The sequence below is a fragment of the Flavobacterium sp. ASW18X genome, from assembly GCF_005144745.1.
Classification (GTDB): domain Bacteria; phylum Bacteroidota; class Bacteroidia; order Flavobacteriales; family Flavobacteriaceae; genus Croceivirga.
In genome coordinates this window covers 115,344-173,014 of sequence record NZ_SWKK01000011.1, presented here as the reverse complement: position 1 = coordinate 173,014, position 57,671 = coordinate 115,344, and the positions used below count along the sequence as shown (strand labels likewise).

Sequence of the window (57,671 nt, the reverse complement as noted above, 5' to 3'; positions counted from 1 at the left end):
GGTAGATAAACTTATCAATACAGTAACTTGGGACTACGGACCTAGAGAAAAATTACCAGAAATGGTACAAGTAGAGTCTGGAGAAAACTACACTATTTTAAAAAAGCTGCTTAGTCCTACAGAATTTATAGAAATGGTTCAACAAAGTGCTGGAGCGGAATAATCCAAGAATTATGCATATTGGTATACATGCCACTTGGGACGCCTATAACTGCAATGCACATGCAATTTCTTTTGTAGATAAAGTAGAAGGAGTTTTGCATGTAATTACAGATACCTTAGATTTAAAAGAAGTAAATGGTTCTTTTAAACAATTTGAGCCTGTTGGGGTAACCGGAGTTATTTTATTAGAAGAAAGTCATATAAGCATCCATACATGGCCAGAGCATAACTATGCGGCGATAGATGTCTTCTCTTGTAAGGCTTTTGATGCGGATTTAGTTACAGAAATTATTAAAAAAGAGTTGTTATCTAACCAAGTTAAAACTACAATTTTAAATAGAGGTAGTTTAGAAATGGTAAAAAACGTACAAAAAGTTCTTAGATAATGTAATGTGTCATAAACTCACAATCATCCGTAATAATTGTGTTATCTTCTGTTCTTAAATTAATTGCTGAAGCTTTATGGGTATAAAATACTCCCGTTTGGTAGGCATATTTTTGTGAGTCTTTTGCTAACGGAATGTACTCTTGATGAATCTTTTCTTGATGTGCATAATCGCCTTTAGAGGTGGTTTTTTTAGAAGTATGTATTTCTATATTTTCTCCTAAACGGCCAAATATTGGTTTTGCAACATAATTACTAAGCCTTGCTGGAGTTAAATAAGTATTGGCAATACAATCATTGGGGTAGTTTTCTGTAAGGTACGCCAAGAATTTTTTGTTTTGCCATAAAGCCGTAATTGGCGGATTTAATACCGTGCATAAATCCTTTTGTATGATGGTCGCTAAATCCTTGGCTAATTCTGGTTCGTCCGTAAACATCCAATCCCAAGGTATCATTTTAAACCATATATCTGCAATTTGGTACTCCCCATTTATCTCATACAAAATGCCATTCTCATGAGAGAATATAACATCTTCTAGGTGCGTATAAAACACTTTATAGCCTTGTTCATAGCCAATGTCTAAAATCGCATTAACATTGAGTACATCTTCCTCATAACCAAAAGAAGACCCTAAAATAAAAGGTTGGTCATGGGGTATTTTTGTTTTTAAGTATGCTAAAGTATGTCCTATGTCCTCTGCTAGTGTATTGAACTGACTTGCACCGGTAAGTAGGTTTAATTGTGCTTTTTGCCAAAGAATCGTTTCAGGTAGCGTGCTGCACGTATCTGCATTAAATTCTATCACCTTTGCAGCTGTATTTCCAAAACCTCCGTTGACATCAAACCGGCCATATAAAAATGGATGTTCCTTACGATGCTCCCAAGTGTAATGTATACAATCCCAAAAAAACTTAGGAATACCAAAATCACCCAATTTTTGGTCATTGATAACCTTTTGTGTGGCGCTTTGAAATAATTCAAAAGCCACAGTAGCTGTTTTGTTAAACGTATCAACCTCTTCCCAGTAAAGGCCTAAAAGCTCTTCAGAGAAATAATCTTGCTTTAGGTACCAATAAAGCTGGTGTGGTAAATCTTTCTTTTTTAATCGTTTAATGGTTTTAAAACGATTATCCTCCAAAAGAACGGAATGATTTTCCTGACCCATAACCTTTAGATGAACTTCCTGGAACTTTTACTTTTCTGCTTGTAGCCGTACTCTTTAATTCGTTTTGTAGCCCGGTAGATTTGTTATAAGCTGTAGCATCCTTGTAGTAACTAGAGTTTGGTGCTACATTACCTAATCTTCTATTAAAATAAGAAGCTGCTAAAGAATAGTATAATACACTTCTTAATCCTCTACCGTAGCGCTGTTCACTTTCATTATTTTCTATTTTGGCTAAAGAGAGCGTATCTACCTTTCCTTCTAGTGTATGAACAATGGCTATGGAATTTTCTTTCTTATCTATTAAGCGCTCGTCAATAATTTTGTATTCATCGCCTGGCTCAACTTCTTCTACCTCTGTAATAGTACCTTTCGTAGCTTCGTAAATGGTTTCTTCTTTAAAGTCTTTAAGCTTTGGCTCGCCATTACCACCACAGCTGCTTGCTATGATACCCGCAGATAAGGTACTGGCAAGCATCAATTTTCTACCAAATGCTCGCCCGTTTAATGTTTTTTTATTCATCTTTGAAAGGATTGTTTATACGTAACGTTATCAAACCTAGCTAAATTTTATGAGAAACAAAATTCTTTTATCCATTGCCGTATTTATTGCAGGATTGTGCTCTATAATTTATGAACTTTTGGTGAGTACAACGGCGACCTATTTTTTAGGTGATGGGGTAAGGCAGTTTAGCATAATTATAGGTGTTTATTTATTTTCCATGGGGATTGGCGCTTTTTTATCTAAATACCTTTCTAAATTACCTATTCGGTTTTTTGTGCATGTTGAATTTTTATTGGGATTTATAGGAGGTATTTCTGTTCCCTTGCTTTATTTTTTGTTTGTACAGGTAAGTCCGCTAACCTTGCAAATTCTTTGTTTGGTAATCATATTTGTAATTGGCCTACTCACCGGCATGGAAGTGCCGTTGCTAACATTTGCTTTTGATGGGGTAAACGTAAAGAACGATTTGTCTAACGTATTGTCTTTAGATTACATAGGTGGCCTATTGGCAACGCTAATTTTTCCATTTATTCTATTGCCTTTTGTGGGGTTGTATTATTCGTCGCTCATCTTTGGGATTCTCAATATTGTGTTGGGTTTAGTCATCAGTTTTAAATTTTTAGACTTTTCTAAGAAAACTTTCGCCTTTGGTATTACTACTCTTATTGGGTTATTGGTATTAGTAGGTTGTGGAGGTAGATTGTTAAAGGTATGGGATAATGCTATTTACAAGAGTCCTATTGTTTTAAATGAGCAAACGCCTTATCAAAAAATAGTAGTGACAAAAAAACTAGAAGATGTACGTTTGTATTTAAATAGAGTTATTCAATTTTCTTCTTTAGATGAGCACCGCTATCACGAGTCATTAGTACACATTCCTATAGGGGCTCACGAAAACCCAAAAAAAATATTAATATTAGGTGGGGGCGAAAATTTAGCTAGTAGAGAAGTTCTTAAGCATGCAACAGTAGAAAGCATAGATGTGGTAGATATTGATAGTACTATGTTTTATTTAGCAAAAGAGCATCCCATATTTAAAAAGATAAACCAAAATGCTGCTGTGCATGCTAAGGTAAATCTGATTACAGCAGATGCTTTTAGTTATTTAGCAAATACCACAGAAGTTTATGACGTAGTCATAGCAGATTTACCAGATCCTGTGAATGAAGCTATTGCGAGGCTCTACAGCAGGCAATTTTTTCTTCTTGCAAAATCAAAACTTTCTAAAAATGGAGTGTTTGTTACACAGGCAGGAGAAATTTACTTTTCCAATACGGTTTTTAGTTGCATTAATACTACCTTAAAAGAGGTTTTTAAAACCACCCATGCTTACCATACCTATATTCCATCTTTTGGTGATTGGGGTTTTGTTATGGCTGCAGACCATGACTTACCACTACAAAGCGTACCAGGCAAATTCCCTAAAACCAATAAATTTTTAACTGCCACGCAATATGGTAATATGTTTAATTTACCCACAGATTTAGAGATTGTAGAAACTAAGGTGAATACCATGGATAGCCCAGTAATCTTAAATTATTATTTAGATGATTGGGCAAAATGGAAAACTGATTTACAACAAGGAACGCCATAGGTTTTAAGTTGTAAATCAATTTTAGTTCTGAACAGGAGTTGTTACGCCCTACTTACATCTCCAGAACCAGAGCTTTTGCTTTTTACTTTAGAAGGATTGCCCTTATATGTAATGTTGCCAGAACCAGAAACTCTAGCATTTAAACTTTTTTCTACAGTGATTTCTATATCTGCAGAGCCAGAAACGGTAGCCTCTACATTTTTCGCAGTTAAATCATATGCGGAAATGTCCCCAGATCCAGAAATAGTCACCTCAAAGTTAGAAGCTTGCCCACTTAAGTCCATATCTCCAGAGCCGGATAATCTTGCTTCTAAATGATTAACATCTACATCTAAGGTCACGTCTCCAGAGCCAGATACACGTGTTTCTAAACTAGCGCCTTTAAGGGTAGTACTGCTGGTGATATCTCCAGAACCAGATAAACTCAATTCATCTATTTCTTCTACAGGAACTGTGATGTAAATACCGTTTTTGTAGCTAGAAGGTTTTAGATTTACTCCTTTTTCTGTTTTAATTACAAGCACCCCATTGTCTACCTCTGTAATGATATAGTCTAATAAGTTTTCTTCGCCTTTTAAGGTTAATTCGCCCTCACTGCCGCTTACCAATTTAACATCGAACCAGCCGCTAATAGCTATTCCGTCATAATCATTTACAGAGCGTTCCAAGGTTACTACGTTTCCGTTTCCTTTTATTCGTTTTCCCCATTGGGCGTGTGCGCTTAAGGTGAAAATACAAGTTAGTGCTACTAAAATTCCGTTTTTCATGATGTTCGTTTTTTGATTGTTAGTTATTAAAGAAAGATATGCCTCCATATTCGCTATTTATAGTTACGGTATTGGGTGCATTAGCATTACCGTGAAAACCTTTATAATATTTTCTTGTAGATTTTTCATTACTGTAATTAATTTCAAAATCTTCCTTACCACTGACCCCAGCGTATTCGGTATTGATTTCAAAAGTAAATTGATAATCAGAATCATATCCAATTTTTATTCCTGTGTAATCTGAGTTGATGTCAATATTACCAGCATTCGGCATCATTCTATTAATCTTTACAGAACCGTAATCTGCATTGATATCCACATTACCTTCTACATCGCCAAGTTTTACACTTATGTAACTGCCTCTGCCTTGTACATTTTTGGCGTAACCAACATCTATAGAACCGTAATCACTAACATAATCTAGATGCTCCATTTTTTCTATGTTGGAGTGGGTGTAATCTGCTCTTATGATAAGGTTACCTGCTTTTTCTATAGTAAAACCAGAATAGTTGGCAAAAATTTCAGCACTGTTTACGTACTCAAAGGTGGATTTAGAAGTGTAATCAAATCGCAATTCATTATTTCTACCTCTTAATTCCCCAATTTCCATTTTACCGTAGTCGCAACTAATTTTGGCATGCCCATCAATTCTATCTAAAAAAATAGAACCATAGTCATTGCCTAGATTTACACTGTTTTTTACGGGTACTTTTATGGTGTAGTTCACTTGTACGTTCACATTGTGTTTGCCACCCCAGTTCCATCCCCAACTGCTTTTCTTTTCTGTGAATCTGGTAATAGCAGAAACCATGCTAGCGGTGTTTTCAAAATCTACATCTATTTCTGCCAAACGCTCTTTTACACGTTCTTCATCATTGCCATTGGTTTTAATATGTACTTCTATTAAAACTTTGTTTTGGTCCCAAGAAGAGATGTTTAAATTACCGTAGCTATTTTTTACCCGCAGTAAGGCATCCATATTTACAGTGAATTCCTTTTTTATGGTTTTTTCTTTGGTGTGTTTACCGCTCCAATGTGTATCATTTGGAGCAGCCTTAGCGCTAGGCGGTGCTGCTACCAATAGGAGTAATAAAATTTTAAATAGTAAAGTTCGCATCATTTACTGTGTTTATATTTTTAATCTGTTCTATATTTTCTAAAACCTCTTTTACTAAGGCTATTCGGGTTTCAAAGTTGATTATCATAGCGTTTAAAATAAATTTGCTGTTTCCGACATTTATCAATTCCTGCTCCAACGCTTTATAATCCTTTTCTAGTTTTTGCAGTTGCAACAAGGTATCATCTACAAGTTTGGCAGTTTCAGGAGATTTGGCTTCTTGCAATTCTACCACCTGCTCGTCTATTAGACTTGTAAAATAAAATGCTGTTTGTTGCGCTTCTGGGGCAATTTTTACCACTTGTTCTTCTATACTACTAGGAGTGTTTAGGTATTGAAATCCTAGTACACAAACCAAAGCAATACTAGCTGCAATAGAAAGTGGTTTCCAAAAATTACGTTCTTTTTTAGGTAAGGTTGCAACTCCTTTGCTAGTATTTAATTTATTTAAAAAACGTAGTTCATGACCCGCTGTGGGTTCCGCAATATCTAATTGCCCATCTAGTCTGTTAAATAGCTCCTCTATGGTATCCTTCTTCATGGCTATATATTTACAGTTATTAATTTTTTTCTAAGACTCTCTTTTGCCCTACTAATTGTAGTTCTGCAATTGGCGTAACTTATATTCATAATGTCACATATTTCATCATAATCATAACCCTCTATTAAATGTAAGGTCAAAGAAAGACGGTAATTGTCTTTAAGACTTTTCATGGTATCCATCACTTTTTGAGCCTTCAGTTCTGTAAAACCACTTGTTTCTAAAGCAACATCGCTGCTTTCTTCAACCCTGTACATTATATCTTCCAAGTCTACCGTACTTGTTTTTTGGTTTTTTCTATAGTGGTGTATACTGTTGTTGATTACTATCCGTTTTAACCAAGCCCCAAAGGTGACGTCTCCTTTAAAACTTTGTAACTTGGTAAAAGCGCTTAAGAAGGATTCTTGCATAACATCTTCTGCCTCTGCAGTATGTTTTACAATGCGGAGTGCCGTGTTATACATTGCCTTATAATACAGGTTGTATATTTTTAACTGGGCACTCTGTTGTCCTTTTAAACATTGCTGTAACAACAAATTTATATGTTCACTATTGTGGCTCAAAAATGTGATTGGTTTGTCTTATAGATGAGGTAATTTAACCATTGTTACACTTTTGCATAATTTTTTTATAATGCATTGGCATAACTATTGTTTTAGAAAGGAACATAAATGTAGTAAATCGTCGTTAACAAGCAGTATAACTGGGAGCTTTAAGAATCTGACGGGGTAAAGAATATAATACGGCTGTCAAGGGTTAATGACAGAATGACTTAAAAATTGATATGGGTAATATAAAATTTACAAATTTTGACAATATGTCTCTTCAAGGATTGGATGAAGATGCGGAATTAATTCCTTTACTAACTCCAGAAGATGAGGAGCAGATGAACAGGGAAAGTTTGCCAGAAACTTTGCCTATTTTACCATTGCGTAATACCGTATTGTTTCCAGGTGTTGTAATCCCAATTACTGCAGGTAGGGATAAGTCTATTAACCTAATAAAAGAAGCTAACAATGGTAGTAAGGTTATTGGGGTGGTTTCTCAGAAGGATGAAAATATAGAAAATCCTGCAGCAAAGGATATTAATACTATTGGTACGGTTGCTCGTATACTTAGAGTATTACAAATGCCAGATGGGAATACTACAATTATAATTCAGGGTAAAAAGCGTTTTGAAATAGATAACATCGTTACAGAAGAACCTTTCATTACTGCAAATATTAAGGAGGCTTTTGAATCTAGACCGGAGGAAGATAGTGAGGAGTTTTTGGCCATTATAGAATCTATTAAAGAGTTAGCGTTCCGCATTATTAGAGATAATCCGAACATTCCTAGTGAGGCAACCTTTGCCATAAAAAATATACAGAGTAATTCTTTCCTAATAAATTTTGTGTCTTCTAATCTAAACTTAGATGTGGCAGACAAACAAAAGTTATTGCAAATAGGAGACTTGCAAGAGAGAGCTCTGGCTACATTAAAATATATGAATACTGAGCTTCAAAAGTTGGAGCTTAAGAATGATATTCAATCTAAGGTTAAGAGTGATATGGACCAGCAACAGCGGGAATATTACTTGCACCAGCAGATGAAAACTATTCAGGAGGAGTTAGGTGGCGTTTCTTATGAAGAAGAAGTGGAAGAAATGCGCCAGAAAGCTAAAGATAAGAAGTGGAGTAAAAAGGTAAAAGAGCATTTTGATAAAGAAGTTGCCAAAATGCAACGAATGAATCCGCAAGTGGCAGAATATTCAATTCAGCGTAATTATTTGGATTTATTTTTAGAATTGCCTTGGAACGAATTTTCTAAAGATAAGTTCGATTTAAAACGAGCAGAAAAAATATTAGATAGAGATCACTACGGTTTAGAAGACGTTAAAAAACGTATTGTGGAATATCTAGCGGTGCTAAAACTCCGTAATGATATGAAATCTCCTATCCTATGCTTGTACGGCCCTCCTGGGGTAGGTAAAACCTCTTTAGGTAAATCTGTAGCAGAAGCATTGGGTAGAGAATACGTACGGATGTCTTTAGGTGGTTTACGAGACGAAGCTGAAATACGTGGACACCGTAAAACCTATATAGGCGCTATGCCGGGTAGAATAATTCAAAGTATTAAAAAGGCAGGGACCAGTAATCCTGTTTTTATTTTAGACGAAATAGATAAGTTAAGTAACAGCCATCAAGGAGACCCGTCTTCTGCCATGTTAGAAGTATTAGACCCCGAACAAAACGAGGAGTTTTACGATAATTTCTTGGAAATGGGGTACGATTTGTCTAAAGTGATGTTCATTGCTACCGCCAATAACCTCTCTACCATTCAACCTGCTTTAAGAGACCGAATGGAAATTATAAATGTAACAGGTTATACCATAGAAGAGAAAGTAGAAATTGCTAAGAAACATTTACTTCCTAAGCAATTAAAAGAACATGGACTAACAGGGAATGACCTTAAGATTGGTAAGCCTCAATTAGAAAAGATTGTAGAAGGCTACACACGAGAATCTGGGGTGCGTACTTTAGAAAAGCAACTAGCCAAAATGGTTCGTTATGCGGCTAAGAATATTGCCACAGAAGAAGAGTACGAGGTTAAGGTAAGTAATGAAATTGTAGAGAAAGTTCTTGGTCCGGCACGTTTAGAGCGAGATAAGTATGAAAACAATGATGTAGCTGGTGTAGTAACTGGTTTGGCATGGACCAGCGTTGGGGGCGATATTTTATTTATAGAATCTATCTTATCTAAAGGTAAAGGGGCTATGAATATTACAGGTAACCTTGGTAAAGTAATGAAGGAGTCTGCCACCATTGCCATGGAGTACATAAAGAGCAATGCAGAAGAATTTGATATAGACCCTGCTGTTTTTGAAAAATACAACGTACACATTCACGTACCAGAAGGAGCGACTCCAAAAGATGGTCCTAGTGCAGGTATTACCATGCTAACTTCTTTAGTTTCTCTGTTTACTCAGAAAAAGGTTAAAAAGAGCTTGGCTATGACAGGAGAAATTACTTTACGTGGTAAGGTATTGCCTGTAGGCGGAATAAAAGAAAAAATTCTTGCAGCGAAAAGAGCTAGAATTAAAGAAATCATCCTTTGTGAGGAAAACCGTAGAGATATAGAAGAGATAAAAGCAGAATATTTAAAAGGGCTTACTTTCCATTATGTTTCTGATATGTTAGAAGTGGTAGAAATAGCGGTAACAAAACAAAAGGTTAAGAATGCCAAGAAGTTGTAAGTAAGCTTAATTTCTTGATTAACTTTAGGGTATGAAGCAGATTACGATAGCAATAGACGGGTATTCTTCTACAGGCAAAAGTACTGTGGCCAAGCGTTTGGCAAAAGCGCTTAATTACATTTATGTAGATACAGGTGCAATGTACCGTGCTGTGACGTTGTATGCTCTAGACCAAAATTTAATTACAGATGAGCATTTAGATGTACAAGGTGTTGTTAATGCTGTAGAAAAACTAAAGCTCAATTTTGTTTTAAATCTAGATACCCAACAAGGCGAAATTCACCTTAATGGCGCTAATGTAGAAGGTAAGATTAGAAACCTACGAGTGAGTAGAAAGGTGAGTAAAATAGCTGCCATACCAGAGGTAAGAAATAAATTAGTAGCCTTACAGCAAAAAATGGGCGAGGATAAAGGTGTAGTTATGGATGGTAGGGATATTGGTACAGTGGTCTTCCCTAACGCAGAACTTAAATTATTCATGACTGCCTCCGCAGAGAAAAGAGCCAATAGAAGATATAAAGAGCTCTTAGAACGTGGAGAAGAGGTGTCTTATGATGCTGTACTTAAAAATGTGCAAGAAAGAGACCATATAGATAGCACCAGAAAAACTTCACCTTTAAAAAAAGCAGCAGATGCAATTGAGTTTGATAACTCTGATATGGGTCTTGATGAGCAGTTTGAACGGATACATCAATTTGCTTTACGCCTAATAAATAAATAAAAAAAAGCCACTCTTGAGTGGCTTTTTTATCAAATTTACTTAATCTTATTATAGATTTGGAATTACCAATTCTTGGTCTGGGTGAATAACATCTGGATTGCTCAACACCCCAGTGTTTGCTTCAAAAATTTGCTTGTACTTCATGGGGTCACCGTAGTAGTGTTTTGCAATTAAACTTAAAGATTCACCACTTTTAACCGTATGTCTATGATAAACAGAGTCATCAGCAACAGTAATATTAGCTTTAACGTCTGTAGGGCTATCGCCACCTATTTCTTTTATTTTATCCCAAAGTAAGTTTTTTTCATACTGGGTGTTTGCTTCACCTTTTATTTTTAAAACGCCACCTTCTTCAGAAACGTCTCCATTTTTAATAGCTAATTCTTCGCCTAAATCTAAAACAGGTTGGTATTTTGCTTTAACGCTCATAGTGTAAAATTTTTTAATGGTTACTAATAAGAAACAAGATAACTATAAAAGTCACACCTAAGTATAAATTAACTTTAATTGTTTTTCAGTTTTGTTTTAAGATAAAATAAAGCTTTGTAAAACAAGGAATTAATTGTATTTTTGCACACCTTTTTAACGAGAGACAGGAGAAAAAAGGGTTAATTTATATATATAATCACTTCTACGGTAAGCGTTAGCTCCTGTAAATCCGTAGGATACAAATTAAAATCAGCAAATGGCTGAAGAAAAAAACGCTGCCGAAGTAACTGAACAAGCTACGGCACCAGTTGTGTCTCAAAAAGACCCTAAAGAATTTTTAGAAAACTTTGATTGGGACAAGTACGAAGAAGGTATTGAAAAAGTAGAAGACAGCAAACTTAACGAGTTTGAAAAGTTAGTTGAAGAAAACTTTGTAGATACTGCAGATGAAGAGGTTGTAGAGGGTACCGTTGTACACATGACGGACAGAGAGGCAATCATTGACATCAATGCTAAATCTGAAGGAGTTATCTCTTTAAACGAGTTCAGATACAACCCAGACCTTAAAGTAGGGGACAAGGTTGAAGTATTGATTGACATCCGTGAGGACAAAACAGGACAATTAGTATTATCTCATAGAAAAGCTAGAACAATCATGGCTTGGGATCGTGTTAACGCTGCCCATGACAAAGAAGAGATTGTTACAGGATTCGTTAAATGTCGTACCAAAGGTGGTATGATTGTAGACGTATTCGGTATCGAAGCTTTCTTGCCAGGTTCTCAGATAGATGTTAAACCAATCCGTGATTACGATCAGTATGTTGGTAAAACTATGGAATTTAAAGTGGTTAAGATTAATCACGAATTTAAAAACGTAGTTGTTTCGCATAAAGCACTTATCGAGGCGGATATTGAAGAGCAGAAGAAAGAAATCATCGGCCAATTAGAAAAAGGTCAGGTATTAGAAGGTGTTGTTAAGAACATCACTTCTTACGGTGTATTCATCGACTTAGGAGGTGTAGATGGTCTTATCCACATTACAGACCTTTCTTGGAGCCGTATTAACCACCCGAATGAGGTTGTTGAACTAGACCAGAAACTTAACGTTGTAATCTTAGACTTTGATGATAACAAGTCAAGAATTCAATTAGGTCTTAAGCAATTAGAGAAGCACCCATGGGATGCGTTAGGAGAAAACATCCAGGTAGGCGAAAAAGTTAAAGGTAAAGTAGTTGTAATCGCTGATTACGGTGCATTTATCGAGGTTGCGGAAGGTGTAGAAGGTCTTATTCACGTATCAGAAATGTCTTGGTCCACGCACTTGCGTTCTGCTCAAGATTTTGTAAAAGTTGGTGATGAGGTAGAGGCTGTAGTATTGACTTTGGACAGAGAGGAAAGAAAAATGAGCTTAGGTATTAAGCAATTGACTCCAGACCCATGGACAGATATTACTTCTAAGTACCCAGTAGGTTCTAGACACAAAGGTATTGTACGTAACTTTACTAACTTTGGTGTGTTTGTAGAAATGGAAGAAGGTATTGATGGTCTTATCTATATCTCTGACCTTTCTTGGACTAAGAAAATTAAGCACCCATCAGAATTTGTTAACGTAGGTGACGAATTAGAGGTTGAGGTACTTGAACTAGATGTAGACGGTAGAAAATTAAGCCTTGGTCACAAGCAAACTACTGAAAACCCTTGGGATAAGTACGCAGCTGACTTTGGTGAAGGTTCTGTACACAAAGCTACAGTAACAGACATCGTAGATAAAGGTGCAACTATTGTATTGAATGACGATATTACTGCATTTGTTCCTTCTAGACACATGGAGAAAGAAGATGGCAGTAAAATCAAAAAAGGTGAAGAAATTGAATTTAAAGTAATAGAATTCAATAAAGACTTTAAGAGAGTTGTTGCTAGCCATACTGCTATTTTCCGTGAGCAAGAGGAAAATAACATTAAAACTGCCAAGCGTAAAGCTGCTGCATCTGCAGAGGAAAATGCACCTACTTTAGGTGATGCTAACGCTCAGTTGCAAGCATTGAAAGAGAAAATGGAAGCAGACGCTAAAAAATAAGCATCGCTTGTATTTAAAATAGAAAGCCTCGAACGTAAGTTCGGGGCTTTTTCATTTATCATCGTTACTTAGAAATGTGTACTTTTGTAATAAGTGTTGGAAAAATTGCCAATGAGTCAAAAAATACTGCTTTCCGCTAAAGAAATAAACATCATTCTACATCGTTTGGCTTGCCAATTGTTAGAAAATCATTTAGATTTTTCAGAAACAGTTCTAATCGGTATACAGCCAAGAGGCACCTATCTTGCAGAAAGATTGGCTAAAATTCTTAAAGAAGAATACAAGGTTAAAAATGTAAAAATTGGTTTCTTAGACATTACTTTTTATAGAGACGATTTTAGAAGAGGTAATAAAACATTAGAAGCCAACTCTACCAAAATAGATTTTATAGTGGAGGACAAAAGTGTTGTATTTATAGATGACGTTTTATATACAGGTAGAAGTATACGGTCTGCACTAACAGCCGTGCAGTCTTTTGGTAGACCAAAGCAAATAGAACTATTAACGCTTATAGATCGCAGATTTAGTAGACATTTACCTATACAACCTAATTATAGAGGTAGACAGGTTGATGCAATTAATAATGAGAAAGTAAAGGTAATGTGGCAAGAGAATGATGGGGAGGATGCCGTTTATCTAGTAGAAAAAGTATGAGTGAATTAACTGTAAATCATTTATTGGGCATAAAATATCTTAAAAAGAAAGATATAGACCTGATATTTGAGACAGCAGACCATTTTAAAGAAGTAATTAATAGGTCTATAAAAAAAGTCCCTACGCTTAGAGATATTACAATAGCCAACATCTTTTTTGAAAATAGTACTAGGACAAAACTTTCTTTTGAATTAGCACAAAAAAGGTTATCCGCAGATGTAGTTAATTTCTCTGCTTCTCAATCTTCTGTCAAAAAGGGAGAAACACTAATAGATACAGTAAATAATATCTTGAGCATGAAGGTGGATATGGTGGTCATGCGCCATCCTAATCCCGGTGCTGGTATCTTTTTATCTAAACACGTAAATGCAGCAATCGTAAATGCGGGTGATGGTGCACACGAGCATCCTACGCAAGCATTGTTAGATTCTTATTCAATTAGAGAAAGACTGGGAGATGTTGGGGGTAAAAAGGTGGTTATTGTTGGTGATATTTTACACTCTAGAGTAGCCTTATCCAATATTTTTGCCTTAAAATTACAAGGTGCAGAAGTTAAGGTTTGTGGGCCTAAAACATTGCTGCCAAAATACATAGAGTCTTTAGGGGTAGAAGTAGAAACCAATTTAAGAAAAGCCTTAGAATGGTGTGATGTGGCCAATATGTTACGCATACAAAATGAACGCCTAGATATTAGTTATTTCCCAACTACTAGAGAATATACCCAACAATATGGCGTAAATAAGGCTTTGTTAGATAGTCTGGATAAAGAAATAGTTATAATGCACCCAGGCCCAATTAACAGGGGGGTAGAAATTACTACAGATGTCGCAGATTCCGGACAATCCATTATCTTAGATCAAGTAGAAAACGGTGTGGCCGTAAGGATGGCAGTAATCTATCTTTTGGCCTCCAAAATTAAATAGCCATGATATTTGATAAAGAAGGTAATACTACCATTGTTTTGCAAGAAAATGCATCTTTAGCTACTTTTTTAAACAATTTAAAATCGGCTTACGATAAGTTACAACATGATCATTTGATCATTAATCTTTTTTCTTTTGCCAAGTTGTCTCCCGATGATGTTTTAGAGTTTCTAGAACTGTCTAATACACACAGAGCACGTAAAAAGTCTTTTGTGTTGGTGAGTAATAAGGTAAGTTTTGAAGAAATTCCAGATGAAATCTGTTTAGTGCCAACACTACAAGAGGCAAAAGATATTATTGAGATGGAAGAAATTGAGCGCGATTTAGATTTATGAAATTAACCATCTTAGGCTGTTATTCTGCCACCCCACGAACTTTAAACAATCCTACAGCACAGGTATTAGAAATTAAAAATCATTTGTTTTTAATTGATTGTGGAGAAGGTACACAAGTGCAGCTAAGAAAGAGTAAGCTTAAATTTTCTAGAATAAAACACATCTTTATCTCTCATTTACATGGAGACCATTTTTTTGGTCTGCCAGGCCTGGTGTCCACTTTTAGGCTATTAGGGAGAGAATCAGAATTGCACATCTATGGTCCAAAGGGGATTAAGGAGGCGATAACACTTTTATTAAAATTAGGTGATTCTTGGACCAATTACCCACTTTATTTTCATGAGTTAGAGTCTAAAGAACCACAACTCATCTTTGAAGATGATAAAGTAAAAGTAACTACAATTCCATTGCAACATAGAATTTATACCAATGGTTTTTTATTTGAAGAGAAGGAAGGTGCCCGTACTTTGAATGCCGAAGCAGCACAGTCATATAATGTAGACCGCAGTCAATACCATAATATTAAGGCAGGCAAAGACGTAGTTTTAGAAACTGGAGAAATAGTGGCGAATAAATTACTTACTTTTGATCCTCCGAAACCAAAAAGTTATGCTTTTTGTAGTGATACAAAATATAATGAAGCCATAGTGCCACAATTGAAAAAGGTAAACTTACTATATCATGAGGCTACGTTTTTAGAAACAGAAGCACATCTAGCAGAAAAAACTAAACATAGTACCGCAAAACAAGCTGCTACTATAGCTTATATGGCTCAAGTTGAAAAATTGGTCTTAGGGCATTATTCTACGCGTTATAAATCTATTACTCTATTTAAAGAAGAAGCAGAGACAGTTTTTGGTAACGTGGTTTTGGCAGAAGACGGTAAGTCTTTTGTTGTTAACTGATTCCTTTTAAATCTGCATGCTTTTCACCAACTTTGTAGTATGCAGCAAGACTTAAGTAATTACAGAAAATCATATCAGAAAAGTCAGCTAACAGAAGCTGAAATTGGTGATAATCCTATGCAACTATTTCAACAATGGTTTTATGAGGTAGAAGCATCCGATGGCGTTGATGAGCCTAACGCCATGACTGTAGCAACCATTGGTTTAGATGGTTTTCCTAAGAGTAGGGTAGTTCTCATGAAGCGGTTTACTCACGAAGGATTTATTTTTTACACCAATTACAAAAGTGAAAAGGGTAAAGCGATTGCTGTAAATCCAAATCTTTGTCTTTCTTTTTTTTGGCCAAATTTGGAACGTCAAGTAATTATTAAGGGTACAGCAGAAAAACTAGCAGAAAATTTATCCGACGGTTATTTTGAGTCGCGTCCCAGGGGTAGCCAATTAGGAGCTTTGGTTTCTGAACAAAGTGAACCTGTAACCTCTAGAGATGTATTAGAAGAAAGGTTACAGCAATTAGAACAAGAATATGACGGTCAAGAAATAAATCGTCCAGAGCATTGGGGAGGGTATTTAGTGCGGCCAGTTTCTCTAGAGTTTTGGCAAGGGAGGCCTAACCGTTTGCATGATCGCATTCGTTTTGAGTTACAAAAAGATTATGATTGGAAAATAGACCGACTTCAACCGTAAATAATGAAAAGCATCATTTTTATACGCCATGGTAAATCCTCTTGGGATTACGACGTTGCGGACAAAGACAGACCACTTAAAGAAAGAGGCATCACTGATGCTAATAATATTGGGGTAGCTTTGGCAAAGATGGATTTACCAATAGATTTTGCATTCTCTAGCCCTGCAAATAGGGCTTTACACACAGCAATGATTGTTTTGCATACGATGCAGGCAAACTTAAATGATTTTAAGGTGGTTAAAAACCTATATGATTTTGCTGGGGAAGAGGTACTTAGTTTTGTGAAATCACTAGATAATAAACTAGAAACAGTACTGTTGTTTGGACACAACCATGCCTTTACCCATCTTGTAAACACTCTGGGAAATAGTAATATAGATAACCTTCCTACAGCAGGCATGGCAATAATAACATTTGATGTAGAAAAGTGGACTGACCTAACTAAGGGAAGAACTGAAAAACTTATCTTTCCAAAAGAATTAAGATAAATGGCAAAACCAAAAAACGACTACGTAAATAGAGAAATTAGCTGGCTACATTTTAATGACCGCGTGCTGCAAGAAAGTGCAGACAAAGATGTGCCTTTAATAGAAAGACTTCGGTTTTTAGGAATTTTTAGTAACAACCTAGACGAGTTTTTTAAAGTACGCTACGCCACAGTAAAGCGTATTGTAGATGCAGGTAAAAGTGGTAAAAGCGTTTTAGGTGGAGAAAAAGCGAAGGATTTGTTAGAAGAAATTACGCGTATTGTAATTAAACAACAGACCAAAAGTTTAGAAATACTAAATAAAATACAACGCGAGTTAGCTACAGAAAATATATTCATAATTAATGAAACGCAGGTGCCAGAAGCGCTTGCGCCATTCGTAAAGGAGTATTTTCTAAAAAAGGTAAACCCAGATTTAACCACCATTATCTTAAACAATTTAAGGCAGTTTCCTTTACTAAAAGATACAGCAGCATATTTAGCGGTACGTATGGTTTTAAATGACCAAGTAGGTAATTTTTTAAACCGTAGAAATGAGGTGCAATATGCGTTAATTGAGATTCCAAAAGGTATTGACCGCTTTGTGGTGTTGCCAGAACAAGACGGTAAAAACTATATAATTATGTTAGATGATGTTATCCGTTTTTGTATGGATAGCATTTTTACCATGTTTCAGTATAAAGAAATCTCTGCACATATGATTAAAATTACTAGGGATGCAGAGTTAGATATTGATAATGATTTAAGTAAAAGTTTTATACAGAAAATATCTTCTAGTGTAGAGCATAGAAAAATTAGTGACCCCGTACGTTTTGTCTATGACAAAAAGATAAAGGTAGATACCCTTCGTTTTCTAAAAGAGAAAATGGAGATAGAAGAAACGGATAGTGTCATCCCTGGGGGTAGATACCATAATCGTAGAGATTATATGGGCTTTCCTAGCTTAGGTAGAACAGATTTGTTGTACGATAAGATAAAACCGCTACCGGTAAAAGGTCTAAGTTTAGAAGGGAGTATTTTTGAAAAGATTGCGCAAAAGGATTACATGATTTATGCACCTTATCACACCTATTCCTATGTGGTTAAATTCTTAAAAGAAGCGGCATTAGATCCATATGTTAGGAGTATTAAGATTACTATTTATCGTTTAGCTAAGAATAGTCAAGTAGCGGCTGCATTAATTAATGCCGTCAAAAATGGTAAGGAAGTTACAGTTCAGATAGAATTGCAAGCCCGTTTTGATGAGCGAGCCAACATAGATTACGCCAATAAACTTCAAGATGAAGGTATTAAGCTCATCTTTGGGGTGCCTGGTTTAAAAGTACACAGTAAAATTTGTCTTGTAGAAAGAGAAGAGGAGACTGGTGTTAAATTTTATGGTTTTATAAGTACGGGTAATTTTAATGAAAGCACAGCTAGAATTTATACGGATTACACACTATTTACCGCTCACGATGCTATTTTAAAAGAAATAGATAAGGTATTTGGATTTTTTGAGACCACTTATAAAATAAATAAATACAAACATTTAATTGTTTCACCTCACTATACGCAAAGTAAGTTTTCTAAATTAATAGATAACGAAATTGCAAATGCAAAAGCAGGTAAAAAGGCCTATATCCGTATTAAGATGAACAGTTTTACCTCTTATAAGATGGTAGATAAGTTGTATGAAGCGAGTAGAGCAGGGGTTAAAGTACAGTTGATTATTAGAGGTATTTGTTGCTTAATTCCAGGAGTGGAAGGAATGAGTGAAAATATTGAGGCTATTAGTGTTGTTGATAAATTTTTAGAGCATCCAAGGTTATTTATTTTTGGAAATAATGGAGACCCAAAGGTGTATATTTCTTCTGCGGATTGGATGACTCGTAATATTGAATTTAGGGTAGAAGTTGGTTGTCCTATTTATGATGAAGATATTAAGCAAGAATTGATAGATACATTTGAACTTTCGTGGAAAGATAACGTAAAAGCCCGTGTATTCTCAGAAAAACAAGACAACGCCTACAAAGACGATGACCAACCACGTGTTCGCTCTCAATTTGCTACCTATGAGTATTATCAAAAGAAATTAGAAGAAGAATAAATGGCCATAAACATTAGAAAATTTGCTGCTATAGACATTGGTTCTAACGCAGTACGTTTATTAGTGCAAAATGTGATAGAACGAAAGGGAAAATTAGTTCAGTTTAAAAAAAGTGAGCTTATTAGGGTGCCTATTAGATTAGGAGAAGATGCTTTTGTTTTAGGCGAAATTTCAGAGAAAAACCAGGCTCGTATGGTCAAAGCTATGCAGTCTTTTAAACTTTTGATGGATGTATACGGGGTAGAAAATTATTGGGCTTGTGCTACTTCTGCCATGAGAGAAGCTAACAATGGCCTAGAGGTGGTAGATAAAATTAGACAAGAAACGGGTGTTGCTATAGATATAATAGATGGTAAAATTGAAGCTAAGATAATTGCATCTACAGATTTAAAAGAATTATTGCAAAAAGGAAAAACCTATTTGTATGTAGACGTTGGTGGGGGGAGCACAGAATTTACGGTTTTTAACGGGGATCAAGTGGTGGTTTCTAAATCTTTTAAAATAGGAACAGTACGTTTATTGAATGACCAAGTAATAGACTCCGTGTGGGATGGCGTTAAAGCTTGGGTAAAAGAACATTTGGCAGCAAAAGATAATGTAGAAATTATAGGTTCTGGTGGTAATATTAATAAGTTGCATAAAATGTCTGGTCGTAAAATGGGACAGCCTTTATCTTATATTTGGTTAAACGCCCAATATCATTTTTTAGACGCTATGAGTTATGAAGATAGGGTATCGGAACTTGGACTTAATCAAGATAGAGCAGATGTCATTGTGCCGGCTACAAAAATATTCTTGAATACGGCTAAGTGGTCAGGCGCTAAAAAAATTCATGTTCCTAAAATAGGATTGTCAGACGGTATGATAAAAACGCTTTATAAGCGCGAAACTAGCCATGCATAGTTTCCTTGGTACCTAAATCTTTCATTATTTCGGCTTCATAATCTAGTAAATCTTGCCATTTTTGGTCTACCTCTTCTCGATTGCCATAATGTCTTGCAAACTTTAAAAACATGGTATAATGGTTTGCTTCACTAACCATCAACTTTCTGTAAAATTCCGCTAAATCTGTATCAGAAATATTTTCAGAGAGTAGCCTAAATCGTTCACAACTACGAGCTTCAATCATAGCAGCATATAACAATTTATGAACCAAATGAGTGGTTTTGCTGCCCCCTTTTGGAAAGAATTGCATCAGTTTGATTACATACTCATCCTTACGTTCTCTACCTAATTTTAAGTTCCGTTCTAAAATTTTTTCATGTACCATGTTAAAATGACCCATTTCCTCTCTAGACAAGGCAATCATTTCTTTTACCAATTCCGTTCGGTCTGGAAATCCGACAATTAAGGAAATAGCCATGCTGGCAGCCTTTTGTTCACAATAGGCATGATCCGTTAGAATTTCTTCAATATTCATTTCCACAATGTTAACCCATCGTGGGTCCGTAGGGAGTTTTAAACCTAGCATCAATCACATTTTTTTTGGATGATAAAGATAATTGTATAGAATTAAATATTTTAAGTAGACCCTCGTTATATTTGTAAGACAAACAGAATTAAACCAAAAAACGCTACCAATTGACCACGGAAGTATATACTACACTTTTAAAAAAATGCCTTTCCACAGAAGAATATAACTGGTTGCAAACAGCTATCGCAGAAGTAGTAGCCACTCAAAATAAGCAAAAACTTTACATAGCTTACAGCTTATGTGCTACTAAAATACATGCCGAAACTGTTAAAGAATATGACATTTTCCCAGGTGATAAAGCATCATGGTTATCTTCTCAAGAAATAAATTTTTTAGAGTTATCTAGAATTGTTTTGTTGAGGTCTATTTTAGAGGCAGAACCAAAGATGGAAGGTGCAGTACAAAAATTAATCCAAGTTGCAGATATCACCGAATTAGAAACCTTTTTAAAATTTCTAGTATTACTGCCTAAACCAGAAAATTACAAATTTGTTGCTGTAGAGGCTTTACGTACCAATATAGCTACGGTTTTCAACGCTATTTCTCAAAATAATCCATACCCGTCAGCATATTTTACATCAGCGGAATATAACCAGATGTATTTAAAATCGGCCTTCATGCAACAAGATTTGACCAAAATTATCGGAGTTGATGAAATGGCGAATGCAGATTTAGCACGCATTATTTCAGATTATGCCCACGAAAGATGGGCAGCGTCTAGGACAATTGACCCCGCATTTTGGAGGCCTGTATCCAATTTTTTAGACGGAACTCTTATAGATGATATCGAACGACTATTTAAGAGTAAAGATGCAAAAGAGCGTAGAGCAGCGACATTAGTTTGTTATCATTCTAAGAAAAAGGCAGCACAACAGCTATTGCAAATAAATATAGAATACCTAGAAGAGGCTAAGAATGGCACTCTTACTTGGCAAAACTTATAGTCCTATGGAAGACAAATTAATGATAATTGACCCACATGTGCACATGAGTGCTAGAACTACTGATGATTACGAAGCTATGGCCGCGGCAGGTGTTGTGGCCGTAATTGAGCCTTCTTTCTGGTTGGGACAGCCTAGAACACAAGTGGGCTCCTTTCAAGATTATTTTAGTAGTCTCGTTGGGTGGGAGCCCTTTAGAGCATCGCAATTTGGTATAAAGCACTACTGTACTATTGGTTTAAATTCTAAAGAGGCGAATAACGTGCCCTTGGCAGAAGAAGTAATGGAATTGCTACCGCTTTATTTACATAAAGAAAATGTAGTTGCTATAGGTGAAATTGGATATGATGACCAAACCGAAGCTGAGGACCGTTTTTTTAGAGCTCAATTAGAGCTAGCCAAGACCTTTAATATGATGGTCCAAGTGCATACACCGCACCGAGACAAAAAAGCAGGAACATTAAAAAGTATGGAGGTGTGTCTAGAACATGGTTTGGACCCAGGGATGGTAGTTATTGATCACAACAATGAAGAAACGGTAAAGGATGTTTTGGATAAGGGGTTCATAGCAGCTTTCACTATTTACCCAAAGACCAAAATGGGTAACCAAAGAATGGTAGAGGTAGTCAAGAAGTATGGCAGTACCAATATTATTGTAGATAGCTCTGCGGATTGGGGTGTGTCTGATCCTTTAGCAGTGCCTAAAACTGCTAACTTAATGCTTCAAAACGGAGTGGCTAAAGAAGATGTGGTAAAAACATGTTATCAAAATGCTTTAGATTTCTTTGGGCGTTCTGGAAAAATGAAAGATCAACATTGGTTAAATCCAGAAGCTATAGATCAACGTAAATTATTTAATGATAATAGCGTTTTGCGTGGCCAAGAACCCAAAGTGGGGAATAATAAAATAATCTAATGGCGCAAAAACTAAAAGCCTATTTACAACTTTGTAGACCTGCTAACTTACCAACTGCTGCAGCCGATATTTTAGCAGGTCTTGCTATTTCTGGTGTTTTCTACCAACTGGGTTCGTGGCAATTTCCATTTTTGTATTCTTGGAGGCCGATATTGCTCGTTTTGTCGTCAATTTTCTTGTATGCAGGGGGAGTAACGCTTAATGATGTTTTTGATGCAGATTTGGATGCTGTGGAGCGTCCAGAAAGACCAATACCTAGAGGTAGTGTGAGTATTAAGCAAGCACAAATCTTAGGGTATAGTCTTTTAAGTCTAGGTGTTATTTCGGCATTTTTAGCTCAATCTGTATGTGGCATTGTTGCCATTGCATTAGCAACAGCCATACTCTCTTATGATAAGTATGCTAAGCACCACCCCTTTATTGGTCCATTAAATATGGGTGTGTGTAGAGGGTTGAATTTACTAATGGGTATTCTATATTTAAATACTTTAGAACACTGGCCTTATACGCTGATTCCTGTGGCCTTTATTTTTGCTATTACTATGATTAGTAGGGGTGAGGTTCATGGAAATAACAAAACAAATATTGTTATTGCGGCAGGGCTGTATGCATTAGTTGTTTCTGCTATCGTTGGCTTGCACTACACATTTGCAAAGTACAGTTGGTGGTATTTAATATTTGTAATACTATTTGCTATAATGGTTTATTTACCCTTGTTAAAAGCGTATAAGATTAATAGCCCAGAAAATATAAAGAAGGCAGTAAAATCAGGGGTAATTGCTATTATTATATTAGATGCTGCTTTTGCTGTTGCGTATACAAATATAATTTTCGGACTTTTAGTACTTCTTTTACTTCCCTTATCCATATTCCTTGCAAAAAGATTTGCGGTAACTTAAATTGAATGCATGAAAGAGTTAATGCCGATAACGCAAAGTTTTACAGTCAACTATCAATATCAATTGTTGTTTACTAATGGATTGTTTTCCTTGGATAATACGCTGCTTAGAGCAATTTTAAGGCAGTATAAACCTGCAGGTGAGGTAAAGTGTTTTTTTGTTTTAGACGATAAAGTATTAGAGTTTCATCCCAATCTAATAAATGCAATTAAAACGTATTGTAATCAAAGTGGAGATGCTATTAAATACACACATACTTTAGTTGTACCTGGTGGAGAGGCGAGTAAGAAAGATGATGCAGCTGTTCAGCAGGTGTTGAAAGGGATTAATGATTACGCTATTTGCCGTCATTCTTTTGTTATTGCAATAGGTGGTGGGGCGGTGATAGATATGGTAGGATACGCTGCCGCCATTGCACATAGAAGTGTAAAGCTAATTCGTGTTCCAACCACAGTATTAGCACAGAACGATGCTGCTGTTGGCGTGAAAAATAGTATTAATGCCTTCGGAAAAAAAAATTTCTTAGGTACGTTTGCTCTACCCTATGCCATTATCAATGATTTTCAGTTTTTGGAAACTTTAGAGCAGCGAGATTGGATTTCTGGCGTGGCAGAGGCAGTTAAAGTGGCGTTAATTAAAGATGCAGACTTCTTTCAATTTATAAAGAATAAAGCACAAAATTTAGCTGCTAGAGAAATGGAAAGTATGAGTTATGTAATTCACCGTTGTGCAGAATTACACATGCAGCACATTGCGTTAGGCGGTGATCCATTTGAGAGTGGCTCTTCTAGACCATTAGATTTTGGACACTGGGCGGCTCATAAATTGGAACAAATGACACATTATCAATTAAGGCACGGAGAAGCCGTGGCTATTGGTATGGCGCTAGATTTAACTTATGCGTATTTGGTTGAACTTATAGATTTGCAAACGTTAGAAACCATTCTAAAAGTTTTGCAGCAAATAGGCTTTAATCTAAAAGTTCCTGTTCAAACCGAAGTAGAACTTAGTGTACTTCTTAAAGGAATTGAAGAATTTAGAGAGCATTTAGGCGGAGAATTAACCATCACCTTAATTTCAGAAATTGGTAAGAAGCATGATGTTCATACTATAGATTACTTGGTGATGAAGGATGCTATTAGAGTTTTAAATCAAAAAGTGGCGTAAAAGGATGTTAATAAAAGATACATTTCACCTTACATATTGCACCAACATTCATGCAGGTGGCGATTGGCTACAAACTTTAAATAGTCTTAAAGAAAATTTACCTACAATAAAAACAAAGGTAGCTCCAGATAGCTCATTTGGGCTTGGCTTACGGCTATCAAATAAAGCCAGCTTAGAATTAAATCAGGCAGATAATCTCAACAGATTTAAGTCGTATTTAGCGTCTTTAAATTGTTACGTTTTTACAATGAATGGATTTCCTTACGGTAACTTTCATGGAGAACCTGTTAAGGATCAAGTTCACGTTCCTGATTGGACAACAGATGAGAGAGTTACCTATACGCTAAGGCTTTTTAATCAATTACATGTATTGGCCCCGGAAGGGCAAGACGCGGGTGTTTCTACTTCGCCTATTAGTTATAAACATTGGTATTCCAGCGGTAAAGAGCGAGTTGATGCCTTTGCTAAGGGAACAGAAAATATGCTTAAAGTGGTTTTAGAGCTATACAATATAGAACAAACCACAGGTAGATATTTGCATTTAGATGTAGAGCCAGAACCAGACGGTTTTTTAGAAAACACAGAAGAGGTGCTTCATTGGTATAAAACATATGTAATTCCACAAGGCATTGCCGCATTTTCTTATTTAAACATTACAGAAAAAAAAGCTATTCAATTACTCAAACGATATTTGACAATTTGTTATGATGTTTGCCATTTTGCTTTAGCTTTTGAAGAGCCAGAAGATACTTTAGGGCAATTAAGGACAGCGGGAATACAAATAGGTAAAATACAAATTAGTGCGGCACTGAAAGTAGTGCATCAGGCTGGCAAGGAGAATCAAATATGGGAGGAGTTAGCCAAATTTAACGAACCAGTATATTTACATCAGGTAACGGAAAGGGTAGAAGGAAAGGTTAAAACATACAATGATTTGCCCATCGTCCTAAAAGAAAAAAAAGCCTTTACAGAATTACGTTCACATTTTCATGTACCTATTTTTTTAGAAGATTATGGGGTATTACAATCTACCCAAGACCATATTTTAAAAACGTTACAAGTGCTCAAAGAAAACCCAGTAAGCGGGCATTTAGAAGTGGAGACCTATACTTGGGATGTATTGCCTAAAGATTTAAAACTCCCTATTGCAGATTCTATAGTTAGAGAATTAAATTGGATGAAATCGCGTTTGGAATGAATAAAACTGTAGTTATTAATGTAGTTGGCCTTACCAAAAGGTTACTTGGAGCGCATACACCCTTTCTTACTACTTTTTTGGCCTCATCTAAGCAGCAATTTATTCAGCCAGCGTTCCCGGCGGTAACCTGTACAGCACAGAGTAATTACCTAACAGGAAAACTCCCAACTAATCATGGAATAATTGGGAATGGATGGTATTTTAAGGAGGAGTGTGAGGTAAAGTTTTGGCGGCAAAGTAATAAGTTGGTACAGGTGCCAAAACTATGGGATGAGCTAAAAAAAACCAATCCAAATTTTACCTGTGCCAATATGTTTTGGTGGTATAACATGTATTCTACGGTAGATTTTAGTGTTACTCCAAGACCGAATTATTTAGCGGACGGCAGGAAAATTCCAGATATTTATTCGCATCCTGCTGAGTTAAGAGATACCTTGCAAAATCAATTAGGTACCTTTCCATTATTTAACTTCTGGGGTCCTAAAACATCTATAAAATCTAGTCAATGGATAGCAGATGCCACTATAAAAACAGACCAATTACACAATCCTACACTCACTTTGGTCTACTTGCCGCATTTGGATTATAACATTCAACGGTATGGATTAGATTTCTCAAAAATAGGTAAAGACTTATCAGAAATAGACACGGTTGTAAAGCAATTAGTATCCTATTACGAGGCTCGGCAAGCGTCTGTTGTTGTTTTATCAGAATACGGTATAACAAACGTGAATAATCCTGTTCACATTAATAGATATTTAAGAAAAAAAGGATGGTTGGGTATCCGGGTAGAGCGCGGTTTGGAATTGTTAGATGCTGGTGCAAGCGAGGTTTTTGCTGTTGCGGACCATCAAATTGCGCATGTCTATATTAAAAACAAAGCTAGAATAGAAGAAGTAGCGGCTTATTTAAAAGAAATAGATGGAGTAGATCAGGTTATTAAAGGAAATGACAAAGAAACTTTAGGAATGGCCCATGAGCGTGCCGGTGATATTGTTCTAGTAGCCGATTCCAAAAGTTGGTTTACCTATTACTTTTGGGAAGATGATGCTAAAGCGCCAGATTATGCTAGAATGGTAGACATTCATAAAAAACCGGGATATGATCCTGTGGAGATGTTAACCGACCCAAAAAACCCATTTGTGGTGCCCAAAATTGTTGGTAAACTACTTAAAAAGAAACTTGGTTTTAGAACTGTTATGGACGTAATTCCATTAAAAGCAGAATTGATTAAAGGCTCTCACGGTAGAGTACCAGAAGACCGTGACGACTGGCCAATTTTTATGAGTAAACATGCTTTTAAAGAAACGGTTATTTCTAGTACCCAAGTATACAGTCAATTAAAACAAATTGTAACGCATTGAATATGAGATTATTTTTAAAAATTTTTGCAGGCTTATTTACCATCTTATTTGGATATGCTATGGTAGTACAATTTAACGACCCGGATGCATTTAAATGGATTGGATATTATGGTATGGCTACCTTGGCTTCTATTTTATTTCTGTTGAAACAATTAAAGGCTTTTACTTACTTTATTTTAGGAGGTTTTTTCCTTGTGCTGTGTTATATGTATTGGCCAGAGGCATTTGAAGGTGTACAGTTAGACCAAGGAATGAAAACCGAAAATATAGAAAAAGGGAGAGAATCTTTAGGTTCCTTAATCGCAGCAATTGTTCTCTTTATTTACGGTATAGCTACTTTTTTTAATAAGCGCTAAAAATCCAAATCGAACTCTTTTCTTAAGATATCTATTGCTGGATTTTTCTCTCTTAATTTTTCGAATTTTTCCTGAGGTGTAAAGGCATATTTTTTAGCTGATGCTTCGTTTACATCTATTTTCAATTCAATAGAATAGTTTTGTAACTTTTCTCTTAGATAACGTATAAGCGGTCCCTGTTCTCTTTCCACTTCTTTTTTCATGGTGCTATTAGGGAGTTCCATCCATAGCGTATGTGTACCTCTTAGTCTAGGAGTGTCTGCTTGCAAATTACTTGATAATATTTTTTTTCCTTCGTTTTCTAACTTATTCACAAAGAAATTCCAGTGAGCTAACATAGCCTCTTCTGTAAAAGGCTTTTGCGGTAAGTCTTTCTCGTCTATTTCTTCCCCTTTTTTAGACTCTAGGTGTTCTTTTTTTGCCTTAATACTAGATAGGGATAAGCCAGAAACTCTTTTTACTCTATTTTTTAGGTTGATGGGTTTTATTGGTTCTTGCGGAGTCTTTTCAACTTTACTGGTAGCTATAGATTGGTTTACATTGGTCTTAGAACTGGGCACTGCTGCTGCACTACTGGTTGATGTTGCTGTAGTATTAACTACCGTTTCGTCTGTAATGGAGTACGATTTAGGTGCCTTTACAAAAGGTTGTCCTCTAAAATGTGTGGCCGGAATTATAAAATCAGGCTTTTTTTTTTCGCCCTCAAAACTTAGCGAAGCTAATTTCATTAGGGTTAATTCTACCAGCAAACGTTGATTTTTACTGCCTTTATATTTTAAATCACAGTCATTGGCTAAATCTAACCCTTTAAGTAGTACATCTCGATTTATTTTCTTGGCCTGCTCCAAATACTTGGTTTTGGCATCTTCCCCAACTTCTAAGAGCGAATGTGTTTGAGGATGTTGACATACCAGCAAATCTCTAAAATGTGAAGCCAAGCCAGCAATAAAATGATGACCATCAAAACCTAATGAAAGGGTTTGGTTAAACAGTAATAACAAATCTGGAATAGCATTAGCTAGCATCAAGTCTGTTGTCTTAAAAAAGGTATCGTAATCTAAGACGTTAAGGTTTTCCGTTACCGCTTTACGTGTAAGTTCTTTGCCAGAAAAACTAACTACTCTATCAAAAATAGATAGTGCATCTCGCATAGCGCCATCTGCTTTTTGAGCAATAATATGCAATGCATCATCTTCTGCAGCAATACCTTGTTCTTCGGCAATGTACTTAAGATAATCTGCAGCATCCTTTATAGTAATTCTTTTAAAATCAAATATTTGACATCGAGATAAGATGGTTGGGATTATCTTGTGTTTTTCCGTAGTTGCTAAAATAAAAATAGCGTGTTTTGGAGGCTCCTCTAAAGTTTTTAAAAAAGCATTAAAAGCAGATTGAGACAACATGTGTACCTCATCAATAATATAAACTTTATATTTCCCTACCTGTGGTGGTATCCGAACTTGATCTATTAAGTTTCTAATGTCATCTACGGAGTTGTTAGATGCCGCATCTAACTCAAAAATATTAAAGGCAAAATCTTCATCTTCACGCTCTGTACCGTCTTCATTTATTTTTTTGGCTAGGATACGAGCACAGGTGGTTTTACCCACTCCTCTAGGACCACAAAAAAGTAATGCCTGTGCCAAATGGTTGTTGGCAATGGCATTTTCTAAGGTGTTGGTAATAGCTTGTTGCCCAACAACATCCTTAAAAGTTTTAGGTCTGTATTTTCTTGCTGATACTATAAATGGTTCCACGCGTAAAATTTAAGCCGATTACAAATATAAAAATAGCCTCTGTGTTACTTATTGTATTTGCTTTTAGGTTACCTAATATTTATTAACAATTAAAGTATATTTGCGGCTTGCAGGCCACCTTATCGCTGCTGCGTTTTTGCGCAGGAGAGGAAAGTCCGGACACCATAGTGCAACATAGCGGGTAACGCCCGTCCGCCGAAAGGTGAGGACCAGTGCAACAGAAAGCAAGTACAGTTAGGCTGTAGTGAAATCCGGTAAACTCTATGTGGTGCAACGTCATGTATACCAGTGTTCTGGCAACAGAAAAGGGCGGCACGTCCAAGCTGGAGGGTAGGCGGTTAGAGCACAAAGGTAACTTTGTGCCTAGATAAATGATAAGGCCCCATTTTTGGGTACAGAATCCGGCTTATGGCCTGCTTTTATAATACTTTAAGGTACCGTGCACTTCATAATAAGAGTAATTTAATAGGCTTTATTTTGATTACGTTATTCTTTTATAGATTTTTTAGGTGTAAATTAAATTCTAATCAACAGCTATACTCCCATACCCGGTAAAGTCAATATTAAGGAATTATTAAAGGGATTGTAACCAGAATTAAACTCAAGAGAATACGTTTTTTCGACAATTACAATTTTAAAAGGAATTGATAGAAGAAGTAGTAGTAATACTGTGTGCGAATTTAAGGAGGCAGAAGCTACTATAATCATAGAAAAAACGAAAGCAGATGAATCAAGTTTGCCTTATAGTTTTATTGCATCTTGGATAACTCTTACCCTACATTCTTTTTAGGATGCTGTGGATTTAACAGCAATTTTTTCTATTGAACTACCTAGGAACCCTCTAATTTGCAATGTTATAGCGGTGTATTACCTTGATTATATATTTGTAGTTACAGTAGATGCAGAAAAAGCAATGTCCTATCTAGAAACGGGTAGTAAACAATGCTATTTTCCTTAGGTAATAGCTTCAAAAAAGCTAAAGACATTGCTACCGTACTTTCTGTTTTCTTGAAAAAATGGAAGGTTTTCTAAGTTGGTTTGTGGGCTATGTTCTACAATTAGTAAACCTTCTGGAGCTAATAGGTTATTTTCAAAAATTAATGCGGGTATTTGCTCAAACTTTTCCAAAGGCATGTCGTAAGGAGGGTCAGCAAAAATTAAATCGTATTGTGCTTTGGTCCGTTCTAAGAATTTGAATACATCGCTTTTAATAACACTTATATCAAAATCAAATTCTTGGGCGGTATTATGAATAAATTTGGTGCAACCTGCATGCTGGTCTACAGCGGTAATACCTTGCACACCTCTAGAAGCCATCTCAAAACTTATATTACCTGTACCTGAGAATAAGTCAAGCACACGTAAATCTTCTAAATAATATCGGTTTTTCAAAATATTAAAAATCCCCTCTTTAGCCATATCTGTAGTAGGCCTTACAGGTAATTTTTTTGGGGCAGTAATGCGCCTGCCTTTATGGGATCCAGAGATAATTCTCATAATTATAATGTGCTTAAAAGCGAATAATCTAACAGATGGGCTTTTGCTTCAGCTATATTGTAGGTGCCTTCTTCTGGTCTAAATACAGTAACGTCCTTAATGTATTCATAACAAAGTTTGTAGTTGTTATCTTCTGTGGTTATGGCACCGAATAATTTTAAAGGTGTAGACGCTACATTTAGTCCTAATTGCTCATAAGTAAATAGGATATAGTACAAGAAATCCTCTTTTACTTGATAGGTAAATTGATTATAAAGTATTAAATTTTTTTGCTCTAGAACTGCCATTTCTAGTTGAGTTGGTGTTACATGAACATAACAAGTGGTAGTTGCACTACTATTTTGTAATAAAGTCTGTAAAAGCGAAACGCTAGCATGTTTATACTCAAATTCTCCAAAGAGAGTAAAAAGATAGTTATTGATGTTAGTAAATGGCACATAAACACATACCATTTCTGTGTTTGGAATCTGGTCGTGTACAATCTGGTCTGTAGCTAAAATCTTAGTATTGAACTTTAAATAATTGGCAAGTTCATTTTTATCAAACAAAGCTACGGGGACTAAGCTGTATAAATTATTTCTATGTAGCACTACCACTTCTGTAAATTCTCGCTCTGCTAACTTATGGTGCTCTACAAGAGCTTTAAGTTCTTTAAGTACTAAGTAGGGAGTAAGTTCTGTTTTAAAGAACTTTTGTTCCATTTCTTCTAATTGTAAAGAAACGGTGTCTTGAATACAAAAAGAAAGTCCATTCAAGCTTACCTGAATGGACAATTTTTTAAAAGTTGTGTTAGGATTGTTCACCCCATTAATTTTCTGTCTTTCTATCATAAATAGGAGGCCAGTTACCGTTGGTGCTAACTTCTGTTAAAGAACCAACTTTAATTTCAGTTCCATTAACCTCTTCTACACTTACGTGCGCGTTTTCTCTAGCAACTAAATCTTTAGGCTGATCGTATAATAAAGCATCCTTTTTAATCTTGGCTTCAAAAACTGGAGCTTTATAACCACTTTTATCCACTTGCCCTGCTTTCATGTCAAACTTAACATCACCCTCAGCGTAAGGCACGTTCATCATAGTTTTATAACGGTCGTCTGTGCCGAATAATTTTTCTTTTACTTTTTCAAAACCTAAAGTATCAATTACTACGGTGTCTACCTGTAAGTCAATTTGATAAGTTTTGTCATAACGCATAAAAGAAGAATCTCTTTGCTGGGTAATGGTAAAACTTGCGGTGTCTATAAACTGTACAAGGCTGTTAAAGTCTTTTGCATATGTGCCAGTTACTTTTTTGTGAGCTTCTTGTGAATCTCTGATATCCTTAAGTTTAGCAATTACTGCAGAAAAACGTTCTTCACGGACTTTGTTGAATTCAATCGGTGCATTAATGGATTGGTAAATCATATAAGCCAATACCCCGCATACAATCCAAAGAACAATTTGTAAGATGGTCTTCATTTTATATAGTATTAATTACATTTAGTGGTTAGAAGCAAATCTACAATTTTTTTTGAATGATGAAAGTTTTTGTCCTAAAAATGATAGCTATCTTTGGACATCTATGGATAGCATAACACCGCAGGTTTTTCTAAAATTTTTAAAAGAAAAGTTTCCTCACGAGCCTACTTCGTTGCAAGCCTTAACGTTACAGCAATTAGCAGACTTTATTTTATCTAAGAATAATGAGCGTTTATTTCTTTTAAAGGGATATGCCGGGACAGGTAAAACAACCATAATTGGTAGTGTTGTAAAAAGTTTATGGAAAGTAAAGAAAACTGCAGTTTTGTTAGCTCCAACAGGTAGGGCAGCAAAAGTGATGACCAATTACTCTAATAACCAAGCCTTTACAATACATAAAAAGATTTATTTTCCTAAAAAACAACAGGGAGGTGGTGTTCAATTTACATTAGCACCAAATAAACACAGAAATACTGTTTTTATTGTAGATGAAGCTTCTATGATACCAGATGCCCCGTCTGATTCTAAGTTGTTTGAAAATGGTTCTCTTTTAGACGATTTAATATATTATGTCTATTCGGGATTTAGGTGTAAGCTTATTTTGATTGGAGACACAGCGCAATTACCACCCGTGAAATTAGATTTGAGTCCTGCTTTAAATGAAAATACTTTGGGACTAAACTATAATAAAGAGGTTACTAAGATTGAGTTGGATGAAGTAATGCGGCAGTCTTCAGAATCTGGTATTTTATTCAATGCTACTAATTTAAGGGAGCAGTTGCAAAACGACTATTTTGATGATTTTAAATTTGCTTTAGCAGGTTTTAAAGATATTGTAAGATTGATTGATGGTCATGAGATACAGGAAGCGATAGATAATAGTTACGCTACCAATGGTAAAGAAGAAACGACGATAATTGTACGCTCTAATAAAAGAGCAAATTTATATAACGAAAACATTAGGCAACGTATCTTGTTTTTAGAGAATGAGATTTCTGTTGGAGATTTTATGATGGTGGTTAAAAATAATTATTATTGGCTTAAACCTACCACAGAAGCTGGATTTATAGCCAATGGGGATATCATAGAAATCTTAGAATTATTTGCCATTAAAGAACTTTATGGATTTAAATTTGCAGAAGTTAAAGTGCAAATGGTAGATTATCCTAATCAAAAACCATTTGAAACAGTTCTACTTTTAGATACAATTACAGCAGAAACACCCTCTTTAAGTTATGAAGATGGTAATCGTTTGTACCAAGAGGTCAATAAAGATTATGCTCACGAAACCTCTAAATATAAACGTTTTCTTGGGGTTAAAAACAATAAGTATTTCAATGCTTTGCAGGTAAAATTTTCATACGCTATCACTTGTCATAAATCACAAGGGGGGCAGTGGGATACCGTTTTTGTGGAACAGCCCTACTTGCCCAATGGTTTAGATAAAGACTACTTAAGGTGGTTGTATACAGCTGTTACAAGGGCCAAAAATAAATTGTATCTTATTGGTTTTAAGAAGGATTTTTTTCTTGAGAATGAATAGGCTATTTTAGTCCAAACCATTAACTATGACTACGGAAACTATAATTAGTATATTTTTAGGAGTAGGCCTTGCGGCATCTGCAGGTTTTAGGGTCTTTCTTCCGCTTTTTGCTTTAAGCTTAGCTGCTTATTTTAATATATGGGAACTTAATGATTCTTGGCAATGGATTGGTAGTTTAGCTGCTGTACTTACTTTGGGTGCTGCAACTGTTTTTGAAGTGTTTGCTTATTTTATACCTTGGGTAGATAATGCGTTAGATAGTATTGCAATTCCGCTAGCTGCTATTGCTGGTACAGCGGTAATGGTATCTACAATGGCAGATTTAGACCCTGTAATAACTTGGTCGCTGGCTATAATTGCAGGTGGTGGTACTGCCTCCGCTATCAAAGGCGCAAATGCAGCAGGTAGATTAACTTCAACAGCAACAACTGGTGGTTTGGCAAACCCATTGGTATCTACTGTAGAAACGGGAACCGCTATGGTGGTTTCTACCGCATCTATTTTTGCTCCTCTGTTGGCAGTTGTTTTAGTTATCTTAATTTTGGTTATCATTTTTAGGATTTACAGAAAGCTAAGACCTAGAGTATAACAACCAAAAAAATAACAGACTACCTATTATGAAGGTAATTTCCATGATTCCTGCCCGTTACAAGGCTTCTAGATTTCCTGCCAAATTAATGCAAGATTTAGCAGGTAAACCCGTGATATTGCGTACCTATGAGGCTGCAGTAAATACTCAGTTGTTTGATGCTGTTTACGTGGTAACAGATAGCCAAGAAATAGAAGAATTAATTGCAGCTAATGGCGGTAAGGTGATACGTAGTAAAAAAGAGCACGAAAGTGGTAGCGATAGAATAGCAGAAGCTGTATTAAATTTAGATGTAGATATTGTGGTTAATGTTCAAGGAGATGAACCCTTTATAGATGCAGCTAGTTTAGAAAAGGTAATACAAGTATTTAAAAAGGACCCGGAAAAGGTTATTGATTTAGCATCTTTAATGACTCCTATTACAGATTGGGAAGAAATAGAAAACCCAAATACTGTAAAAGTTATAGTTGATCAAGAAGATTTTGCCTTATATTTTTCAAGGTCGCCTATTCCTTATCCTAGAGATAAAGAAGTGGGTGCAACCTATTACAAACACAAAGGCATCTATGCTTTTAGAAAAAGAGCTCTATCAGATTTTACTAATTTACCCATGCTTTCTTTAGAGGCAACAGAAAAAATAGAAGCTATTCGATTTTTAGAATATGGCAAAAAAATTAAGATGGTAGAAACTACGGTCTCTGGTGTAGAAATAGATACTCCAGAAGATTTAGAAAGAGCTAGGAGAGAATGGAAGTAGACTACAGTAAAATAAAAGTTATTGGTTTTGATGCAGATGATACCCTGTGGATAAATGAAACATATTTTAGAGAAACAGAAGAACATTTTGCATCATTGTTAGAAGGTTATGAAACCAAAAATAAAATAGACCAAGAGCTTTTTAAAATGGAAATTAAGAACCTAGAATTATACGGTTATGGTATAAAAGGGTTTGTGCTTTCTATGATAGAATCAGCTTTAGATTTATCTAACAATAAACTACCACAAGAAATACTTTCTAAAATTTTAGACCTAGGAAAAACTATGCTAAGGCAGCCGGTAGAATTGTTAGATGGGGTAGAAGAAGTGTTGCAGAGATTAGAACAAAAAGGCTACCGTTTAATTGTGCTTACTAAAGGAGATTTGTTAGACCAAGAGCGTAAATTAGAAAAGTCTGGATTGTCTAAGTACTTTCACCATGTGGAGGTGCTAAGTGATAAAAAAGAAAGCAACTATAAAAACTTACTAGAGCATTTAGAAATTGATGTAAATGAATTTTTGATGGTAGGGAATTCCCTTAAATCAGATGTTATACCCTTATTAAATATTGGTGCACAGGCCATCCATATTCCATTTCATACCACTTGGGTACACGAGACTGTGTCTGAGAAGGAAGAACAAGAAAATGACTATCTAAAGTTGAATTCTATAAAGGATTTATTGAAGTATCTGGATTAATGACAAAAGAAAACAACGCACAACTAAATATAAAAACACTGGAACACTTAAATCAACATAAGAATTTTCCAATGGTCCCTAGAGTGGTATTTGGCAGGGGAAGTTTTAGCAGCTTGGGTAGTATTTTACTGCCAAAACGTAGAAATTCTGATGCTCCATTTATCTTTCTAGTCGATGCTTTTTTTGAAGGGTCAGATTTGGAAAACAGATTGCCTTTGTTGTTTAACGACCAAGTAATATATGTTTCTGCAGAAGAAGAGCCTAAGACAGCACAAGTAGATGCATTAGTTCAAAAATTAAAATCAGATTACACAGAAGAACCTTCTGGTATTGTTGGGATAGGTGGGGGTACACTTTTAGATTTAGCCAAGGCAGTAGCATTGTTAATGACTAATGCAGGCTCATCTTCTTTATATCAGGGATGGGATTTAATTCAAAAGCAAGGACTTTACCACGTGGGTATCCCAACCATAAGCGGTACAGGAGCAGAAGTTTCTAGAACGGCGGTACTTATGGGGCCTGAGAAAAAACTAGGCTTAAACTCAGATTATACCACCTACGACCAGGTAGTGTTAGACCCAGATTTTTTGACTACAGTGCCTAAAGACCAGTGGTTTTATACAGGAATGGATTGTTTTATACATTGTGTAGAGTCGTTAGAAGGTACTTATTTAAATGCTTTTAGTCAGAGTTATGGAGAAAAGGCATATGACCTTTGTAAAGAAGTATTTTTAGGTGATATAGACCAAAAAGAAGCCGAAGAAAAATTGATGATGGCTTCGTGGCACGGAGGTATGAGTATAGCATACTCGCAAGTTGGTGTAGCGCACGCCATGAGTTATGGCCTTTCTTATGTGTTGGGCACAAAACACGGGATAGGAAATTGTCTGGTTTTTCAATTTTTAGAAGAATATTATCCAGAAGGTGTCACATTATTTAACCAAATGATGCAAAAACATCAGATTACGCTACCAAAAGGTGTTTGTGCCAATTGTACTGTAGAACAATTAGATACTATGGCAACCATTTCTTTGTCTATGGCACCGCTTTGGGAGAACGCACTTGGAGCAGATTGGACTTCTAAAATTTCTAAAGAAAAGCTAATCGCTATTTATAAAAAGATTTGATGCTAAGGAGCCTATCTAAATTTATTTTATTCCGTTTACTGGGATGGAAACTAGAAGGTAACTTTTCTAAGCTTAAAAAGTACGTTATTATAGTTATACCACATACCCATTGGTTAGATTTTCCGTTGGGCGTTTTTGTACGTAAGATTGTGGGGCTAGATATGCATTATATTGCCAAGAAAGCACTTTTTAAGCCGCCTTTTGGTTGGTTTTTTAGGTGGACAGGAGGTACACCAGTAGACCGTAATAAAAACAATAATACGGTAGATGCCATTGTTGCTCTTTTTGATGAAAAGGATGAATTTAGGCTAGCGCTAGCCCCAGAAGGTACTCGTAAAAAAGTTACAAGTTTAAAAACAGGCTTTTATCACATTGCAAAAAAAGCAGGGGTGCCTATAGTCATGGTCGCTTTTGATTTTAGGAACAAAGCTGTTAGGATTAGGGATCCTTTTTATCCAACCTCAGACATTATAGCTGATTTTAAACTCATTTTTGAGTACTATGATGGCGTAACGGGAAAAGTCTCAGAAAATAGTTTTAATGGAGATGTGACTACTATTTGAAACCAAAAAAGACCGCAACTGCGGTCTTTTTTAGTAAGCGTACATGTATACTTTTCTATTACTCTTGCATGGTATGATATACGTTCTGAATATCATAAAATATAAATTAAAGTGTTTGTTTTAAATATATTATATTTATGCCTAATGAAGTTTGTTCGATATTTGTTCGTATTCAGACCAATTAATTAGGCTATGCTATTAGCCATTCGAGCACTTATTCTATAGCTTGCACAATGACCAATAACACTTAAATATTTAGCCTGAAATTTGTGTTTTTAAAACTATAATTCAAACCAAACACAGCAGGACACTTTCCAATTAAGAGTTAGATATATTTGGTTTAAAGCTGTAGCAATTGTTTAATGCATTTTAGCTTAACAAATAGTGTGCTAGTGGCTTTCTAGAATGTAATAACGATGAAACTGATTCATGATATTAGAACCACCTTTACGATTAGTTTATTGGGTTGTTTCCTTTTGAGTTGCCGGACCGAACCTACGTTGAAACCCGCTCAAGACCTTACCTTAAATGAAGGTTTTGTGAACCCTATAGGTTTTTATGACGCTACGCCTTCCTTTTCGTGGAAATTACCACAAGAAATACAAAAACAAACAGCATATCATTTGGTTGTGGCTTCTTCACCAGAACTCTTATCAGAAGACCCAGATTTGTGGGATACGGGCAAAGTCAGATTAGGTCAATCTTTATATATTTCTTATAAAGGAAAACCTTTGTTATCACGAGATAAGATGTATTGGAAAGTACGATTTTGGAATGCAGAAGACCAACCCTCAACATGGAGCGAGATTGCCCAGATGGAGCTAGGATTATTACAAAATGAAGACTGGCAAGCAAAATGGATTGGGTTGGATACCAGAAAGGATAGTATCAAAGGAAAAAGTAATATCATAATTCATACCCCGCAATACCTAAGAAAAGAATTTGAGGTCAACAAGCAACTTGTATCTGCAAAATTGTATGTGACAGCTAAAGGGGTTTTTAAAGGATTTATCAACGGTAAGACTATCAGTGAGGATGTAATGTCGCCAGGGTGGACACCCTATCAAAAACGCATAGAATCGCTCACCTATGATGTAACCGATTTGCTGAAAGAAGGGGATAATGCTATCGGGTTTCAATTGGCTTCAGGGTGGCATTTTGGACGCCTATTATGGAATAAATTGATTTGGGGGCAAAACGGTTCCCCCAAAGTGTTGAGCCAACTGGAATTGCTTTATAAAGATGGAACCAAAAAAACCATTGTTTCAGACGACAGTTGGCAAGGTACGACCAGAGGCCCTATTCGTTTTGCAGAGATATACGATGGGGAAATCTATGATGCCAATTTTCAAATGCAAGGGTGGGCCACTTCCGATTTTGAGGTAAAAGAATGGAGCAAGGTTGAAGTCGCTCCGTTGGAGAATGCTATATCCATACGACCAAAAAGGCATCATTCAGTTAGGCAAAAAACAACTTTAGATACCAAAGAAATCATCACACCGAAAGATGGTAGTGGTGTCATATTCAATCTAAAACAGAATATGTTAGGTGTGCCAAGACTTCGGGTTCCCATGAAAAAGGGAGATACCTTAAAAGTCCGTTTTTCTGAAATGTTAGATCCAGACGGTTCTTTTTATACAGATAATTACCGTTCAGCAGAATCAACCGATTATTATATAGCAGCTGAAGATGGTAGGATAGATTGGCATCCCACCTTTACCTTTCACGGCTTTCAATATGTAGAACTTAGCGGTTTTGATACCTCAAAAACCCCTAAAAAAGAATGGGTTACGGGTTTAGTTCAGTACTCCGACTTTGATAAAACTGGGTACTTTTCTTCTTCACATGATAAACTAAATCAACTTCAGAGTAATATCAATTGGGGTTTAAGGGGAAACTTTTTTGATATTCCTACTGACTGTCCCCAACGTGATGAAAGATTGGGTTGGACAGGGGATGCACAAGTAATTTCTCCGACATCCATTTTCAATAACAATGTTCATGCATTTTGGGCAAGTTGGTTGCAAACACTAAGAGAGTCTCAATATGTAGATGGAGGAATTCCTTTCGTCGCCCCAGATGTATTAGAAAATAATAAGGTTAGCTCTGGTTGGGGAGATGCAGCAGTAATAATACCATGGGATATCTACACCCGAACAGCAGATACTACTGTTCTATACGAAAATTATGAAATGATGAAGAAATGGGTTTCACATCATCAATCCATTTCAGAGAATTACATTTCTCAGATGAATTCTTTTGGTGATTGGTTACAGCCCTTTCAAGCTAAGGAGAGCAATAAACGAGGTGATACATCAAAAAAGTTGATAGGCACCGCGTTTTTTGCCCATGCCGCTCATCTTACATCAAAGGCAGCAGAAGTGTTGGGTTTGAAAGAAGAAAAAGAAGAATATCAAAAACTTTATCAAACTGTGGCTAACGCTTTTGAAAGTGAGTTTTTTGATAACGAAGGGAAAATTAAAAATGGCAAGGCTACTCAAACAGCATATTTATTGGCCCTACATTTTGATTTGTTATCGGATACTCTTACCAAAAAAGCTGAGCAACATTTGTTGCATAAGATTGAAGAAGCTGACAATCATTTGAGAACAGGATTTTTGGGTACACCTCTTTTGCCAAGAGTTTTGGATGCTATGGGTGAAACGGACTTGATGTACCAAATCTTATTAAAGGAAACTTATCCTTCATGGTTTTATTCTATAAATCAAGGTGCTACTACTATGTGGGAAAGATGGAATAGCTACAGCCGTTTAGAAGGCTATAATCCAGAATCAATGAATAGTCTAAACCATTACGCCTATGGTGCTGTTGGTGAATGGATGTATGAGCGTATTGCTGGAATAAAACCCCTTGAACCAGGTTATAAAAAAATACAGATTGCGCCCGTACCCGGTGGCGGATTGACTTCTGCGGAAGCCACTTATGACTCTCCCTATGGCGAAATTAAATCCACCTGGAAGATTGAGGGTGATACCTTTTATCACGATGCAACCGTTCCGCCGAATACGACAGCCTTGTTGTCGATTATTTCAGATAATGTACAAAGTGTTATTGTAAATGGAGCGTCTTTAAAAGACTTTAAAAATGGTCAAGTCATAGAAAATGAAGACGGCATCATAACCATTGAAGTACCATCAGGTAACTACAGCATACAAACTTTACGTTAAAACACTCAAAATGAAAATACGCAACCTAACTATTTTATTGTGGACAGTGTTGGTTTGTTTTGCTTCCTGTAAGGAAAATAAGCAAAACAACGAAACCGCCAAAGTGGAGGAACGACCACCGAATATTGTTTTTATCCTATCGGATGACCAAGCGTGGACAGATTACGGTTTCATGGGTCATGAACACATAGAGACGCCAAATCTAGACAAGTTGGCGGGAGAGAGCCTTACGTTTGAACGAGGTTATGTGCCTACTTCATTATGTTCACCTTCATTGGCATCGATTATAACGGGAGTGTATCCCCGTACGCACATGGTTTTGGGCAACGATCGGGTGCTACCGGGAGACGATAGATCTAGTCCACAACCATGGCGTTCTTCATGGAGGCCTAAAAATTATGAAGCAGTTATCAACCATTTTAATACGCTAGAGACGCTACCTAAACTATTAAAAAATAAAGGTTACCTTTCTTTTCAAACGGGAAAATGGTGGATAGGAAATTATAAAAATGGAGGTTTTGATTATGGGATGACACATGGTGACCCTAATCGTGGTGGACGCCATGGCGACTACGGACTAGAAATTGGTCGCAAGGGTATGGATACCCTTTACAATTATATAGACTTGGCTCTTGAAAAAAAGAAACCATTTTTTATGTGGTACGCTCCTTTTCTACCTCATGCCCCCCATACACCACCAGACAGTTTATTACAAAAATATCTTCCTAAAGCTCCAACACCATATGTAGCTAAATATTGGGCAATGTGCGAATGGTTCGACAAGACCTGTGGTGATTTAATGAATTATATTGAAGAAAAAGGAGAAACAGAAAATACGTTATTCGTATATGTATGTGATAATGGATGGATTCAAAATGAAGATAATTCAAGTTATGATAAAAACTCCAAGCGCTCCCCTTATGATTTTGGACTCCGAACACCAATAATGTATAAGTGGAAGGGAAAAATTAACCCACTTAGAGATAGTATCACATTAACAAGTAGTTTAGATATGGTTCCTACAGTTTTAGATTTAGTAGGCATAAGTAAACCTAAAGATTTAGATGGTATTAGTGTTTTAAACGAAAAGAAATTAAAATCTAGAAAGGCTATTTACGGTGAAATTTATGACCACGATTTTAATACAGTAGATAGTAGCTTGCAGTATAGAATGGTTATGACCAACCCATATAAATTAATTCTTCCGAATCAGGAAAATCCCCAAATTAAAAAAGAAATAGAACTCTACAATATCTACATGGATCCAAAGGAAGAAAACAACTTGGCCAACGAGCATCCAGAAGTTGTTTCTGAACTCAAAATGAAAATAGAATCTTCTTGGCTAGAGAACTAATAGCATTTTATGTTTATTTCTTCTTTTTTTAACTTAAAATTTCAGTTCAGAATTTAGGATACTAATGATTTTATTTTTCAAGTAATAATCAGATAAGTTTTATTTAAAAGGCATCTAGGCCGATGGTGTTACTCTTTTGGATGTACTACAAAAGTAATTTTCCCCTTTTAAAGAAATACTACTTCATTTCAATTCAAAATTTTTAAGCATAGTGATTACCACTAGGCTTGTAGCTGATTTCCTAAATCGTTTGTTGTGTACAATAATTAAACTCGCAAATAAGACAAATTGCAAATTCATATACTAGTGTCGTAATTAGTAAATAACATTAATTTCTGTTAATATTTAAATGATATTAAAAATTAAACAAGGATATGTTGTGAACTTGAAAATTGCTAAAGCCATTAATTACGGTCATTTTAATGTTATTTCTTGATCTGTTTATTTAACCAGTACAGTACAGTACAGGATGTAATAGAATATCCTTAATGTTATTTTTCTTAATATAAATTAACTAGCTCTTTAAGAGAAACTGTATGAAAAAAACTAAATTAAATTCTAACAAACGAAGGGTAGAAGTAGTAGTTCTTCTATTATTCTTCAATTTATTTACAGTTTGGTCACAACAGACCGTAACTGGAATTGTATCCGATTCGGATGGTCCATTGGCAGGAGCATCAGTAATTATTAAAGGAACAACCAATGGTGTGTCCACGGATTTTGACGGTAATTTTAGTGTAATCGCAAAACCGGATGATGTACTTGTAATTTCTTACATTGGTTATAATCCAAAAGAGATTAAAGTAGGTAATCAAAACCAACTAAGAATTGTTTTAGAGGCAGGTAATCAATTAGATGAAGTAGTAATTATTGGTTACGGTACACAGCGTAAATCTGATTTAACAGGATCAGTCGCTTCGGTAAGTTCCGAAGATATTACCCAGGTACCAGCCTCTCGTGTCGATCAGGTTCTGCAAGGTAGGGCTGCGGGTGTTCAAGTAACCCAAGCAAACGGCGCTCCTGGTGCAGGGACAACTATTAGAGTAAGAGGTGGTAACTCTATAACAGGTAGCAACGAACCTCTTTTTGTAGTTGATGGTATTGTGGTTGGGACCAACTTCAACTTGAACAATATAAATCCTAGCGATATTCAATCTCTTGAAATTCTAAAGGATGCTTCTTCCATTGCTATTTATGGTTCTAGAGGTGCAAACGGTGTTGTTTTGGTTACGACCAAAAGTGGTCGTGGTTCAGGAGCCTCAAAACCTGAAGTGAGTGTTAACGTATTTACAAGCATGCAAATGCTTCCTGAACTGCCCGATGTATTAACTCAAGAAGAACAGATTGCCTTTACAAATGAACATAACACTTTTAGAGGAGTGGCAATACCTTTTCCAGATGACCCATCTAGCTACCCCAATAACGATTGGGTTGATTTAACTACGGGGCCGGCTCCAATTTATAATGTAGATTTATCCGTTTCAGGGGCTTCAGAAAATGTCAATTATTACAACTCCTTCAATTATTTTAATCAAGAAGGTGTTGTAAAGACTTCTGGACTCGAAAGATTTATTTTTAGATCTAATTTAGATATCAATCTAAGTGATAAGTTGAAAACCGGATTTCGTATAAATTACTCTAGATTAAACCAAGATAATGGTCTTACTAATTTTGGTGCCAATCTCTTTGGAACCTTGCGTACACAACCTGCATTTAATGATGATGGTACTTTCAATGGATTTGATGACGTTGTAGGTGCGCCCTTCAATAATCCGCTAGCCAATTTTGAGTTGAATACCAATGAGACCTTTACCAATAACTTATTGGCAACAGCTTATTTGGAATACAAACCAGCAGCTGGTTGGATAATTCGTTCTACCTTCAGTCCAGAGTTTAATAATGTTAAGCGCAATAGATTTAATTCTAGTCAATTACCAGGTAACCTTGCTGTTGGTATTACGGATGGTGGTAATGCAAGCGTAAGAACTGTAGCTAGTGTAGGTTGGAATAATGAAAATACAATTCAATATCAAAAAGATATTGATGAAGACAATAGTTTGACTGTTTTAGGAGGAGCTTCTTTTCAAAAAGTAGAAACAGAAATTACAGAGGCAGAAGCCTTTGGTATTACAAGTGATGCCACTGGGTTTAATAATTTAGGTAATTCAGATCCCATTAGATCAGTTGTTAGTAGTGGTTTTAGTGGATTTCAGATAGCATCGTTTTTCGGCCGAATAAACTATAGCTATAAAGATAAATATCTCTTAACCTTGGTCGGTAGAACAGATGGAAGTTCGGTTTTCGCACCTGGCAATAAATATGAATTTTATCCCTCTGTCGCCGCTGCCTGGAAAATCAGTGAAGAGAATTTCATGCAAAACCAAGAAGTATTCAAAGATTTAAAACTAAGAGCTAGTTGGGGACGTTCTGGTAATCAGGCTATTGGTCCCTATAGAACATTAGGTGTTTTAACTGAAGCAAATACAACCTTAAATGGGGCTGAGGTTCCTGGTTTAACCTTGGGCAGACCTTCAAATCCAAACTTGCAATGGGAAACTACCACCTCTTTTGACCTTGCACTTGAAGCATCATTATTCGGGGGTAGAATCTTTACCGAATTCAATTATTATTATAAAGAGACCAACGACCTGTTGTTGGATGTTACCATTCCAAGACAAACGGGTTTTACAAGTCAATTGCAAAACGTTGGTGCTCTTAAAAACAAGGGCTGGGAACTATTGTTGAATTCCACGAATATATCTAACGAAGATTTTAGTTGGAACTCTACCTTAACCTTAGCTAGTAATAAGAATGAAATATTAGATTTAGGCGGTCAAGAATTCATTGACCTTGTTGTAGATCCTATCATAGGTTCGGGTAATACACGATTAATTGTTGGTGAATCGGTTCCTGTTTTCACAGGAGTAAATTATTTAGGTACTTGGAAAAGTCAGGAAGAAATTGATGCTTCTGGCTTATCATCACAAGTTGTTGGTGGACCAAGATTTGAAGATTTAAATGGAGATGGAATTATTTCGACTGAAGACAATGTGGTTCTAGGTAGCCCTTTTCCAGATTTGATTTTTGGTCTCGAAAACTCATTCTCGTATAAGAATCTTGATTTTTCATTTTTCTTTCAAGGTACTACGGGTAATGAGGTGTTCAACCTAAGAATGCGAAATCACTATTTTAATCGCGGAGAAACGGTAAAGTTTGGTGATTTACGAGACCGATGGACTCCTGACAATCCAACTTCCAATATACCAAGAGCAGGGGCGGACTCCGTGACAAATACACCAATAAATTCTGAATACGTGGAAGATGGCTCACACATACGTCTTAAAGCAGTGCGCTTGGCCTATAATTTTCCAACTGAAAAAATAGGCTTGGATGGTGTAAAGAATGCACAGGTTTATTTATCTGGAACTAACTTGTTATTATTCTCTAAAACTCGTTTAATAGAGCCTGAGGCTAATAGCTTTAATGAAGGGAACAATCAATTTGGTAATATAGCACTAGGATTCTTAAATGCGAATTATCCCAACCCAAGAGTTATTACATTAGGTCTAAACGTAACTTTTTAAAAAATAGATATGAAAACAAAAAAATTATATATACTTATACTCATAATCTTCACTTGTATTGGTTGTGAAGATTTCTTGGAAGAAGACCCAAGAGCAATCATTGCTCCAGAAAGCTTCTTTGCTTCGGATAATGATGCGCGACAAGCTGTGCAGGGTACTTATGCCATTTTAAAGAATAATTCTATTTATGGTCAGGTGGGCCTTGACCATTTTTATGATAATGGTGCTGATATCATAGAGCCAAACCGCCCTGCAAATTTTGTACAGCCCATTGGCGATTACAGTTTAGACGAGGCATTGGCCGATGTATCTGTTCAAAAAATGAGTGTTTCCGATACATGGAAAGACCTGTATAGAGTTGTATTTAATTCAAACTTCATTATTGATCGAGTAACGGATAATGAGTCTATAACGGAAGACGTACGTACAGAGGTTATCGCAGAATGTAGATTTTTGCGAGCATTAGCCTATTGGCATATTACCAATCTTTGGGGTAATGCACCGTATTATACCGAGGCTTTAACGCTTGACGAAGTAAGGGTTTTAGGCAGAACAGATGAAAACATCATCATTGACGGTATAATTGAAGATTTGCAATTTGCACAAGCAATTTTACCGTCAGCATATGCAGATGACCAAAGAGGTCGTGCTTCAAGATGGGCAGCTGCCATTATCGAAGCAAAAATATATATGAAACAGCAAGACTGGCAAGCAGGATTGACTAAATGCCTTGAGATTATCAACCAATCACCACATATGTTATTACCGACTTATGAAGAGGTATTTGACCCGTTAAATGAATATAATGCTGAAATTATATGGTCTTTAGATTTTGCGCGAGATATCACTGGGCAATTTGATCCGGCATTTCCAGGTGCAGCTTTTGCAGGTAATAGTAATTGGAGACCCAGTATGTTCAACCCTCGCTTAAGGGACGAACCTGCTAATTCGGACGAAAGAGGTGCTTTGGGTGATGCATTAAGGGCAAGAGGCGAGGCTTTTAACGGTACGGGCTTACAAGTAGCGGCAAAAGATTTTGCTGAAAAATTTCCATTAAATGATTTAAGAAGACCTTTGAACATTGTTAATAATTATTTGGGCTTTGAATTAAACTTTCCTTACATGGCTAAATTCTGGAATTTGGATCTTGCAACATCACCACGATTCAACCATGAGGACAATAGAATGGTATTTCGTTTAGCGGATGTGTATTTGATGGCTGCAGAATGTGAAAATGAATTGAATGGTCCAGCAAATGCTTTTCAATATTTAAATCCAATTCGCCAAAGAGCTTATGAAACTGAAGAAGAATGGGATTTAACAGGATTAGATCAACAGGGCTTTAGAGAGGCTATTTATGATGAGCGTAAATGGGAGTTGGCTGGTGAGGCCCACAGAAGATATGATTTAATTAGATGGGGAATTTTGTTTGACGTTATGGAAAATATTGAATACAGGTTTTGGAACCCTGCCCAGAATATTAAACCATGGCACGTGTTGTTACCTATACCATTGCAAGAATTGGAGCAGAACCCCGCTTTGTTGGAGTCAGACCCAACAAATAATGGATATCGTTAAAATGGCAGTATTTTTTGTTTTTAGTTATAGTTCAGTTTAGTTAGAAGAGGGCAAATTTATTTTGCCCTTTTCATTTTAATACAGGATGCTACGGGATAATCTTGTTAGTTCATATTTTTATTTTTCATCGTTTTTACTTTAACATTATGAAGAAGAATATAATTTTCTTTTTAGGTTCGATTTTAATTACCCTTTTTACGCATAGTCAAGTAGACCAAACCGCTGATGATAATGCCTCTGAAGTAGATTTTAAAGTTTCAAATCTGCTTAATAAAATGACGCTTGAGGAAAAAATTGCAGAAATGACCCAAGACGCACCAGCTAATGAGCGTTTAGGTATTCCGTACATGAAGTATGCAGAAGCATTACATGGAATGTGGCTAGTTCTAGATTATTATGGTAATACAACAGTTTATCCCCAAGCTATTGCTGCTGGTTCTACTTGGGAACCTAAGCTAATTAAAAAAATGGCTTCCCAAACAGCATTAGAGGCGCGTGCTTTAGGTGTTACGCACTGTTATTCCCCTAATTTAGATGTAATATCTGGTGATCCTAGATATGGCAGAGTAGAAGAATCTTACGCCGAAGACCCTTATCTGGTGTCTAGAATGGGCGTTGCATTTATAGAGGGTTTGCAAGGTACTGGTGATGAGCAATTTGATGAGAATCATGTTATAGCTACCGCCAAACATTTTATTGGCTATCCTGAAAACCGACGTGGTATTAACGGTGGTTTTAGTGATATGTCAGAGCGACGTTTACGCGAAGTGTATTTACCACCTTTCGAAGCAGCAATAAAGGAAGCTAAAGTAGGTTCCGTGATGCCGGGTCATCAAGATTATAATGGAGTACCAAATCATATGAATACCTGGTTGCTTAAAGATATTTTACGAGATGAATTAGGTTTCGACGGTTTTATAGTTTCAGACAATAATGATGTTGCACGTTTAGAAACGATGCACTTTATTTCTGAATCAAGAGCCGAGTCAGCTATCTTAGGACTAAAAGCCGGTGTTGATATGGATTTGGTCATTGGCAAGAGTATTGACCTTTCATCGTATCATTCAAATGTATTACTGGATACGCTAACAAAGAACCCTGAATTGGTAAAGTATATCGATAAAGCAACATCACGTATTCTCACCGCAAAATATAAATTAGGGTTGTTTGATACGGAACCCAAAAAGATTGACCCGAAAACTGTTGATGTTGGTAAAAAAGAACATCAAGATTTTGCCTATGAAATGGCACAAAAGGCCATCATCTTATTAAAAAATGAAAACAATCTATTGCCTTTAGATAAGTCAAAGATTTCTTCACTCGCAGTTATAGGACCGAATGCTACCGAAGAAAGGCCTGAGAAAGGCACTTATTCTCTATTGGGCGGTTATTCTGGACTACCACCCTATTATGTCTCTGCATTGGAGGGTATTCAAAAGAAGGTTGGGGATGACATCAAAATTAATTATGCCAAAGGCTGTGACTTATTGAGTAATTCTAAAGATGGTTTTACAGAAGCTATTACAGCCGCTAAAAAATCTGATGCCGTGGTTTTAGTGGTTGGAGGGTCACGCAAAACGGGTGGCGAAGGTGTAGATCGTTCTGATTTGGATTTGTATGGTGTACAAAATGAGTTAGTCGAAGCTATACATAAAACAGGTAAACCAATTATAGTGGTTTTAATAAATGGTAGGCCATTGACCATTAATTATATTGCGGAGAATATTCCATCCATTCTAGAAACTTGGTATTTAGGTATGCACTCGGGTGATGCTATAGCTGATGCTTTGTTTGGTGATGTAAATCCTGGAGGTAAATTAACAGTTTCTTTTCCGCGTTCTGTTGGTCAATTACCTGTTACATACCTTGAAAGACCAGACTTTGTTGGTTCAGGAAAAGGTTTATATAAAGACAATGATAAATCACCTCTTTTTCCATTTGGATTTGGTCTTAGTTATACCACTTTCGATATCAGTGAACCCATCTTAGCTCAAAAAACCATTTCAAATACCGACAGTACCAAAGTTTCAGTAACAATTACTAATACTGGAAAAGTTGCAGGAGATGAAGTTATACAAATGTATATAAGGGACGATTTTGCATCCGTCGGCAGGTACATTAAACTTTTAAAGGGTTTTGAACGCGTAGCTTTAGCTCCGGGAGAAACAAAAACTATTAGTTTTAATTTAGGTTTTAATGAATTAGCACTACTAGATGCAAATTTAACCAAAGTGGTTGAACCCGGTACGTTTACAATTTATGTAGGAAGCTCTTCACTTAACAAGGATTTAAAATCAGTAAAATTAATAGTTAAGTAATAGCATCATCTTACACTTGCCTTATCATTTACTAAATCTAGCCATTAAAAACAGAACTGAAATGCAAAACTTAGACTCCTTAGACTGGATAGTAATTTGCTGTTATTTTATTTTACTATTAGCAGTGGCCTGGTGGGTCATTAAACAAAGACAGAAAGATACTCAAGACTATTTTTTAGCAGGTAGAAACTTAGGATGGTTTGTTGTAGGTGCTTCCATATTTGCTTCAAATATTGGATCAGAACACGTTGTTGGTCTTGCAGGAAATGGAGCTGGAGACAAAATGCCATTACTTATTTATGAACTACATGCTTGGATTGTATTAATGTTAGGATGGGTTTTTATTCCATTCTATGTTAGAAGTGGCGTTTTTACAATGCCAGAATTTTTAGAGAAACGTTTCGATGCTCGGTCAAGATGGGTCTTGTCTGTGGTATCTATCATCGCTTATATTCTCACAAAAGTGTCAGTTACCATTTATGCTGGCGGTGTAGTAGTTTCTTCATTAATGGGTATTCCATTTTGGATTGGGGCGGTTGCTACGGTGGTATTAACTGGTCTTTACACTGTCTTAGGAGGTATGCGGGCAGTTGTATACACAGAGACAATTCAAGCAATTGTTCTGGTCATAGGTGCAGGTATTCTTACCTATTTGGGGTTATCTGAAATTGGAGGGTGGTCCAACTTAAAAGCCACTGTCGGTACAGAATATTTTAATATGTGGAGGCCAAACACGGATCCAGATTACCCTTGGTTACCCTTATTTATTACAAGCACAATTGTTGGTATTTGGTATTGGTGTACTGATCAGGTTATTGTTCAACGGGTACTTACTGCAAAAAATATCAAAGAAGCACGTAGAGGAAGTATTTTCGGAGCATTATTAAAGTTAATGCCAGTATTCTTGTTTTTAATTCCTGGAGTAGTTGCTTTAGGATTAAAAATGCAAGGAAAATTAGATTGGAGCAGCCCAGATGAGGCTTTTCCGGTTTTAATGAGTAGTATTCTACCATCTGGATTAAGAGGTTTAGTGGCTGCTGGTTTATTGGCAGCCTTAATGAGTTCCTTGGCTTCGGTATTTAATTCTTGCTCTACTTTATTTACGTTAGATATTTATAAAAAACTAAAACCCAATAAACCAGAAGAAAGTCTGGTAAAAACAGGCCGTATAGCCACTTTTATTGTTGTAGGTTTAGGATTATTGTGGATACCTATTATTACAAAACTTTCTAGTGGACTGTATGAGTATTTACAGAATGTTCAGGCCTATATATCACCTCCGATTGCAGCAGTTTTCCTTCTCGGAATATTTTACAAGAGAATTAATGCTAATGGTGCTATTGCTACATTAATTGCAGGATTCGCAATAGGGTTTTCTAAATTAACATTAGAAATTGTAAAGGATAGTTTTGCTAAGGAGTCTGTAATATATGTTATAGCAGATATTAATTGGTTGGTGTTCGGGGCTTACTTTTTTATGATTTGTGTATTAATATGCGTAGCGGTAAGTTTACTCTATACGAAACCCTCAGAAAAGAAAATTGAAGGTCTTACCTTTACCAGCGTGACTAGCGAACAAAAAGCTATAACTAGGGCAAGTTATAATTGGAAAGATATTGTTATAACCATAATAACCATATTGATAGTGGTTTACATAATGATAGCTTTTAGTAAGTTAACACTGTAAATCAAGAAGTTGACTAAAATTTTCTTCTAATAATTTCACTGGGTTTAAATCCGATTCGATGAGCCTGGACCTCAATTTCAGTGTTCTTTTCTACAGAAAAGGGTCCAGAATAAACGGACCAACTTTCAGAGACCTTTCCATCGTTTATCAGTTTATATCCTATCGAAGCTCCCTCGGTAGCACAATTGACACTTACCAGATTGTCTTTTTTAATCAAGACAGGATTGGCTGTTAACGGCTGGGCCTCAGCACTATTCCATAACTGATTGAGAAGCTCTTTTTCAGGTAAGTTGGGTTGGTCGCCAATTTCAGCTATCCAGCGGTCCATTTCGGTCTGGAGTTCTTTGAGCCTCGTGGCATATTTTGGGTCATTGGCCAAATTATGGAGCTCATGCGGGTCATTTACACAATCAAATAATTCTTCAGGGTCCTTTGTTTTTCGGAACCATTGCATTTGTATGCTATCCAGCTCGCCAGTATCCCGTAATCGCAATAGCTCTTGCATGGTTGGTATTTGTTCGCGATAATCTATGGGCAGGTAGTAGCCTTGCTCCGGACGATAATTTCTGATGTATTTGAACCTCTTATCACGCACGGCACGGATTGCATCGGTATACCCGTCAAAGCGGTCCGCGGCCGCGTGAATGTATTTCCGTTCTTCTTCTGTCTTAAATTCACCCAGAAAGGCTTGACCTTGTAAATATTCTGGTGGATTGCTTCCAGTAAGGGAAAGCAAGGTTGGCGCAAAATCAACGAAACTGACCAATTGTTCATCGACGGTTCCTGCTTTCCATTTGTTGGGGAAACGCACAATCATAGGCGTATTCAATCCAGAATCATAGATCAATCTTTTTTGTCTTGGCAAGGGCCCGCCATGGTCCCCGTAAAAGAAAATGATTGTATTATCCAAAAGTCCATCATCTTCCAATTGTTTTAACACGGCCCCAACTTGTCGGTCCATTTCGGCAATATTGTTGTAGAGTTTCCACATGTCCCTTCTAACTATTTCCGTATCCGGAAGGTAAGGGGGAATATCAAAATCGGTATCCTTAGGCAGGTGTTTTGGGGTTTCGTCCTCGGTCATCTTACCGGGCTTCCATGTGAAATCTCTCTCACCGGAATGATGATGTCGCTCTTCTATGTACCTATGGCCATAAGGTTCAAAAAGGCCTGATTCGTGGGTATCCGTAAAATTCATTACGGCAAAAAAAGGTTGTTCATTTTTACGATTGCGCCAGTGCGCATAGGGGCTACTGTCATCCCAGGCCGTCATGGGTTCTTTAAACTGATAATCGGTTTTATAGTTGTTGGTGCAGTAATAGCCTTTGCCACGTAAAAGTTCACTGATCATTTTTACCTCTGGTGGCGGTACCGCCCCGTATTTTGGTAAGCCGGTGACCTCGGTGTATGAAGTAGTTCGCATATGATTGGCACCTATGCCTGAAGGATACATTCCAGTGGCAATAGCGGCCCTACTAGGTGCACAAACGCCGGAAGTGGAAAATAGGTTAGGATAAATCACTCCTTCTTTTGCCAAACGGCTGAGGTTTGGTGTAGCAATGGTAGAATCGCCAAACATGGGTAAATACGCGCCCATATCTTCAGTAACTAAACATAGAATATTGGGTTTTTTAGGTAACTCAACTTCTTTTATTTTACTACTGTTTTTTTCACCTGTTTCATTTTTACAACCAATAATGGTCATTATTAAGGTAATGAACAAACCTGTTCTTATTTTAATGTTTATTGCTGAGTCAATCATAATTTAAGCTTATGTAATCAATGGACCATCACAATATTACAAGCTCAAACGTAAATTAATATCCTGTGCTGTTACGTGTAATTTTTTATTTACTTAACAGGGTTTAGAATAAAGCTTATCCTCAGGATAGAACAGGATGGGATTGCCACACCTTAAAATTAAGTTTGATTTTATTGTTGAATGCTTATTGTATTTAGTTCAAACTACTAACTTAACTGCAAATTCTAAACTATTTTGAAGCAAATTAAGATTATTTCAATCATTACTCTTTTTTTCGTTAGTCAAGCTCTTGTGGCACAGAATAACTTGCCAAGTAAAGAAAAACCCAACATCATTTTTATTTTGACCGATGACCAACGTTTTGATGCTATTGGTTATGCAGGAAACACCTTCGTTGAAACTCCTCAAATGGATAAATTGGCAAAAGAGGGAACCTATTTTAAAACCGCCATGGTAACCACGCCCATTTGTGCGGCTAGTAGAGCCAGTATATTGACAGGTTTGTATGAACGTTCCCATAATTTCAATTTTCAAACGGGTAATGTACGAGAAGAATATATGGCGAACTCCTATCCAACGTTACTAAAAAACAATGGTTATTATACTGGATTTTATGGTAAATATGGGGTGCGTTACAATGATTTAGATAAGCAATTTGATGAATACGAATCTTATGATAGAAATAACCGCTTTAAAGACAAAAGAGGGTATTATTACAAAACCATAAATAAGGACACCGTTCACTTAACTCGGTATACGGGCCAACAGGCGCTAGATTTCATTGAAAAGAATGCGGGCAATGAAAAACCATTTTGTCTCTCCCTTAGTTTTAGTGCTCCACACGCCCATGATCCGGCCGAAGACCAATATTTTTGGCAAGAAGCCACAGATGGTATGTTGCAGAACACAATCATTCCTAATCCCAAGTTAGGAGCCGATAAATATTTTGAAGCACAACCAAAAGCAGTGCGAGATGGCTTTAATAGATTAAGATGGACGTGGCGTTATGACAATCCAGAAAAATACCAACATAGTCTAAAAGGCTATTATAGAATGATTTCTGGTATAGATTTAGAGATTGAAAAAATTAGGAAGAAATTAGTAGAAACCGGTCAAGACAAGAACACTGTCATCATTTTAATGGGTGACAATGGATATTTTCTTGGAGAACGTCAATTGGCTGGTAAGTGGTTAATGTATGAGAATTCCGTAAGGGTTCCTCTATTGGTTTACGACCCGCGAGTTTCTAAACCAAGAGATGTAGACGAAATGGTTTTGAATATAGATGTAACTGCTACAATTGCCGATTTGGCAGGAGTTAGTATACCCGAGACCTGGCAGGGTAAAAGTTTAATGCCCATAGTCAATAAAGAAACCAATACCATGAACCGCGATACGGTACTTATTGAGCATATTTGGGATTTTGAAAATATTCCTCCTAGTGAAGGTGTGCGCACTAAGGAGTGGAAATATTTTAGATATGTCAATGATAAAACAGTAGAAGAACTTTACAACTTAGAAAAAGACCCTTTAGAAATCAACAATTTAATTGGTAAAAAGAAATACCAGGAAGTGCGAGACAAGTTAAGTGCTAAACTAGATGCACTGATTAAAGAAAACAGTAATGAATACAGGGCAGCCCCTTCAGACCTTACCGTAGAATTGATAAGAGAGCCAGAAACTGATGTAAAAATATTCGACCTAAAACCAGAATTTGGATGGACGGTGCCTTTGACCTCAAAATTTCAATCTGGTTACCAGATTTTGGTTTCTTCAAGTCAATCGAAAATAGAAACCAATAATGGGGATGTATGGGATAGTAAACGTGTTGCTTCCAACCAATCTACAGATGTTGAATATACGGGAACTTCTTTAGAACCCAACAAAACATACTATTGGAAAGTACGTATTTGGGATGAAGAAAATCGTTTGGTTGATTATTCTGAGCCGCAAAAATTCACCACCGGTATAAGCGATAGCTATATCATATCCACAGAAAATAAATACCTTATAGATAAGGTACATCCTATCAAATTTGAAAAAAGAGGAGATTTTTACTTTTTAGACTTTGGCAAAGCTGCTTTTGCCACCATAGACTTCAATTACGAAGCTAAAGAACCACATACCTTGACGGTCAGAATTGGAGAAATGTTGGATGACGAAGGAAATGTTAACAGAACACCACCGGCAAAAAGTAATATTCGCTATCAAGAAATTAAGGTCGATGTAACCCCTGGAAAAACAAAATATCAGATTAACATCGAACCTGTGCCTGATAACCGCATGAAAGGACCTAGTAAAGCTATTCCGCTACAAGAAGGGTGGCCTGTTTTACAGCCGTTTAGATATGCGGAAGTGGAAGGAGCCCAAATCCCTTTAAAAGCCGAAGATTTTGAGCAATTGAGATATACCAGTTATTGGGATGATACAGCAAGTAGCTTCACCAGTAACGATGAAATTTTAAACCAAATTTGGGAGTTTTGTAAATACTCAATAAAGGCAACCACTTTTGCAGGTCTTTATGTAGATGGCGATAGGGAACGTATCCCGTATGAGGCCGATGCCTACCTTAATCAGTTAAGCCACTACACAACCGATAGAGAGTATGCCATAGCGAGGCGCACCATAGAGTATTTCATGAAAAATCCTACATGGCCAACAGAATGGCAGCAGCATGTGGCACTATTAATTTATGCCGATTATATGTATACGGGCAATACTGAATTAATTGAGCGTTATTACGAACCATTAAAACATAAAACGCTTTTTGAGTTATCCAATGAAGATGGGTTAATAACATCTACAAAAGTTACCGAGGATTTTATGTATAAGCTTGGCTTTGAAAAAGGGTATAAAAAGCCATTGACTGACATTGTAGATTGGCCTTCAAAGAATTTTGCAGGAAGCAAAACAAAAGGTGAACGCGATGGTTTTGTTTTTCAGCCTTATAGTACGGTAATCAATGCCTTCTTTTATGAAAACATGAAAATCATGGCGGAGTTTGCCAAGGTTTTAGGAAAGACGGATGAGGTTTTAGATTTTGAATTACGCGCCGCCAAAGCCAAAAAAGCAGTGAATGAACAAATGTTCGATAAGGAACGTGGTATTTATGTGGATGGTATTGGCACCGACCACGCCTCTTTACATGCTAATATGATGCCTTTAGCATTTGGCTTAGTACCAAAAGAGCACTATGAAACCGTAATAAACCATGTAAAATCTAGAGGAATGGCCTGTAGTGTTTATGGGGCACAATTTTTAATGGATGGTTTGTACAATGCCGGTGAAGCGGATTATGCCCTCGATTTATTGACAAGCCAAGCTAAAAGAAGTTGGTACAATATGATACGTGTAGGCTCTACAATTAGTTTAGAAGCCTGGGATTATGAGTATAAAGTGAATTTGGATTGGAACCATGCTTGGGGTGCAGCACCTGCTAATGTCATACCCAGAGGCTTGTGGGGCATAAAACCTAAAACGCCAGGTTTTGGTATTGCTACGATAAAGCCACAAATGAGCAGTTTAAAAAATAGCAGTATTGAGGTGCCGACAGTACGTGGAACCATAAAGGGAACCTACACTTATAATGGCCCCAGATTACAGACCTATGAACTAGAAATTCCGGGTAATATGGTTGCGGAGTTCTCTTTGAATGATTTGGACGGAAAAGACTTTATCCATAATGGGGAAAAAGTACCAGCGGCTTTTGATTATATACGCCTATCACCAGGGAAACATACGATACAGTTGAAGATTAATTCTTTCTAGGATTAGCTTGTTGTTCCAAATGAGTCACAAAGGGGAATCTCAAAATAATAAGATTTCCCTTCGCTTGTTAATCGCCCTGACGAAATTATAAGGGTAGTGTCATTTCGAGCGTAGTCGAGAAATCTCAAATACTGTATCTTCAATACGTTTTGGATTATGCTCACCTGAAAAGAAATCGATGGGGCTGAAAGACAATAGCATATAAATTAATTTTTAGCCAAATCAATTGAAATTATAGAAATCATAAGTCCAATAAGGCTTGGAGAACTACGAACAGAAATACAAAACTTGAGTGGTTTTGATTAATCAAATACCGATTAGATTATGAGAAAAAAGGGTTTTCTCTATTGCCTTCTTGTCTTTGCCTTTTTAAATACTCATGGGCAAACAAAAAATCGTCCATTTATTTGGGTGGATGCTGACGACCACCACATCATCCTGAACAAAATAGAGACCAAAGCATGGGCGAAATCATCTTATGAGGAAGTTAAACAAAGGGTTGATAGCACTTTGGTATTTTATCAAGAAAACCGAGACAAATTTCTTAGAAATTTAACGTTGGATTGGAGTCAAGCGAAAACCAATAGTATTCCTCCCCTAACTTACACGACTACAGGCAAAAAGGGCAAACATGAAAATTTGGATAATGCGAGTGATGAAGAGATGGCGAATTTTTACAAGTTGTCGGACTACTTGCAATCGGCCAAAGAGGCTGGGTTTCTCTGTTATTTAACGAACGATGAGACCTATGCCCAATACGCTACTGATATTCTTTACACGGCCGTAATGGGCATTGTACAGCTGCAACCCTCAGATTGGAGACCCCGCGGGGGGTGGCTTTGTCCTGATGATATTCTGAGGGAATCCAGACTTATAGGTGAAAAGTATCCTATTGTCTACGATTTTGTTGCCCCTTTTATTGCAAAAGGTGGTAAACCTTATGATGTGGCACGCCAGTCTGATGTTGATTTTCCTATGGCGAAAGCCCAAGAGGTTTTCCGAACTTATGCAAGATTGGTTGTAGATAATGGTATGATCAATTCAAATCATCCAGTATTGGAATCCAATTGTTTGGTATACAATGCGCTGGCTTTAGAAGATATTCAGGAGAGGAATATGTATTTGGAGTATTATTTAACCAAGAATACCTCCAATCAAGATGCGCTTGCTAAAGTGGCTGAATTTTATAAAAATGAAGGGGATATCTGGCCAGAATCTTCGCAGTATACGAATGATGTTGCTGAGCGCTCTACGAAATTGATGTACGTATTGACCAAATATGACCCCTCTTTACAATTGGGCCGCACTTACCCAAATATTCCCTGGGCTATTCAGCGCTTGGACTATTTGGTAA

At 36.4% G+C, this 57,671-nt stretch carries 48 protein-coding genes, 1 other RNA gene and 1 pseudogene (2 of these 50 cut by a window edge); 37 read left to right on the top strand and 13 right to left on the bottom strand.

Going from position 1 to position 57,671, the window contains the following annotated elements; genetic code table 11:
* Together FBT53_RS08890 and speD are read left to right on the top strand one after the other, a co-directional pair.
* Positions 1 to 163, top strand: partial view of a hypothetical protein gene (locus tag FBT53_RS08890; RefSeq protein WP_136950823.1) — the 3' portion only. 380 nt of this gene lie to the left of the window's left edge; 163 of the gene's 543 nt are visible here — the last part of the coding sequence; its start codon lies off the left edge, out of view; the stop codon is at positions 161 to 163.
* A 10-nt stretch (positions 164 to 173) separates the two neighbouring features.
* Positions 174 to 548, top strand: coding sequence for an adenosylmethionine decarboxylase (speD, locus tag FBT53_RS08885; RefSeq protein WP_136950822.1), 375 nt, complete (start codon positions 174 to 176; stop codon positions 546 to 548).
* Here the strand turns inward: speD and FBT53_RS08880 are convergent.
* Entirely contained in the window at positions 541 to 1,713 is a 1,173-nt protein-coding gene (locus FBT53_RS08880; RefSeq protein WP_136950821.1) for a glutathionylspermidine synthase family protein, read from the bottom strand. The two genes, speD and FBT53_RS08880, sit on opposite strands and share 8 nt — an antisense overlap.
* Positions 1,676 to 2,233, bottom strand: coding sequence for a hypothetical protein (locus tag FBT53_RS08875; protein WP_136950820.1), 558 nt, complete (start codon positions 2,231 to 2,233; stop codon positions 1,676 to 1,678). Before FBT53_RS08875 ends, FBT53_RS08880 begins: the two co-directional genes overlap by 38 nt.
* Positions 2,234 to 2,282: 49 nt before the next feature.
* Between FBT53_RS08875 and FBT53_RS08870 the strand changes: the two genes are divergently transcribed.
* Positions 2,283 to 3,809 carry a polyamine aminopropyltransferase gene (locus FBT53_RS08870; protein ID WP_136950819.1) on the top strand — a complete coding sequence of 509 codons (1,527 nt, stop codon included), beginning with the start codon at positions 2,283 to 2,285 and terminating at the stop codon, positions 3,807 to 3,809.
* 41 nt (positions 3,810 to 3,850) lie between these two features.
* On the opposite strand, the gene FBT53_RS08865 is transcribed toward FBT53_RS08870, so the two are convergent.
* From FBT53_RS08865 to FBT53_RS08850, 4 genes are read right to left on the bottom strand one after another with little or no spacing between them, the layout of a single operon-like run.
* A complete protein-coding gene (locus tag FBT53_RS08865; protein ID WP_136950818.1) occupies positions 3,851 to 4,576 on the bottom strand; it encodes a head GIN domain-containing protein in 726 nt (241 codons plus the stop codon).
* A gap of 19 nt (positions 4,577 to 4,595) precedes the next feature.
* Positions 4,596 to 5,693 (bottom strand): hypothetical protein, encoded by a 1,098-nt coding sequence (locus FBT53_RS08860; RefSeq protein WP_169630344.1) that lies wholly within the window; start codon positions 5,691 to 5,693, stop codon positions 4,596 to 4,598.
* Positions 5,674 to 6,234, bottom strand: a complete 561-nt coding sequence (locus tag FBT53_RS08855; protein WP_136950816.1) for a hypothetical protein — start codon at positions 6,232 to 6,234, stop codon at positions 5,674 to 5,676. The genes FBT53_RS08860 and FBT53_RS08855 overlap by 20 nt, the downstream gene beginning before the upstream one ends.
* A gap of 2 nt (positions 6,235 to 6,236) precedes the next feature.
* Positions 6,237 to 6,797 (bottom strand): RNA polymerase sigma factor, encoded by a 561-nt coding sequence (locus tag FBT53_RS08850; protein ID WP_136950815.1) that lies wholly within the window; start codon positions 6,795 to 6,797, stop codon positions 6,237 to 6,239.
* 221 nt (positions 6,798 to 7,018) lie between these two features.
* Here FBT53_RS08850 and lon point away from each other — a divergent pair, with 221 nt between their 5' ends.
* Positions 7,019 to 9,469 carry an endopeptidase La gene (gene lon / locus FBT53_RS08845; protein ID WP_136950814.1) on the top strand — a complete coding sequence of 817 codons (2,451 nt, stop codon included), beginning with the start codon at positions 7,019 to 7,021 and terminating at the stop codon, positions 9,467 to 9,469.
* Positions 9,470 to 9,500: 31 nt separating this feature from the next.
* The gene (gene cmk / locus FBT53_RS08840; protein ID WP_136950813.1) at positions 9,501 to 10,190 is read left to right on the top strand and encodes a (d)CMP kinase; all 690 of its coding nucleotides are present in this window, start codon (positions 9,501 to 9,503) and stop codon (positions 10,188 to 10,190) included.
* Between the two features lie 48 nt (positions 10,191 to 10,238).
* Here the strand turns inward: cmk and FBT53_RS08835 are convergent, their stop codons facing one another.
* Positions 10,239 to 10,619, bottom strand: coding sequence for a LysM peptidoglycan-binding domain-containing protein (locus FBT53_RS08835; RefSeq protein ID WP_136950812.1), 381 nt, complete (start codon positions 10,617 to 10,619; stop codon positions 10,239 to 10,241).
* Positions 10,620 to 10,875: 256 nt separating this feature from the next.
* On the opposite strand from FBT53_RS08835, the gene rpsA reads away from it, so the two are divergent.
* From rpsA to FBT53_RS08790, 9 genes are all read left to right on the top strand, one after another.
* Positions 10,876 to 12,696, top strand: a complete 1,821-nt coding sequence (gene rpsA, locus FBT53_RS08830) for a 30S ribosomal protein S1 (RefSeq protein ID WP_136950811.1) — start codon at positions 10,876 to 10,878, stop codon at positions 12,694 to 12,696.
* A 111-nt stretch (positions 12,697 to 12,807) separates the two neighbouring features.
* Complete coding sequence (pyrR, locus tag FBT53_RS08825; RefSeq protein WP_136950810.1) at positions 12,808 to 13,350, top strand: bifunctional pyr operon transcriptional regulator/uracil phosphoribosyltransferase PyrR; 543 nt, start codon at positions 12,808 to 12,810, stop codon at positions 13,348 to 13,350.
* Positions 13,347 to 14,273: an aspartate carbamoyltransferase catalytic subunit gene (locus tag FBT53_RS08820; RefSeq protein WP_136950809.1), complete on the top strand. Its 927-nt coding sequence runs from the start codon at positions 13,347 to 13,349 to the stop codon at positions 14,271 to 14,273. Before pyrR ends, FBT53_RS08820 begins: the two co-directional genes overlap by 4 nt.
* A gap of 2 nt (positions 14,274 to 14,275) precedes the next feature.
* Positions 14,276 to 14,608: a ribonuclease Z gene (locus FBT53_RS08815; RefSeq protein WP_136950808.1), complete on the top strand. Its 333-nt coding sequence runs from the start codon at positions 14,276 to 14,278 to the stop codon at positions 14,606 to 14,608.
* Positions 14,605 to 15,513, top strand: coding sequence for a ribonuclease Z (locus tag FBT53_RS08810; RefSeq protein WP_136950807.1), 909 nt, complete (start codon positions 14,605 to 14,607; stop codon positions 15,511 to 15,513). Before FBT53_RS08815 ends, FBT53_RS08810 begins: the two co-directional genes overlap by 4 nt.
* 39 nt (positions 15,514 to 15,552) lie before the next feature.
* Entirely contained in the window at positions 15,553 to 16,200 is a 648-nt protein-coding gene (pdxH, locus tag FBT53_RS08805) for a pyridoxamine 5'-phosphate oxidase (protein ID WP_136950806.1), read from the top strand.
* A 3-nt stretch (positions 16,201 to 16,203) separates the two neighbouring features.
* A complete protein-coding gene (locus FBT53_RS08800) occupies positions 16,204 to 16,689 on the top strand; it encodes a histidine phosphatase family protein (RefSeq protein ID WP_136950805.1) in 486 nt (161 codons plus the stop codon).
* Entirely contained in the window at positions 16,690 to 18,774 is a 2,085-nt protein-coding gene (gene ppk1, locus FBT53_RS08795; RefSeq protein ID WP_136950804.1) for a polyphosphate kinase 1, read from the top strand.
* Positions 18,775 to 19,677, top strand: a complete 903-nt coding sequence (locus FBT53_RS08790) for a Ppx/GppA phosphatase family protein (protein ID WP_136950803.1) — start codon at positions 18,775 to 18,777, stop codon at positions 19,675 to 19,677. It begins immediately after the preceding gene.
* Here FBT53_RS08790 and FBT53_RS08785 read toward each other — a convergent pair.
* Positions 19,664 to 20,245 (bottom strand): tRNA-(ms[2]io[6]A)-hydroxylase, encoded by a 582-nt coding sequence (locus FBT53_RS08785; RefSeq protein WP_136950802.1) that lies wholly within the window; start codon positions 20,243 to 20,245, stop codon positions 19,664 to 19,666. The genes FBT53_RS08790 and FBT53_RS08785 overlap by 14 nt on opposite strands.
* A gap of 110 nt (positions 20,246 to 20,355) precedes the next feature.
* Here FBT53_RS08785 and FBT53_RS08780 point away from each other — a divergent pair, with 110 nt between their 5' ends.
* From FBT53_RS08780 to FBT53_RS08750, 7 genes are read left to right on the top strand one after another with little or no spacing between them, the layout of a single operon-like run.
* On the top strand, positions 20,356 to 21,192 hold the full coding sequence (locus tag FBT53_RS08780; protein WP_136950801.1) for an EboA domain-containing protein: 837 nt from the start codon (positions 20,356 to 20,358) through the stop codon (positions 21,190 to 21,192).
* Positions 21,193 to 21,196: 4 nt separating this feature from the next.
* Positions 21,197 to 22,105, top strand: coding sequence for a TatD family hydrolase (locus FBT53_RS08775; protein ID WP_136950800.1), 909 nt, complete (start codon positions 21,197 to 21,199; stop codon positions 22,103 to 22,105).
* Complete coding sequence (gene eboC, locus FBT53_RS08770) at positions 22,105 to 23,004, top strand: UbiA-like protein EboC (RefSeq protein WP_136950799.1); 900 nt, start codon at positions 22,105 to 22,107, stop codon at positions 23,002 to 23,004. The genes FBT53_RS08775 and eboC overlap by 1 nt, the downstream gene beginning before the upstream one ends.
* 9 nt (positions 23,005 to 23,013) lie before the next feature.
* Positions 23,014 to 24,171, top strand: coding sequence for a 3-dehydroquinate synthase (locus FBT53_RS08765; protein ID WP_136950798.1), 1,158 nt, complete (start codon positions 23,014 to 23,016; stop codon positions 24,169 to 24,171).
* 4 nt (positions 24,172 to 24,175) lie between these two features.
* Positions 24,176 to 25,369: a metabolite traffic protein EboE gene (gene eboE / locus FBT53_RS08760; protein WP_136950797.1), complete on the top strand. Its 1,194-nt coding sequence runs from the start codon at positions 24,176 to 24,178 to the stop codon at positions 25,367 to 25,369.
* Complete coding sequence (locus tag FBT53_RS08755; RefSeq protein ID WP_136950796.1) at positions 25,366 to 26,733, top strand: alkaline phosphatase family protein; 1,368 nt, start codon at positions 25,366 to 25,368, stop codon at positions 26,731 to 26,733. Before eboE ends, FBT53_RS08755 begins: the two co-directional genes overlap by 4 nt.
* Before the next feature lie 2 nt (positions 26,734 to 26,735).
* Entirely contained in the window at positions 26,736 to 27,089 is a 354-nt protein-coding gene (locus tag FBT53_RS08750) for a transmembrane 220 family protein (RefSeq protein WP_136950795.1), read from the top strand.
* On the opposite strand, the gene FBT53_RS08745 is transcribed toward FBT53_RS08750, so the two are convergent.
* On the bottom strand, positions 27,086 to 28,846 hold the full coding sequence (locus tag FBT53_RS08745; RefSeq protein ID WP_136950794.1) for a DNA polymerase III subunit gamma/tau: 1,761 nt from the start codon (positions 28,844 to 28,846) through the stop codon (positions 27,086 to 27,088). The two genes, FBT53_RS08750 and FBT53_RS08745, sit on opposite strands and share 4 nt — an antisense overlap.
* Positions 28,847 to 28,952: 106 nt before the next feature.
* Between FBT53_RS08745 and rnpB the strand changes: the two genes are divergently transcribed.
* Positions 28,953 to 29,270, top strand: an RNA gene (gene rnpB / locus FBT53_RS08740) — RNase P RNA component class A.
* A gap of 177 nt (positions 29,271 to 29,447) precedes the next feature.
* A pseudogene (locus FBT53_RS16390) lies at positions 29,448 to 29,636 on the top strand (ACT domain-containing protein); the annotation flags it as partial.
* 164 nt (positions 29,637 to 29,800) lie between these two features.
* On the opposite strand, the gene FBT53_RS08730 reads toward FBT53_RS16390, so the two are convergent.
* Genes FBT53_RS08730 through FBT53_RS08720 form a run of 3 tightly spaced genes read right to left on the bottom strand, consistent with a single transcriptional unit; the run spans position 29,801 to position 31,801 of the window.
* Positions 29,801 to 30,343: an RsmD family RNA methyltransferase gene (locus FBT53_RS08730; protein ID WP_136950793.1), complete on the bottom strand. Its 543-nt coding sequence runs from the start codon at positions 30,341 to 30,343 to the stop codon at positions 29,801 to 29,803.
* 2 nt (positions 30,344 to 30,345) lie between these two features.
* On the bottom strand, positions 30,346 to 31,173 hold the full coding sequence (locus tag FBT53_RS08725; protein ID WP_136950792.1) for a DUF3822 family protein: 828 nt from the start codon (positions 31,171 to 31,173) through the stop codon (positions 30,346 to 30,348).
* Entirely contained in the window at positions 31,151 to 31,801 is a 651-nt protein-coding gene (locus FBT53_RS08720) for a hypothetical protein (RefSeq protein WP_136950791.1), read from the bottom strand. The genes FBT53_RS08725 and FBT53_RS08720 overlap by 23 nt, the downstream gene beginning before the upstream one ends.
* Before the next feature lie 103 nt (positions 31,802 to 31,904).
* On the opposite strand from FBT53_RS08720, the gene FBT53_RS08715 reads away from it, so the two are divergent.
* The 12 genes from FBT53_RS08715 to FBT53_RS08660 all read left to right on the top strand — a co-directional run bounded on the left by FBT53_RS08715 (position 31,905) and on the right by FBT53_RS08660 (position 50,787).
* Positions 31,905 to 33,344 (top strand): ATP-dependent RecD-like DNA helicase, encoded by a 1,440-nt coding sequence (locus FBT53_RS08715; RefSeq protein ID WP_136950790.1) that lies wholly within the window; start codon positions 31,905 to 31,907, stop codon positions 33,342 to 33,344.
* A gap of 25 nt (positions 33,345 to 33,369) precedes the next feature.
* Entirely contained in the window at positions 33,370 to 33,933 is a 564-nt protein-coding gene (locus FBT53_RS08710; RefSeq protein ID WP_136950789.1) for a DUF4126 domain-containing protein, read from the top strand.
* Positions 33,934 to 33,961: 28 nt separating this feature from the next.
* On the top strand, positions 33,962 to 34,690 hold the full coding sequence (kdsB, locus tag FBT53_RS08705; protein ID WP_136950788.1) for a 3-deoxy-manno-octulosonate cytidylyltransferase: 729 nt from the start codon (positions 33,962 to 33,964) through the stop codon (positions 34,688 to 34,690).
* Complete coding sequence (locus FBT53_RS08700; RefSeq protein ID WP_136950787.1) at positions 34,681 to 35,388, top strand: HAD family hydrolase; 708 nt, start codon at positions 34,681 to 34,683, stop codon at positions 35,386 to 35,388. The genes kdsB and FBT53_RS08700 overlap by 10 nt, the downstream gene beginning before the upstream one ends.
* Positions 35,388 to 36,515: an iron-containing alcohol dehydrogenase family protein gene (locus FBT53_RS08695; RefSeq protein WP_370323757.1), complete on the top strand. Its 1,128-nt coding sequence runs from the start codon at positions 35,388 to 35,390 to the stop codon at positions 36,513 to 36,515. The genes FBT53_RS08700 and FBT53_RS08695 overlap by 1 nt, the downstream gene beginning before the upstream one ends.
* The gene (locus tag FBT53_RS08690; protein ID WP_136950786.1) at positions 36,515 to 37,078 is read left to right on the top strand and encodes a 1-acyl-sn-glycerol-3-phosphate acyltransferase; all 564 of its coding nucleotides are present in this window, start codon (positions 36,515 to 36,517) and stop codon (positions 37,076 to 37,078) included. Before FBT53_RS08695 ends, FBT53_RS08690 begins: the two co-directional genes overlap by 1 nt.
* Before the next feature lie 416 nt (positions 37,079 to 37,494).
* A complete protein-coding gene (locus tag FBT53_RS08685; protein WP_136950785.1) occupies positions 37,495 to 40,266 on the top strand; it encodes a family 78 glycoside hydrolase catalytic domain in 2,772 nt (923 codons plus the stop codon).
* Positions 40,267 to 40,276: 10 nt separating this feature from the next.
* Positions 40,277 to 41,620: a sulfatase gene (locus tag FBT53_RS08680; RefSeq protein ID WP_136950784.1), complete on the top strand. Its 1,344-nt coding sequence runs from the start codon at positions 40,277 to 40,279 to the stop codon at positions 41,618 to 41,620.
* Positions 41,621 to 42,156: 536 nt separating this feature from the next.
* On the top strand, positions 42,157 to 45,204 hold the full coding sequence (locus FBT53_RS08675; RefSeq protein ID WP_136950783.1) for a TonB-dependent receptor: 3,048 nt from the start codon (positions 42,157 to 42,159) through the stop codon (positions 45,202 to 45,204).
* A gap of 9 nt (positions 45,205 to 45,213) precedes the next feature.
* Complete coding sequence (locus FBT53_RS08670) at positions 45,214 to 46,782, top strand: RagB/SusD family nutrient uptake outer membrane protein (protein ID WP_136950782.1); 1,569 nt, start codon at positions 45,214 to 45,216, stop codon at positions 46,780 to 46,782.
* A gap of 146 nt (positions 46,783 to 46,928) precedes the next feature.
* A complete protein-coding gene (locus tag FBT53_RS08665; RefSeq protein ID WP_136950781.1) occupies positions 46,929 to 49,100 on the top strand; it encodes a beta-xylosidase in 2,172 nt (723 codons plus the stop codon).
* Positions 49,101 to 49,161: 61 nt separating this feature from the next.
* A complete protein-coding gene (locus FBT53_RS08660) occupies positions 49,162 to 50,787 on the top strand; it encodes a sodium:solute symporter (protein ID WP_136950780.1) in 1,626 nt (541 codons plus the stop codon).
* A gap of 13 nt (positions 50,788 to 50,800) precedes the next feature.
* On the opposite strand, the gene FBT53_RS08655 is transcribed toward FBT53_RS08660, so the two are convergent.
* Positions 50,801 to 52,549 (bottom strand): sulfatase-like hydrolase/transferase, encoded by a 1,749-nt coding sequence (locus FBT53_RS08655; RefSeq protein WP_240729796.1) that lies wholly within the window; start codon positions 52,547 to 52,549, stop codon positions 50,801 to 50,803.
* A gap of 291 nt (positions 52,550 to 52,840) precedes the next feature.
* Between FBT53_RS08655 and FBT53_RS08650 the strand changes: the two genes are divergently transcribed.
* Together FBT53_RS08650 and FBT53_RS08645 are read left to right on the top strand one after the other, a co-directional pair.
* Positions 52,841 to 56,317, top strand: coding sequence for a sulfatase-like hydrolase/transferase (locus FBT53_RS08650; RefSeq protein WP_240729795.1), 3,477 nt, complete (start codon positions 52,841 to 52,843; stop codon positions 56,315 to 56,317).
* Positions 56,318 to 56,641: 324 nt separating this feature from the next.
* Positions 56,642 to 57,671 carry the 5' end (the start) of a heparinase II/III family protein gene (locus tag FBT53_RS08645; RefSeq protein ID WP_136950779.1) on the top strand. It continues 1,520 nt past the right edge of the window, so the window shows 1,030 of its 2,550 coding nt (coding positions 1-1,030); the start codon lies at positions 56,642 to 56,644; its stop codon lies off the right edge, out of view.

Excerpts from the sequence above, each read along its gene's own strand:
- speD (WP_136950822.1), top strand. The coding sequence starts at position 174 with ATGCATATTGGTATACATGCCACTTGGGACGCCTATAACTGCAATGCA.
- FBT53_RS08880 (WP_136950821.1), bottom strand. The coding sequence starts at position 1,713 with ATGGGTCAGGAAAATCATTCCGTTCTTTTGGAGGATAATCGTTTTAAA.
- FBT53_RS08875 (WP_136950820.1), bottom strand. The coding sequence starts at position 2,233 with ATGAATAAAAAAACATTAAACGGGCGAGCATTTGGTAGAAAATTGATG.
- FBT53_RS08870 (WP_136950819.1), top strand. The coding sequence starts at position 2,283 with ATGAGAAACAAAATTCTTTTATCCATTGCCGTATTTATTGCAGGATTG.
- FBT53_RS08865 (WP_136950818.1), bottom strand. The coding sequence starts at position 4,576 with ATGAAAAACGGAATTTTAGTAGCACTAACTTGTATTTTCACCTTAAGC.
- FBT53_RS08860 (WP_169630344.1), bottom strand. The coding sequence starts at position 5,693 with ATGCGAACTTTACTATTTAAAATTTTATTACTCCTATTGGTAGCAGCA.
- FBT53_RS08855 (WP_136950816.1), bottom strand. The coding sequence starts at position 6,234 with ATGAAGAAGGATACCATAGAGGAGCTATTTAACAGACTAGATGGGCAA.
- lon (WP_136950814.1), top strand. The coding sequence starts at position 7,019 with ATGGGTAATATAAAATTTACAAATTTTGACAATATGTCTCTTCAAGGA.
- cmk (WP_136950813.1), top strand. The coding sequence starts at position 9,501 with ATGAAGCAGATTACGATAGCAATAGACGGGTATTCTTCTACAGGCAAA.
- FBT53_RS08835 (WP_136950812.1), bottom strand. The coding sequence starts at position 10,619 with ATGAGCGTTAAAGCAAAATACCAACCTGTTTTAGATTTAGGCGAAGAA.
- rpsA (WP_136950811.1), top strand. The coding sequence starts at position 10,876 with ATGGCTGAAGAAAAAAACGCTGCCGAAGTAACTGAACAAGCTACGGCA.
- pyrR (WP_136950810.1), top strand. The coding sequence starts at position 12,808 with ATGAGTCAAAAAATACTGCTTTCCGCTAAAGAAATAAACATCATTCTA.
- FBT53_RS08820 (WP_136950809.1), top strand. The coding sequence starts at position 13,347 with ATGAGTGAATTAACTGTAAATCATTTATTGGGCATAAAATATCTTAAA.
- FBT53_RS08815 (WP_136950808.1), top strand. The coding sequence starts at position 14,276 with ATGATATTTGATAAAGAAGGTAATACTACCATTGTTTTGCAAGAAAAT.
- FBT53_RS08810 (WP_136950807.1), top strand. The coding sequence starts at position 14,605 with ATGAAATTAACCATCTTAGGCTGTTATTCTGCCACCCCACGAACTTTA.
- pdxH (WP_136950806.1), top strand. The coding sequence starts at position 15,553 with ATGCAGCAAGACTTAAGTAATTACAGAAAATCATATCAGAAAAGTCAG.
- FBT53_RS08800 (WP_136950805.1), top strand. The coding sequence starts at position 16,204 with ATGAAAAGCATCATTTTTATACGCCATGGTAAATCCTCTTGGGATTAC.
- ppk1 (WP_136950804.1), top strand. The coding sequence starts at position 16,690 with ATGGCAAAACCAAAAAACGACTACGTAAATAGAGAAATTAGCTGGCTA.
- FBT53_RS08790 (WP_136950803.1), top strand. The coding sequence starts at position 18,775 with ATGGCCATAAACATTAGAAAATTTGCTGCTATAGACATTGGTTCTAAC.
- FBT53_RS08785 (WP_136950802.1), bottom strand. The coding sequence starts at position 20,245 with ATGCTAGGTTTAAAACTCCCTACGGACCCACGATGGGTTAACATTGTG.
- FBT53_RS08775 (WP_136950800.1), top strand. The coding sequence starts at position 21,197 with ATGGAAGACAAATTAATGATAATTGACCCACATGTGCACATGAGTGCT.
- eboC (WP_136950799.1), top strand. The coding sequence starts at position 22,105 with ATGGCGCAAAAACTAAAAGCCTATTTACAACTTTGTAGACCTGCTAAC.
- FBT53_RS08765 (WP_136950798.1), top strand. The coding sequence starts at position 23,014 with ATGAAAGAGTTAATGCCGATAACGCAAAGTTTTACAGTCAACTATCAA.
- eboE (WP_136950797.1), top strand. The coding sequence starts at position 24,176 with ATGTTAATAAAAGATACATTTCACCTTACATATTGCACCAACATTCAT.
- FBT53_RS08755 (WP_136950796.1), top strand. The coding sequence starts at position 25,366 with ATGAATAAAACTGTAGTTATTAATGTAGTTGGCCTTACCAAAAGGTTA.
- FBT53_RS08750 (WP_136950795.1), top strand. The coding sequence starts at position 26,736 with ATGAGATTATTTTTAAAAATTTTTGCAGGCTTATTTACCATCTTATTT.
- FBT53_RS08730 (WP_136950793.1), bottom strand. The coding sequence starts at position 30,343 with ATGAGAATTATCTCTGGATCCCATAAAGGCAGGCGCATTACTGCCCCA.
- FBT53_RS08725 (WP_136950792.1), bottom strand. The coding sequence starts at position 31,173 with ATGATAGAAAGACAGAAAATTAATGGGGTGAACAATCCTAACACAACT.
- FBT53_RS08720 (WP_136950791.1), bottom strand. The coding sequence starts at position 31,801 with ATGAAGACCATCTTACAAATTGTTCTTTGGATTGTATGCGGGGTATTG.
- FBT53_RS08715 (WP_136950790.1), top strand. The coding sequence starts at position 31,905 with ATGGATAGCATAACACCGCAGGTTTTTCTAAAATTTTTAAAAGAAAAG.
- FBT53_RS08710 (WP_136950789.1), top strand. The coding sequence starts at position 33,370 with ATGACTACGGAAACTATAATTAGTATATTTTTAGGAGTAGGCCTTGCG.
- kdsB (WP_136950788.1), top strand. The coding sequence starts at position 33,962 with ATGAAGGTAATTTCCATGATTCCTGCCCGTTACAAGGCTTCTAGATTT.
- FBT53_RS08700 (WP_136950787.1), top strand. The coding sequence starts at position 34,681 with ATGGAAGTAGACTACAGTAAAATAAAAGTTATTGGTTTTGATGCAGAT.
- FBT53_RS08695 (WP_370323757.1), top strand. The coding sequence starts at position 35,388 with ATGACAAAAGAAAACAACGCACAACTAAATATAAAAACACTGGAACAC.
- FBT53_RS08690 (WP_136950786.1), top strand. The coding sequence starts at position 36,515 with ATGCTAAGGAGCCTATCTAAATTTATTTTATTCCGTTTACTGGGATGG.
- FBT53_RS08685 (WP_136950785.1), top strand. The coding sequence starts at position 37,495 with ATGAAACTGATTCATGATATTAGAACCACCTTTACGATTAGTTTATTG.
- FBT53_RS08680 (WP_136950784.1), top strand. The coding sequence starts at position 40,277 with ATGAAAATACGCAACCTAACTATTTTATTGTGGACAGTGTTGGTTTGT.
- FBT53_RS08675 (WP_136950783.1), top strand. The coding sequence starts at position 42,157 with ATGAAAAAAACTAAATTAAATTCTAACAAACGAAGGGTAGAAGTAGTA.
- FBT53_RS08670 (WP_136950782.1), top strand. The coding sequence starts at position 45,214 with ATGAAAACAAAAAAATTATATATACTTATACTCATAATCTTCACTTGT.
- FBT53_RS08665 (WP_136950781.1), top strand. The coding sequence starts at position 46,929 with ATGAAGAAGAATATAATTTTCTTTTTAGGTTCGATTTTAATTACCCTT.
- FBT53_RS08660 (WP_136950780.1), top strand. The coding sequence starts at position 49,162 with ATGCAAAACTTAGACTCCTTAGACTGGATAGTAATTTGCTGTTATTTT.
- FBT53_RS08655 (WP_240729796.1), bottom strand. The coding sequence starts at position 52,549 with ATGATTGACTCAGCAATAAACATTAAAATAAGAACAGGTTTGTTCATT.